Below are 57496 nucleotides of genomic sequence, written 5' to 3' on the forward strand. Positions count from 1 at the left end.
AGGGCCAGGCCGAGGTGATCGCCGAGGCGCTGACGCTGGCCGGTATCGCGCCCGAGCAGATCGGCCTGATCGAGGCCCATGGCACCGGCACCCCCATCGGCGACCCGATCGAGGTTCAGGCGCTCACCCGCGCCTTCGGGCCCGAGGTGCCGCGCGGGCAGTGCCTGCTGGGCTCGATCAAGAGCAATCTGGGCCATCTGAACGCGGCGGCCGGCGTGGTCGGCCTGATCAAGGCGGTGATGGCGGTGGAGGCCGGCATGGTGCCGCCCACCCTGCATGCGGACCAGCCCAACCCGGCCCTCGACCTCGCCGCCACGCCTTTCCGGCTGGCGACCGCCCTCAGCCCCTGGCCGGCGATCCCCGGGCCGCGGCGCGCGGGCGTCAGCTCCTTCGGCATGGGCGGCAGCAATGCCCATGTGGTGATCGAACAGGCCCCGCCGCCCCCCGTGCGCCCGGCCGCCCCGGCCCGGCTGCTGTGCTTCGCGGCGGCGACCGCCACCGCACTCGACCGCATGAGCACGGCCCCGATCCCGGCGACGGCCGATGCCGGCTTCACCCTGCTTGCCGGCCGGGCACGTCTGCCGCATCGGCGGGTGCTGCTGTGGCTGCCGGATGGCGGGATGGAGACGATCGACGGTCAGGCCCCCGACCAGCCGGTGACCGTGGCGCTCGCCCGCCCCGATGCCGCCGTCGCCGCCGGTCTGGCGGCCCTTGGCCTGGACCTCAGCCCCGATGGCATGTTGATGCTGGAGGTCGAGGGCCGCGACGAAACCGCGCTCCTCCGCGCCGTCGCCCGCGCCTGGACGCAGGGTGCCGACATCGATGCCGTCCGGCTCTACGGCCCCGGCCGCCGCCGGCTGCCGCTGCCCGGCTATCCGTTCGAACATGGCCATCACGAGATCCCGCGCCCCGCCGCCATGCCGACCGCGGCCGATCCGCTGGCCCTGCCGCCCAGGCTGGCCGATCCGGCCGACTGGTTCTGGCTGCCGGTCAGTCGCGAAATCCCGCCGCCTTCGGTCGAGGCCGAGGCGGCGGATGCCGCCATCACCGGCCCGGTGCTGATCCTGGCCGACGCGCTGGGGGTGAGCGCGATCCTGGCCGATCGGCTGCGGGCGGCCGGCCACGGCGTCACCCTGGTCACGCCCGGCAGCGCGTTCGCCGCGGCGGGGCCGGGCCGTTTCACCCTGGATCCCGCGGATCCGGGCCAGTTCCGCAGCCTGGTCGCAGCGCTCCAGGCCGAGCCGCGCACCATCCTTCATGCCTGGGCGCTGGAGGGGGCCGAAGCGCCCGCCGCCGGGGTCGAGACCATCGCCGCGGTGCAGAGCCGGGGGCTGCATGCCCTGCTCCACCTGCTTCAGGCCCTGGGCAGCCCGGGCACGGGGCCCGAACGCCGGCTGCTGGTGGCGGCCGACCGGCTGCTGCCGGTGACGGACAATGATCTCCGGCCCGATCACGCGCCGCTGCTGGGGGCCGCCAAGATCGTTTCGCAGGAATACGACCGCATCCTCTGCCGGATGGTCGATCCCGGCACCGCCGCGCCGGTGCGGCTGGCCGATATCCTTCTGGCCGAGCTGACCGAGGGAGCGGAGGCGCCGCGCGTGACCAGCTGGCGCGGCGGCCGGCGCTTCGTCGGCGAAGAAGCCCCCCGGCGGTTGACCGGGGATGGTCGGGCGCGGTTCGTGCCGGGCGGGGTAACGGTGATCACCGGCGGGCTGGGCGGCATGGGCCTCGCCTTCGCCGAAGAGGTGGCGGAGCTTGCCCCGGGCGGGGCGCTGGTGCTGATCGGCCGGTCGGTCTTCCCCGACCCCGAAGACTGGGAGGACTGGCTGGTCGAGAATGGCGAGACCGGCCGCATCGCCCGCAGCATCCGGCGCCTGCAGGCGATCATCGCCCGCGGCACGAGGCTGATGGTGGCGACCGCCGACGTGGCCGATGCCGGTGCGGTCGAGGCGGTTCTGGCCGAGGCGCGCCGCCGCTTCGGGCCGATCACCGCCCTGCTGCACACCGCGGGCCTCGCCGATTATGAAGGCGTGATCCACGGCCGCCCGCGGGAGCGCACCGACCGGGTGATGGCCGCCAAGCTTCAGGGCACGCTGGTGCTCGACCAGGCAACGCGGAACGATCCGCTGACCCTGTTCCTGCTCTGCTCCTCGCTCGGCACCGTGCTCTATCATGTGAAGTTCGGCCAGGTCGGCTATGCGGCGGCGAACGAGTTCATCGACGCCTTCGCCCGGGCGCGGGCCGCCGACCCTGCCCGCCCCGGCGCCACGGTCGCGATCCGCTGGTCGGACTGGCGCGACAGCGGCATGTCGGTGGCGGCGCTCGCCCGCTGGGCGGAGCGCACCGGCATCGACGAGAGCGACTATATCTCGGACGGTCTGACCGATCTGGAAGGCCGGCTGGCCATGCGCCGCGCCGCAGGCCAGGCGGCGCCGCTGATCGGGGTGTCGCAGCACGACCTGCGGATGCTGGTTGCCCAGGATCCCCTGCGCGCCCGGGCCTTTCTGGCCGAGACCGACCGCGCCCATGCCCGGCCGGCGCTGGCGCAGGATTACGTGGCGCCGCGCACCGCGGCAGAGCGCGAGGTGGCGCGGATCTGGCAGCGGCTGCTGGGCATCGACCGGGTGGGCGCGCTGGATGATTTCTATGATCTGGGCGGCCATTCCCTGCTGGCCACGCAGGTTCTGTCGCGGATCACCGAGCGGCTGAAGGTCGAGGTGCCGCTGGATGCCTTCCTGGACGATCCGACGGTGGAGGCGCTGGCAGGGCTGGTGGATGCGGCCGAGGCCGCCCGCGCCGCGACGGCCACCGCCGCCGCCGGCAGCCTGCCGGCCGAGACCTCTGGCGATGACGGCCCGATCCCCCATGCCGGCCGGCCGGAAACCGGGCTGCCGCTGTCTTTCGCCCAGGCGCGCTGCTGGTTCCTGGACCAGATGGAGCCGGGCAGCGCCGGATATAACATGCCGATGGCGCTGGAGGTGGCGGGGCCGCTGGACCGGGCAGCCCTGGCACGGAGCATCGACCTGATCCTGGCCCGGCACGAGGGGCTGCGGACGCTGTGTGTCGTGCGGGATGGAGAACCACGCCAGATCGTGGTGCCAGCACGCGCAGGCATTCTTGATGTCCGCGCGGCGGCCGAGCCTTCGGGCATGCAGGCCCTGGCCGAGGCCGAAGCCCGCAGACCCTTTGATCTGACGCGCGATATCCCCTTCCGCGCGGCGCTGGTGCCGGTGGGGCCGGCGCGGCATCTGCTGCTGGTGACCATGCACCACATCGCATCCGACGGCTGGTCGATGGGGGTGTTCCTGGACGAGCTGGCGCGGTTCTATGCCGGCTTTGCCGCGGGCCAGGTGCCGGCCCCGGCACCGCTGCCGGTGCAGATGCCGGATGTGGCGGCCTGGCAGCGGCAGCGCTATGCCGGCGGCCGGCTGGAGGCGCTGACCGGCTGGTGGCGCGACCGGCTGGCGGGGCTGCCCGATCTGGTGCTGCCGACCGACCGGCCGCGGCCGCCCGTGCGCAGCGATGCCGGCGGGCTGATCGCGGTGCCGCTGGACCCTGCGGCGCTGGCCCGGCTGCGGGCGCTGGGGCGGGCGGAGCGGGCGAGCCCGTTCATGGTGCTGCTGGCGATCTTCCGCCACCTGCTGGGCCGCTATTCGGGGCAGGAGGATTTCGCGGTCGGCACGCCGGTCGCGGCCCGGTCCCGGCCCGAGCTGGAGCCGCTGATCGGCTTTTTCGCCAACACGCTGGCCATCCGCAGCCGCATACCTTCAGATGCAAGCCTGCGCCGGGCGGTGGCGATCGTGCGCGAGGATGCCGGCCAGGCCTTCGCCCGCCAGGACCTGCCCTTCGACCGACTGGTGGAAGAGCTGGGCATCGCCCGCGACCCCGGGCGCAACCCCGTATTCCAGGTGCTGTTCGTGCTGCAGAATGCCGGCCGGGCAACCCCGCGGGTGGCGGGGCTGGAGCTGACGCCGCTGGAGGCGGATACCGCCACCGCGAAGTTCGACCTGACGCTGTCGGTGGTGCCGGCCCCCGTGACGGAGGGGGCCGAGGCCGAGGATTGCAAACAGGCGTTGTTCGAATTCGCCACCGACCTGTTCGATCCAGCCGGAATCGAGATGATGGGAGCATGCTTCGCCGAACTGGTCATGCGACTTTCGGTTGAAGCCGACGCGCCGATGTCGTCCATTGCGCTGACTGCCGCAGGGATGGCGGCCGCAGCCGATGACGACGGCTGGTGAGGGAGGGAGGACGAGATGACCCGCGATACCACCGACCTGGCCACCCGGCTTGCCGCACTGGACCCCGCCCGCCGGGCATTGCTGGAGCGGAGCCTGGCTGCACGCCGGACGATACAGTCTGCGGATCTGCCCACCGATCTGCCCACCGATCTGACCGGGGCCGTCGCACGTCTGCTGGCGGCCAGCCCCGCCGCCCGGGCGATGGTCTTAACCCTGCGGGAACTGAGGGTCGGAAAAGGCGGGGTCGTCGGGGTGCTTTTAGCCGAAACGGCTAAGCATGGGCCCGAAATAGCCGCAATGGCTATTTCCGCCGGGCTGGCCACCGGCGCCGATGTGCTGGTGGCGGCAGATGGCGATCGGATGCCGGGCGACATGATCACGCTGCCCTCGGCCGACCTGCCCTGGCCCGAGGTGCCGGCGACCACCCCGGCGGTTGCAGCGGAACCGGTTGGACGGGTGCTGATCGACGGGTCGGATGGGTACCAGCCGGTCGATCTGGCGGGACGCTTCGCCCGGCTGGCGGAGGTCTTCGCCGGGGCACGGCGGGTGGCGGTGGAAAGCGGGACCGACGACCCGGATGCCGTGGCGGCGCTGATGCTTGCGGCCGCAGGCGGGCTGGGCCTGACCGGGATCGAAGCGGCGACCACCCGGCCGCGGGCCATGCTGGCGCGGCTGGCCGCATCGCCGGCCCAGGCCATGGCCATCCGGCCCGGATCGCTGGCCCGGCTGATCGAGGCCGCAGGCGGCAGCGACCATCCGGGGCTGACGGGTATCGCGGCGATCGATTTCGGCGGGGCGGCAGTGCCGGCGGCGCTGGTGGCGAAGCTGCCCGGCCGGCGGCTGTACTGCCATTATGCCGATGGCAGCGGCGCACCGCTGGCCGGATGGGAGATCGACCCGGCGCTGGTGACGGGAGAGACCGCACCGGCAGGGCGGCCGCTCGCCAAGGGACGGATCCGGATCGTGGACGGCAGCGGCGCGATGGCGCCGGCCGGCATGGTGGGGCGGATCGAGATCCGCGCTGCCACGGAGGGGGACACCGCAGAGGGAGGGGCCCCCTGGGTCGCGACCGGCGATGCCGGACGGCGCACGCGCGACGGGCTGCTGGAAACCCTGGCCCGGCCGGATGGCCGGCTGCGCCGGGACGGACGGCTGCTGGATCTGCCGGCGCTGGAACGGCGGATCGCTCGCCTGCCCGGGGTGGCGGATGCGCATCTGCGCCTGCGCCGCACGGACACGGGGCCGGTTCTGCTGGCCGCCCTGGTGCCGGCCGGTGCGCCCGAGCGGGCGGCGGCCGCCCTGGCCGCCCTGCCCGGCTGGTGCCGGCCCGAGGCGGTACAGCTGGTCGACCATCTGCCGCTGACCGCCGCGGGCGAGATCGATGTGGCGGCGCTGGACCAGCTGCCGGTGCCCGACGAGGCCCTGCTGGAGGCGGCGGACGCCGCCCTGGCCCCGGCCGCCCCGATGGAGGAGCCGGACGCGGTGGACCTGGCGCGGCTGGCGGTGCTGCCGCCCGCACCGGACCGGCGCGCGCCGCCGCCCGAAACCCTGATCGCCACCGGCGCGCCGCTGCCCAGGCCGCGCTTTCGCACCCTGCCCGAGATTCTGGACCATGCGGCAGACCATGCGGCCGCACGCGGGATCGGGATCATCCGCGACGGCCGTGGTACGGTGGAGCAGATCGACCATGCCGGGTTCCGCGACCGGGTGCGGCTTCTGGCGGGCGGGCTGGCCCGCGCCGGGATCGGCCGGGGTGACCGGCTGCTGCTGGTGGTGACCGACGTCGCCGACTATCTGACCGGCTTCTGGGCCGCGCAATGGCTGGGCGCCGTGCCGGTGCCGGTATCGGTGGCGGGCAGCTGGACGGCGGAAGACGGCAATGCCGCCAAGCTGCTGCAGACCCGCCGGCTGCTGGGCCATCCGCCGGTGCTGGCCGATCGCGGCCGCGCCGGCCTGATCGCCGATTTCCTGGCCGCCCACGAGGACGACATGTCGGCCGGGCCGGTGCTGGACCCGGCGCTGCTGGCCGAAGGCGATGCCATGGAAGAGGCGGTGGCGGCGGACCCGGATGCGCCGGCAATCCTGCTGCTGACCTCGGGCTCGACAGGTGCGCCCAAGGCGGTGGTGCAGACCCACCGCACGCTGATCGCCCGGACCACCGCAACCATCGCCCATCGCGGCTATGGGCCCGGGGATCTGTCGTTCAACTGGATGCCGCTGGACCATGTGGGCGCGGTGGTGATGTTCCATCTGCGCGATCTGGCCGCAGGGGCCGGGCAGATCCATGCGCCGATCGATCTGGTGCTGGCCGAGCCGCTGAACTGGCTGCGCTGGATGAGCCGCGACCGGGTGACGGTGAGCTGGGCGCCGAATTTCGCCTTCGGCCTGATCGTCGCCGAGGCGGCGCGGCCGGGGGCGCTGGACGGGATCGACCTGTCGGCGCTGCGCATCCTGATCAATGCCGGCGAGGCCATCGTGCCGCGCACCGCCCGGCGCTTCATCGCGGCCCTGGCCCCGCACGGGCTGGGAGCTGCGGTGATGAAGCCCGAATGGGGCATGTCCGAGACCTGTTCGGCGGTGATCTGTTCCGACGGCTTCACCCTGGAGGGGACCACGGATGACGACATGGCCGCCGATCTGGGCGGCCCCGTGCCCGGCACCGCCTTCCGGATCGTGGAGGCGAGCGGCATGCCGCCGGTGGGGCGGCTGCAGGTGAAGGGGCCGACGGTGACCCCGGGCTATCTGGAAAACCCCGAGGCCAATGCCGAAGCCTTTACCGCGGACGGCTGGTTCGACACCGGCGATCTGGGCACGATGACCGGAGGCCGGCTGAAGATCACCGGCCGGGCCAAGGACGCGATCATCGTGAACGGCCGCAATCTGCACGCCCACGAGATCGAGGCGGTGGCGGAAGAGGTGCCGGGCGTGGCGGTGTCGTGGACGACCGCCTTCGCCAACCGCCCGGCCGGGGCCGATACCGACCGGCTGGTGGTGACCTGGGTTCCCGAAGAACCGGTGGTCGATCGCGAAACCGTGGCCGGCGCGATCCGCGCCCGCATCGCCCGCCGGCTGGGGGTGACCCCGGCGGCAGTGGTGGCGGTGCGGCGCGAAGACGTGCCCAAGACGGCGATCGGCAAGATCCAGCGCGCCCGTGTCCGCGCCGATTACGAGGCCGGCCGCTTCGGCGGGCTGGTGGCGACCCCGGCCGCCGGCGCGCCCGATCAGGGCCTTGTGGACCTGCCGCTGGCCCGGCCGGTCTGGCGGCCGGCGGCCCTGCGCCGGCCCGATCCGGCGACGCGGGCGGTGATCCACCAGTCAGACGGCGAAGATGCCGTGGCGGCGATTGCGGCCCTGCGCGACCGGCTGGCGCCGCTGCTGACCGAGGGCAGCGGCCGGCTGCGGCTGGTGCTGGGGGTGCGCGGGCTGGAGGCGATCGACCCCGGCGACCCGGCGCCCGAACCGGCCGCGGCGGCGCTGGCCGCCTGGGCGGCGAGCCTGGCCGAAGAGACCGGGCGGCTGGAACTGCGGGTGGTGGATCTGGACCCGGGCAGCGATGCCGCAGCCAGAGAGGCGGTGCTGGCCGAAGAGGCCGGGCATGCCGCCCCCGAACCGGTGGTGGCCCGGCGCGGCAGCCGGCGGCTGGCCCGCCGGCTGGAGCCGCTGGACATGGAGCTGCCCGCCCCGCGGCCGCTGCCGATCGGGGCGGGCGGCATCTGGCTGCTGGCCGGCGGGACCGGCGGGCTGGGGGTGGAACTGGCGGAGCTGCTGGGCCTGCGCTTCGGGACGCGGCTGCTGCTGGTGTCGCGCAGCGATGCCACGGCGGACCCGATGAAGGCGGCCCGCCTGGCGCGACTGAGCGCCGCCGGGGTGGAACATCTGGCGATGACCGCGGACGTAACCGACCGCGCGGCGCTGGAGGCGGCCATTCATACGGCCCGGAGCCATTGGGACGCGCCGCTGGCCGGTATTGTGCAGATGGCGACCGAAGGGGCGCTGGACGCACAATGGGCGGAGATGGCCGATCGCGGCGGGCTGGCCGACAGTGATGCGGCGCTGGCGGCGACCATCGGCCCGAAACTGGAGGGCACCCGCAATCTGGTCGCGATCGCGCGCGACCATGGCGACCTGCCGCTGATCGGCTTCGGCACGGTGAACGCGCTGTTCGGCGCGCCGACGCTGGGCGCCTATTCGGCCGCCAATGCCGCCATGGCGGCGGTGCTGGCCGGCGAACGCAGCCGCCGCCAGGCCATCGCAACGGCGACAACCGGGCCGGTGACGACCATCGACTGGTCGATGTGGGACGGGCTGGGCCTGGCCCAGGGTGCCCCGGAACCCGCCCGCGCCCGCACCCGGGCGCTGGGCTACCGGATCATCGGCCGCAGCCAGGGCCTGCGGGCGCTGCTGGCGGCGCTGGCGCTGGACCGGCCGCGGGTGGTGGCGGGTGTGGATGCCGGCAGCCACCCGGTGATGCGGCGGCCGCGTGCGGCACCGCCGCGGCCGCTGCTGGTGCCGGTGACCCGGGGAAGCGTCATCAACGCCACCGACCGTTTCGGCCGGCGGGTGACGATCGGCACCGGGGCCGCCGCCCCGGCCGGGCCGGGCCCGGTTGCCGACCCGCCGCGCGGGCCGGTCGAGACCCGGATCGCGGCGCTGTGGTGCGAACTGCTGGAACGGCCGGCGATCGGCCGGCACGAGAACTTTTTCGAGATCGGCGGCCATTCGCTGCTGCTGGCCCGGCTGCGCGCCCGGCTGGTGCCGCTTGCCGGACGCGAGATCGGCATCGTGGAACTGTTCCGCCACCCCACCATCCGCGACCTGGCCCGCCTGGTTGCCGCAGACACCGCCGAGATCGAGGCCGGGGAATGACCGCCGACACCGCCGACACCGCGCAGAGCTTCCCCGTCCACACCGTGCCGATCGCCGTGACCGGCCTTGCCTGCCGCGCAATCGGCGTGGACGGCCCCGATGCCCTGCGCCGGGTGCTGCTGGAAGGGCGCGACGTGCTGGCCCGCCATAATGCCGCCGATGCCGCGGCCCTGGGCGTGCCCGCCGCCCTGGCGCGGGATCCGCGCTATGTCGGCACCGCGGCGATGCTGCCGGGACAGGAGAGTTTCGACCACGCGCTGTTCGGCCTGTCGCTGCGCGAGGCGGAGCTGCTGGACCCCCAGCACCGGCTGTTCCTGGAACTCTGCCGCGAGGCGCTGGAAGATGCCGCCTGGCTTGCCCCCGCGGCCGGGCGCCGGGTGGGGGTGTTCGGCGGCTGCGGCAGCCCGATCTATCTGATGGCCCGGCTGGCCGGTGCCGGTGCGGCGCTGGAAGCGGCGGGTGCGACGGCGCTGAGCTTTGCGGCCAAGCCGGATTTTCTGTCGCTGCGCGTGGCCTATCGGCTGGATCTGCGCGGGCCGGCGATGACCGTGCAGACCGGCTGTTCGACCGGCATGAGCGTGGTGCAGGCGGCGGTGGCCGCACTTGCGGCCGGCGAGTGCGAGGCCGCACTGGCCGGTGCCGCCTGCCTGACCCGGCTGGACCCGGCCGGCTATCTGCACCATCCGGGCGCGATCGAAAGCCCGACCGGCCGCTGCCGGCCCTTCGACGCCGCGGCCGACGGCACGGTCGGCGGCAGCGGCGGCGCGGTGGTGGTGCTGAAGCGGCTGGCCGATGCCGAACGCGATGGCGACCATATCCATGCCGTGATCCGGGCGGTGGCGATCACCAATGACGGCGGCGCCAAGATCGGCTTCACCGCGCCGGGCGAAGCGGCCCAGGCCGAGGCGGTCGCGCGCGCATTCCGTGCGTCCGGCATTCACCCCGATACGATTGGCTGTGTTGAGGCCCATGGCACCGCCACGGCGCTGGGCGACCCGATCGAGGTGGCGGCGCTGACCCGCGGCTTCCGGGCCGCCGGCGGCACCCGCCTGGCCCATGCGGCGCTGGGATCGGTGAAGGGCAATCTTGGCCATGCCGATGCGGCGGCCGGCATGCTGTCGATCGCCAAGGCGGTGCTGTCAGTGGCCCATGGCGAGATCTACCCCACCGCCAACACCACCGCGGCCAACCCCGAATTGCGGCTGGCCGAAACCCCGTTCCGCCTGCCGACCGCACCCGAAGCCTGGCCCGCCACCGGGCATCCGCGGCGGATGGCGGTGAACTGCTATGGCATGGGCGGCACCAATCTGCACGCCATTCTGGAACAGGCCCCGGCCAGCAACCCGCGCGCGGCAGCGCCCGCGGGCCCGCTGGTCTTCGTGCTGTCGGCCGCAGATGCGGAGATGCTGGAGGCGCTGGCTGGCCGCATGGCCGCGGCCTTCACGGCCGATGATGCGCCTTCGGCCCTGGATGTCGCCTTCTCGCTGGCCACCGGCCGGCCGGCCCTGGCGGCGAGGCGAGCGGTGGTGGCGCGGGATGTGGCCGAGGCCGCAGCGCTGCTGACCATGCCCGCCCCTGCCCTGCCGGTGCTGCGCGATCGGCCGGTCGTGATCGACGGCGCCGATGCCGGCTGGGCGGCGCTGCTGCCCGATCTGACCGACAGCCCCGATGCCCGCGGGCTGGTCGACGGGGTGGCGCCGGCACGGCTGGTCTTCGGGCCGGACAATGCGCCGACGGGCGATCCGGCGGACCCGCTGATCGTGGATGGCCGCAACCGGATGCAGGCGCTGGCGCGGCTGTGGTGCCTGGGGGTACGGGTCGACTGGACGGCGGTGTTCAAGGACACCAGCCCGCGGCGGGTGCCGCTGCCGGTGATGCCCTATCGCCCGACCCGCTGCTGGATCGACCTGGCACCGGCGGAGCCCGCGACCGCTGCGGCCGTGGCGCCGGCCGCCATGACGCCCGCTTTCGTGGAGGCCCCGCTTGCCGCCGGGACGGCGATGCCCGCAACCATCGTCACCGGATGTGCCGCGCCGACGACCGGCCTTGGAACCACCCTGCCGCTGGCCGAGGCCGGTGCGGTGACCGGGCGGGTGCTGCTGGTGCTGCCCGGGGCGCTGGGCCTGGCCGGACGCCGGCCGGCCGACCCTGAGGAACTGCGCCAGGCCAGGGCCCTGCGGGCCCGGCCCGGCGTGGATCTGACGATCATCGACACGGCCGCCGCGGCGGATCTGCCGCCCGCCGCCGCATCCGCGCTGGCGGCCCGCATCCGCGCCGAGGCGGCGGGTGATGCCCCGGCGGTGGCCTTCGACGGCGCCCGCCGGCTGGTACTGGTGGCCGAAACGGTGGCCGCCGACGATGCGGCACCGCTGCCGGATGACGGCTGGCCAGCGCCGGAGACAGCCGCGCCGGAGACCGCAGGGCCGGACCTGGCCGAACCCGCAGCCTCGGCCGCCGCAGCCCGGCTTGCCGCCCTGCCGGTGGAGCCGGCGCGCGGGCCGGCGCTGGATGCGGCCCTTGACCGGCTGTGCGCCGCGCACAGTGTTGCCATGCTGCGCACAGGCGGCGTGGAGGTGGCACCGGCGGCCGAAATCACCCGGGCCGGGCTGGACCGGCGGATCGGGCTGGTGCAGGGCCAGGGGCAAGGACCGATGCAGGGATGGGGCCGCATGCTGGACGCGGCCCTGGCCGATCTGGCGGCCGACGGGCTGCTGACCATTGCCGGCGACCGGCTGATCTGGGGGCCGGCGGTGGCCGATCTGCCGACGCCTGAGGCGGCGGCCGCACGGGTGCTGGCGATCGACCCCGATCATGCCGGGCTGGTGGCGCTGATCGATCATTGCATGGCGGCCCATGGCGAGGTCTTCGCCGGCCGGCGCCCGGCCACCACGGTGATCGCGGGGCGCGAGGCCGGCCGGCTGTTCGCGGGCGCCGGCCCGGCGATCGAGCGCCATTCCAGCCGGGCCCGGGTGCTGGATGCCGCGGCCGATGCGGTGGTGGCGGCGGTGGATGCCGCGGCCGCCGCCGGGCGAACGGCCCGGATCGTGGAGGTGGGCGGCGGCACGGGGGCCTTCACCGGCCCGGTGCTGGACCGGCTGGCCGGCCGGGCGGTCGACTATCTGTTCACCGATGTCTCGGGCGAATTCGTAGCGCGGGCACGGGCGACGCTGGCCGCACGCGGGCTGACCGGGGTGCGGGTGGCACGGTTCGACGTGTCGCGCGACCCGGCGGATCAGGGGCTGGAGACGGGGAGCGCCGATCTGGTGCTGGCGCTGGACGTGATCCACGCCACCGCGGATCTGGGCGTCTCTCTCGACAATGTCGCGCGGCTGCTGCGGCCGGGCGGGCTGCTGCTGCTGGCCGAACTGGTCGTCGCCCGGCGCTGGGTGAACGCGATCTGGGGCCTTGCCACCGGCTGGTGGGTGATGGCGGATGACCGCACCACCTCTCCGCTGATCGATCCGGCCGCCTGGCGGCGGGTGCTGGAAGGCGCGGGCTTCGCAACCGAAGCGGTGCTGCCTGATACCGACGGCGCCGATACCCGCCTGTTCATTGCCCGCAACACCCGCACGAGCCTGACTGACCTGGCGCTGCACGCGGGCGAGTTGCCCGAGGCCCTGTCCCCGGCCAGGCGGCATGTGCTGATCCGCCCGGCCGCGGCGGGTGATCTGGTCGCCGCCGCCCTGGCCGGGGCGGAGGCGCGGGCGCTGGAATGGGCCGCTGGCGTCGAAGCGGTGGCCTGGACAGGAGACGGGCGGCCGGATGCCGGGCTGCGCGGCCTGCTGCGGCGCACGGGAGCGGCCGTGCTGATGCCGCCCGCGCCCGCCGCCGATGTGGCAGCGGCGGCGCCGGTGGATGGCGATGCGGCCTTCGCCCTGGTGGCGGGGCTGTGGCACGACCTGCTGGGGGTGACGCCCGAGGATGCGGCCGCCGATTTCTACGCCGCCGGCGGCGACAGCCTGATCGCCACGCGCATGCTGGCGCTGCTGGCCGAACGCCACGGGCTGGAACTGCCGGCCTCTGCCCTGTTTGCGGCAACCACGGCGGGCGAGATGGCCGGGCTGATCCGTGCCGCCGCCCCGGCGGCGGAACCGGCCGCGATGGAGAGCGATGCCGAGCTGCTGGACCTGCTGGCGGATATCGAGAGCATGTCTGACGACGAGATCGCCGCCGCCATGGCCCGGCTGGAGGGGCAGGAACCGGATGGGCGGGAGGTCGCCGAATGACCGCGGATATCTCCGCCCGGCTGGACCGGCTGAGCCCGGCGCAGCGTGCGCTGTTCGAACGCATGCGCGGCAAGCGCCCGGACCCTGCCGCTGCGCCTGAAACAGCGCCCGACACGGCGCCAGAGGCAGCGCCGCTGTCCTTCGCGCAGGCGCGGCTGTGGTTCCTGGACCGGCTGCAACCGGGGAGCCCGGCCTACAACATCGCCTCTGCCGTCGAGATCGGCGGGGAGATCGACCCGGCGGCGCTGGATGCGGCGCTTCAGCAGGTGATCGCCCGCCATGGCGTGCTGCGGACGCGGTATGAGGAGGGGGCGGATGGCCCCCGGCAGATCGTGGACCCGGCCCCGGCCGGCCCGGTGCTGCGGCTGGCCGATGCGCCGGATGCCGCGGCGGCGGCGGCCCTGGCCACGGCAGAGGCGCGCCGGCCCTTCGATCTGGCCACGGGGCCGGTTTTCCGGCTGCTGCTGATCCGGATGGCCCCCACCCGGCATGTGCTGGCGGTGACGGTACACCATATCGCCGCCGATGCCTGGTCGCTGGGCATTCTGTTCGACGAGTTGATGGCCGCCTATCGCGCCCGGCTGGACGGGCTGCCGGCGGATCTGCCGGTGCTGACCACCAGCTATGCCGCCTATGCCGCGGAACAGCGGGCGGCGCTGGATGCGGCGGCCGAGGCCCGGCTGCTGGACTGGTGGCGCCACCGGCTGGACGGGCTGCCGGTGCTGGACTGGCCGGCGGGCCCGCCACGGCCGCCGATCCAGCGTTTCGAGGGTGCAGCCCGGCGCTTCGACGTGCCGGCGGCGCTGACCGCGGCCGTGGAGGCGCTGGGCCGCCATCATGGTGCATCGACCTTTCAGACCCTGATGGCGGCGGCGCAGGTTCTGATCCATCACGAGACCGGCCAGCGCGATTTCGCCCTGGGCGCGCCGGTCGCCAACCGGCGGCGGCGCGAGCACGAGGCGCTGATCGGGTTTTTCGTCAACACCCTGCCCTTCCGGGCCAGGTTCGACGACGACCCCGCCTTCACCACCTGGCTGGAACGGCTGCGCGACGATGCGCGCGCGGTTCTGGCCCATCAGGACCTGCCGTTCGAGAAACTGGTCGAGGCGCTGGAAGACACCCGCGACCCCAGCCGCAACCCGCTGGTGCAGGTGGTGCTGGCCTTCCAGAACGCGCCGGTCGGCAGCGGTACCGCCCCCGGCGGGTTGAGCCTGCGCGGGCTGGAGACCGATCAGGGCATCGCCCGCTTCGACCTGGAGATCCATCTGACCCGCGCCCCCTGCGGCGGGCTGGCGGGCATGATCCTGTACGACACCGCGCTGTTCGATGCGGCGCGGGTCGACCGGCTGGGGCGGCGCTTCGTGCGGCTGCTGGAGATGGTGGCCGCCGATCCCGCGCGGCGGATCGGCGATCTGGTGCCGCTGCTGGACGAGGATCTGGCGGCGATCGCGGCCGCCGCCCCCGCGGTGCCGCCGGCGGCGGAACTGGTGCCGGTGCGGCTGGCGCGCATGGTGGCAGAGTGGGCGGCGGCGCCGGCGGTGGAGGATTTGGGCGGCTGGATCGACTATGCCGGGCTGGATGCGGCCGCGGCCCGGCTGATGCAGGCGCTGGCGGGTTCAGGGATCGGCCGGGGCGATGTGGTGGCGGTGATCCTGTCCCCGGGGCGGGCCGCCGCCGCGGCGGCAATGGGCATCTGGGCGGCGGGTGCCGCCTATCTGCCGCTGGATCCGCGCCACCCGCCGGCACGGCTGGCGGCGCTGATCCGCCGCGCCGGTGCGCGGGCGGTGGTGGCACCGGCCCTGCCCGAGGGGGTGGAGCTGCCGCGGCTGGATGTCGATTTCGGCCCCGGCTATGGGGGAGCCGCGGAGCAGGCGGCCCGGATCAACACGGCGGAGGATGCCGCCTATCTGATCTTCACCTCGGGCTCGACCGGCGAGCCCAAGGGGGTGGTGGTGCCGCATGGCGCGCTGGCAGGACTGGTCGACTGGCATCTGAATGCCTTCGGCACGGGGCCGGCCACGCGGGCGAGCCTGGTGGCCGGCCCCGGTTTCGACGCCGCGGTCTGGGAAATCTGGCCGGTGCTGGCCGCGGGCGGCACCGCCGTTGCGGCCGACCCCGCCATGCTGGCCGATCCTGCGGCGCTGGCCGGCTGGCTGGTCGACCAGCGGATCACCCAGGCCTTCATGCCGACCCCGCTGGTGGGCGGGCTGCTGGGCCAGACCTGGCCGGCGGAGACCGCCCTGCGGCTGGTGCTGGCGGGGGGCGAGCGGCTGAGCCTGCGGCCGCCCCAGGGTCTGCCCTTCCGGCTGGTCAACAATTACGGGCCGACCGAGGCGGCGGTGGTTGCGACATCGGGCACCGTGTCTCCGGGCGCGGCGGGTATGGGGCTGCCCGATATCGGCGGGGCGATCACCGGGGCGCGGCTGCATGTGCTGAATGCGGCCGGCCGGCCGGTCGGCATCGACATGCCGGGCGAATTGCATGTCGGCGGGCGCGGGCTGGCCCGGGGCTATGCCGGCGATCCGGTGCGCACGGCGCTGGCCTTCCGGCCCGACGCCACGGGCAATGGCGCGCGGCTGTATGCGACCGGAGATCTGGTGGTGCTGCGGGCCGATGGCCGGCTGGATTTTCTGAGCCGGGCCGACGACCAGGTGAAACTGCGCGGCCACCGGATCGAGCCCGCAGAGATTGCGGCCGCGATCCGCGCGCTGGACGGCGTGCAGGATGCGGCGGTGATCCTGCGCGAGGACGGCGCCGAGCCCCGGCTCTGCGCCTATGTGGTGGCGACGACCGCACCGGCGCGGCTGGCCCGCCGGCTGCGCGACCGGCTGCCGGGCTATATGCTGCCGGCGGACTGGGTGCAGCTGGACCGGCTGCCGCTGACGACATCGGGCAAGCTGGACCGGCGGGCGCTGCCGGCGCCCGAGATGGCGGCGGCGACCGGGGCCGTGGCGGAAACCGCGGCCGAACGGCTGATCGCCGACATCTGGGCCGAGGTGCTGGGCCGGAAGCTGCCGCCCGGCCGCGAGGATGATTTCTTCGCCCTGGGCGGCCATTCCCTGGCGGCGGCGCGGGTGGCGGCGCGGCTGCAGGCGGCGGGGCGGCCGCTGCCGCTGGCGACGCTGTTCCGCGCCACCACCCTGGCGGCGCTGGCGGCGGAGCTGGACATGGCCGCCGCACCGGATGACGACGGCGAGGTGGATCTGCCGGAGTTCGCACCGGTGCTGGCGGGCGAGGTGCCGCTCAGCCCCGGCCAGGCGCGATGGTGGTTCCTGGACCGGCTGGGTGCCGAGCCGGCAGCCGCGGTGATCTCGGCGGCGCTGGATCTGACGGGGCCGCTGGATGTGGACCGGCTGGCGGCGGCCTTCGGGCAGATCACCGCCCGGCATCTGCCGCTCCGCACCGCCATCCTGGCGGTGGACGAGCAGCCGCGGGCAGTGCCGCAGCCGGTGCCCGCACCCTGGCCGCTGCCGGTGCTGCCGGTCGCGGACGAGGCTGAGGCAAACCTGCTGGCACGGGAGCTGGCGGCCCGGCCCTTCGATCTGGCGTCGGGGCCGTTCCTCCGCACGCATTTGTTGCGATTTGGCGCTGATAGACATCGTTTGATTGTGGTTCTGCACCATGTCGCCGCCGATGGCTGGTCGATGGGCGTGCTGATCCGCGAGCTGCAGGATCTCTATGCCGGGCGGGTGCCGGCGCCGCTTTCAGTGGAGTATCCCGAAACCGCGCGGCGCGGGGCCGCGCTGACCGGCCGGGATCTGGCCTTCTGGCGGGATCGTCTGGACGGGCTGCCGCCGCCCCAGGCGGTGCCGGGGCAGCCGGAAGACCTGCCTGACGCCGCCGATCCGGTCGTGGTGGTGACCCTCCCCGAGGCCGCGAGCCGGGGGCTGGACGCGCTGGCACGCCGGGCGGGGGTGACGCCGTTCATGACGCTGCTGACGGCGGCCCAGATCCTGTTCGCGCGGCTGTGGGGCACGCGCGATTTCGCGCTGGGCACGCCGGTCGCCAACCGGCCGGACCCGGCCTCGGAAGCCCTGATCGGCTTTCTGGTCAACACGGTGGTGCTGCGCAGTTCGCTGGTGCAGGCCGATGACCGCCTGGACCGGCTGCTGGCGCAGGTGAAGGCCGATACGGTGGCGGCGCTGGCCCATCAGGCCCTCCCCTTCGACCGGCTGGTCGAGGCGCTGGATGTCGCGCGCAGCGGCACCGACAACCCGCTGTTCCGGGTGCTGGTCGCCTGGCAGCCGGGGGATCTGGCGACACCCGATCTGGCGGGGCTGGAGGTGACGCCCCGGCCCTCGCCTTTGATCGGCACGCGGCTGGATCTGGAGATCCACGGCCAGGCCGGGCCGGGCGGCTGGCATCTGGCTCTGACCTATGCGCCCCGGCGGCTGGCGCGCGCGGATGCGCAGGCGATCGGCGAACGGCTGGTGCGGGTGCTGACGGCGATGGCGGCAGAGCCGGACCAGCGCTGGACGGCGCTGCCGATCCTGGGCACCGACGAGGCGGCGCGGATCGATGCCGCGGCACGCGGGCGCCTGGTCACCCATCCGCGGGTGTTGGACGAGATCATGGCGCGGGCGGCGGAAGCCCCTGCCGCCCCGGCGCTGATCGACGGCCGGGGCAGCATCGACCGCGGCAGCCTGATCGGGCGGGCGGCGGCGCTGGCCCGGCTGCTGCCCGAGGCGCATGGCCGATCGGTCGGGTTGATGCTCGGGCGCGGTCGGGCGCATGGGATGGGGCTGCTGGGGGTGTGGCTGGCCGGGGCGGCGGCGATGCCGCTGGATCCCGATCTGCCGGATGCACGGCTGAAGACGATGATCGAGATCGGCCGGCCGGCGGCGATCATCGCCGATCCGGCGCAGCTGGACCGGCTGCGGTCGCTGACCGATCTGCCGGTGATGGTGCTGCCCGAGGGCGAGGCAAAGCCTGCGCCGGTGACGGCCATGCCCGACGATCCCGCCTATCTGCTGTTCACCTCGGGCTCTACCGGCATGCCCAAGGGGGTGATGGTGGCCTGGCGGACGCTGGACCAGCTGACCGGCTGGCATCGGGCGCGGCATCCCGTGCCGGCGCCGACGCTGGGCTTTGCGCCTCTGGGCTTCGACGTGTCGATGCAGGAGGCGGCGCTCGCCTGGGCCGAAGGCAGCCCGCTGGTGGTTGCCGACGAGACGGTCCGGCGCGACCCGGCGGCGCTGACCGCTTTCATCCGCGCGCATCAGGTCGCGCGGCTGTTCCTGCCGGTGGTGATGCTGCATGCGCTGGCCGATCATCTGGCCGCCCATCCCGAGCGGATCCCGACCTCGGTTGCGCTGATCGCGACGGCGGGGGAGCAGTTGCGCATCACCGCACCGGTGCGCGACTGGTGCCGGCAGAGCCCGTTTGCGATCGACAACCAGTACGGCCCGACCGAGACCCATGTCGTGGCGGCGGAACTGCTGCCGGCCGACGCCGTCGACAACTGGCCCGACCGGCCGGCGATCGGGCGGCCGGTGGATGGCGCGGTGCTGTTCGTGACCGACGCGGACGGTCGGGTTCTGCCCGACGAGGTGGCGGGCGAGTTGCTGATCGGCGGCACGGCCCCGGCGATCGGCTATGCCGGCGATCCGCTGCGCACGGCCGAGCGCTTCGTGACCGGCCCCGACGGCAGCCTGGTCTATCGCACCGGCGACCGGGTCATCCGTGGCCGGGACGGGCGGCTGACCTATCTGGGCCGGGCCGACGACCAGGTGAAGATCCGCGGCTTCCGGGTGGAGCCGGGCGAGATCGAGGCGGCGCTGGGCGCCCATGACGATGTCGCCCAGGTGCTGGTGACGGTGCGCGACATCGCCGGCGCCGCGACGCTGGTCGCCCATGTCGAGCCACGGGTGATGCCGGCCGACGCAGCCGGTTTCGCCGGCCGGCTGGCGGCCTGGCTGAAGACCCGGCTGCCGGCGCCGATGATACCGGCGCGCTGGGTGATCAGCCCGGCCCTGCCCCGATCGGCCAATGGCAAGCTGGACCGCAAGGCCCTGCCCGCGGTGGACGGCATCCCCCCCGGCCAGAGCGTCGGGGCCGCACCGGCGACGGAAACCGAGACAGCGCTGGCCGGGATCTGGACCGCGATCCTGGGCGTGGAGACGGTGTCGCGCGGCGACGACTTCTTCGCACTCGGCGGCCATTCGCTGCGCGCGACCCAGCTGGTTGCCCGCATCGAACGGGAGCTGGGCATCCGGGTGCAGCTGGCGACGGTGTTCGAACAGCCGACCCTTCAGGGCCTGGCCGCGGCGGTGGACGAGGCGCGCACCGACGCGCTCGCCGACGATCTGGCCCTTCTGGACGATGACGAGCTTGCCGCCCTTCTGGGCGACGACGACCTGAGCGCCCTTCTGGGCGATGACGACCTGAGCGCCCTTGCGGGCGACGACGATCCGGAGACCGCCGCATGACCGACGCCCCCCGCCCCTCGGCCGAGGCGCTGCGCGCGAAACTGAAGACGTTCTCGCCCGAACAGCGCGCGGCGCTGGAACGCAGGCTGGCGGCAGCCAGGGCGGGGGCCCCTGCCACCGGCACGGCGATCCCGCGCATTCCGCGCGACCCGCCGCCGGCGGCATCCTTCGCGCAGGAACGGCTGTGGTTCATCGACCGGCTGGCACCGGGCACTGCGGCCTACAACATGCCTGCCGTGCTGCGGCTGGCGGGCGCGCTGGACCACCGGGCGCTGGAAGACGCCATCGGGCGGATCGTCGCCCGGCACGAGGCGCTGCGCACCGCGCTGGTCGAACGCGACGGCCGGCCGGTGCAACTGATCGCCCCGCCGCCGGCTGCCTGGCCGATCGCGGTCGAGGATCTGAGCGACTGCCCGGCGGAGACGGTCGCAGCGCGGGTCGCCGCCGAGGCAGAGACGCCCTTCGATCTGGCACAACCGTTCAAGCTGCGCAGCCGGCTGCTGAAACTCGGGCCCGATGACCATCTGCTGCTGATCACCCTGCATCACGTCGCCTCGGACGGCTGGTCGCTGGGCGTGCTGACCGCCGAAATCGGCGCGCATTACGCGGCGGCACGCGCGGGCCGCGAAACCGACCTGCCGCCGCTGGCCTGCCAGTATGCCGATTTCGCCGCCTGGCAGCGCGGCCGGCTGAGCGGGGCGGCGCTGGAGCGCGAGATCGATCACTGGCGCCGCACGCTCGACGGCTTCGTGCCCGGCGAATTCCCGACCGACCGGCCGCGGCCGGCCGAGCAGCGCTTCGAGGGCGCGGTGGTCAGCCGCCGGCTGCCGGCGGCGCTGGCTGCGAAGGTCGATGCCGCAGCGCGGCGGCACAAGGCGACGCCCTTCATCATTCTGCTCGCCGCCTTCAACGCCCTGCTCGCCCGCTGGTCGGGCGAGGTGGATGTGTCGGTCGGCATCCCGGTCGCCAACCGCACCCATCCCGATCTGGAGGCGCTGATCGGGTTCTTCGTCAATGCGCTGGTGGTGCGGGTGCCGCTGGACGGCGACCCGACCATGGACGAGATCATCACCCGCAGCCGGGCGGCGGCCACCACCGCCTATGACCATCAGGACCTGCCCTTTGAACGGCTGGTGGCGGAGCTGGCGCCCGAGCGCGACCCGTCGCGGCCGCCGCTGTTCCGGATCGCCTTTGCGGTGCAGAACGCGCCCCGGGGCAGCGTCACCCTGGCCGGGCTGGAGCTGCGCCCCTTCACGGCCGAAATCACCCGCACCCGCATGGAGATGGAGTGGCATGTCTTCGAGCGCCGCGACCAGACCGGCGCCGCGGCGGGGCTGGACCTGGTCGTCGCCCATGCGACCGCGCTCTTCGACCGGGCGACGGTCGAGCGACTGATCGACGGCTTCACCGTGCTGCTGGAAGCGGGGCTCGACCGGCCGGAGACGCGGCTGTCGGCCCTGCCGGTGATGACGGCGGCCATGGAAAGGGCAGTGCTGACCGCGGGCCGCGGGCCGGCACCGCAGGCCATGCCCGCCCCCGACCTCAGCCGGGTGCTGGCAGAACGGCTTGCCACCGACCGGGTGGTGCTGGCAGAGGCTGGGGGCCCGCGGCTGACCGGCCACCAGTTGCAGGCGCGGGTGGAGCGGATGGCGGCGGCGCTGGCGGCGCGCGGGCTTGCCCCCGAAATCCCGGTGCTGCTGCTGATGGATCGCGGCATCGACCAGATCACCGCCACGCTCGCGATCTGGCGGGCGGGGCTCTGCCAGATGCCGGTCGATCCGGCCCAGCCCGATGCACGGCTGGCGGCGATGATCGCCGGCGGTGCCCCGGGGCTTGCGATCAGCACTGCCGAGGGGCTGGCACGGCTCGCCGCCCTCGCCCCCGATCTGCCCCGCTGCGGGCCGGCGGACCTTAATGCCGAGCCGCGGCCGCTGCCGGCGGTGCATGGCGACCAGCTCGCCTGGATGATCTTCACCTCCGGCTCGACCGGCACGCCCAAGGCGACGCTGGTGAGCCATGGCGGCGCGCTCAACACCGGTTTCGCCCAGGCGCGGATGCTGGGGCTGGGGACGGCCGACCGGGTGGCGCAACTCGCCTCGCCCGGCTTCGATGCCGCCCTCTCGGAACTGCTGATGGCGCTGATCGCCGGCGCCGAACTGATGCCGGTGCCGGCGGCGGTGGCACGCGACCCGCTGGCGCTGGGTGATTTCCTGGCGGCCGAACGGGTGACGGTGGCGACGCTGACCCCCAGCATGCTGGCGGCGATCGGCCGGGATCTGCCTGATCTGGCGGTGCTGCTGGTCGCGGGCGAGGCCTGCCCGCCCGAACTGGTCCGCCGCTTCGCCCCCGGACGGCGGATGGTGAATGCCTATGGCCCGACCGAATGCGCGGTCTGCGCCACCATGGCGGTCGGGCTGGACGCAGAAGCGGGGCCCCCGCCGATCGGCACCGCGATCGACGGCGCCGAGCTGCTGATCCTGGATCGCCGCGGCCGGCCGGTGCCGGATGGCGTTGCGGGCGAACTCTGCATCGGCGGCGCGGGCGTCGGCCGCGGCTATGCCGGGCGGCCGGACCTTACCGCCGAACGCTTCGTGCCCCACCCGGCGGCAGACCGGCCGGGCGCCCGGCTCTATCGCAGCGGCGACCTGGTCCGCCGCCGGCCCGACGGCGCGCTCGACTATCTGGGCCGGATCGACACCCAGATCAAACTCGGCGGCAACCGGATCGAACCCGGCGAGATCGAGGCGGTGCTGCGCGCCGACCCGGATGTGGCCGATGCGGTGGTGGATGTGATCGAGATGGAGAGGCCGGTTGCCGCCGCGCCCGCGGATGCGGGCAGCGGCCCGGCGATCGCGCTCCGCCCCGCCGATGCGCTGGCCGATGGCCGGCGGCTGGAACTCTGGCCCTCGATCGCCGAGCATTTCGTCTATGACGAAACGCTCTACCACGCCATGACCCATGACGAGGCCCGCAACGCCCATTACCGGGCGGCGATCCGCGCCGCGGTGCCGGGCAAGGTGGTGGTGGATATCGGCACCGGCGCCGATGCCATCCTGGCCCGGCTGTGCGTCGAGGCGGGCGCCGCGAAGGTCTATGCGGTGGAGCTGCTGAAAGCCTCGGCCGACGCCGCGCGCGCGACCGTGCGGCGGCTGGGGCTCGACGACCGGATCATCGTCGTCGAAGGCGATGCCCGGCGGGTGACCCTGCCCGAGCCTGCAGATATCTGCGTGTCGGAGATCATCGGCCCGATCGGCGGCTGCGAAGGCTCGGCCGTGATCCTGAACGATGTCTGGCGGCTGCTGAAACCCGGGGCGGAGATGATCCCGGCGCGCACGGTATCGATGGTGGCGGGGCTGGAACTGCCGGCGGGCTTCCGCGAGGCCCCGGGCTTTTCCAGCCTGACCGCCGGCTATGTGCGGCGGATTTTCGAGGATCGCGGCGGGCCCTTCGACCTCAGGCTCTGCCTGAAGGGCATCGGCCCCGATGATCTGCTGACCGATGCCGCCGTGTTCGAGGATCTGGACCATGCCGGGCCGGTCGCGACCGAAAGCCGGCATCGGGTGGTGCTGACCACCCGCCGCACCGGCCATCTGTCGGGGCTGACCGTCTGGCTGAAGCTGGAAGCCGCGCGCGGCCGGGTGATGGACACGCTGGGCGAGATCTGCTGCTGGTTGCCGGTTTTCCTGCCGGTCTTCGGCGAGGGCCGGCCCGTGGCCGCGGGCAGCCGCATCGCCATGACCATCACCCGCACGCTGCATGCCAACGGCATCAATCCGGATTTCCGGCTGACCGGCACGATCGAGATGCCCGACGGCACCAGCGAGCCCTTCGACTGGTTCTCGCCCAATCACGGCGCCGGGGCCGGCTTCCGCGCCTCGCCCTTCTATCGCCGGATCTTCCCGGAAACGGCAGTGCCCGACCTGCCCACCCCGACCGCGTCTCCCGGCACCGATCGCCGGCTGGTCGCCTGGGTCACGCCGCGCGGCGGGGCCGACCCCGAGGGCGATGCGGCGCTGGCCCGCGACCGGGTGGAGGAATGGCGGGCACTCTACGAGACCGCAGGGCCGGCCGCGGCAGAGACGGCAGCAGATCCGACGCCGGAGACGGACCCCGAAGACGCCCTCTTCGCCGGCTGGAACAGCAGCTATACCGGCCGGCCGATCCCGGTCGACGAGATGCGCGACTGGCGCGACCGGACGGTGACGGCGATCCGCCGCGCCATCCCCGCGGGACGCCGGCCGCATATCGCCGAAATCGGCTGCGGCGCCGGGCTGCTGCTGGAGCCGCTGGCGCCGGCTGCCGCCTCGATCCTCGGCACCGATTTCTCGGCCGCGACGCTCGCCGGGCTGGAAACCCGACTGGCGGGGCATGGCTGGGGCCATATCCGGCTGGAACGCCAGGAAGCCGCCGACCCGCTGCCGATCGACCACCCGGTCGATCTGGTGGTGATGAATTCGGTGGCGCAGTATTTCCCCGCCCCCGCCCATGTCGAAAAGGTGCTGCTGCGGATCGGCGCGGCCCTGGCCGGGGGCGGCGGCGCCTTCCTGGGCGATATCCGCGATCACGGGCTGGCCGGGATCTTCCATGCCTCGGTTCTGGCCTTTCAGTCCGGCGGCGCCCTGCCCGACCGCGACGACGTGGCCCGGGCGGTGGCGGCGGATGAAGAGCTGATGCTGGATCCGGCCTGGTTCCACGGCCTGATCGGCCGCATTCCGGGCCTCGCCCATGTCGAAACCCTGATCAAGCGCGGCCGGGGCGACAATGAACTGGTGCGCTATCGCTATGACGTGATGGCGGTGTTCGGCCCGGCCCCCGCGCCCATCCGCCCCGAGCTGACGCTGCCCTGGCCGGGGCCGGAGGCCCTGGCGACGCGGCTCGCCACAGTCGCGGGGCCGGTCGAGGTGACCGACATCCCCGATGCCCGGATTGCCGAAGACACCGCCCGGGCGATGCGGCTGGGGCTGGTTCCCACAACTGCCGCAGGTGATGCGGCCGATCCCGACAGCCTGCACGAGCTGGGCCTGCGCCTGGGCCGGGCGGTGCGGCTGGCGCCGGCGGCCTCCGGCATCGCGGGCGCGATGGATGCGCTGTTCGATGTGCCGGGCCTGGCCGACGACCCGCTGGCCCGGGGCTGGATGCGCAGCCCGCGGGCGCGGGGCCGGTTGGCAAACGATCCCTTGGCGCGCCGCCGCAAGGCCGCCCTCGCCGACCGGCTGCGCCGCCGGGCGCGTGAGGTGCTGCCGGCGGCGATGGTGCCGCAGGCGGTGATGGTGCTGGACCGGCTGCCGCTCGGCGCGTCGGGCAAGCTCGACCGGGCGCGGCTGCCGCGGCCCGAGACGGCGGCCGGCCGCCATCCGGCGCGCGATCCCGCCCGCGCCCTGCCGGCCGACCGGCTGGAAGCGGCGCTCCTGGCGCTGTGGGAAGAGCTGCTCGGCACCGCGCCGATCGGGGTGGAGGATGATTTCTTCGCCCTGGGCGGCCATTCCCTGCTGGGGGTGCGGCTGGTGGCCGAGGTGAAGGCGCGGCTGGGCGGCACGGTGCCGCTGGACCTGCTGATGCGCGCGGGCAGCGTGCGGGCGATGGCCGACCATCTGCGTGCGACAGATGCCGGGGCTGGAGATGCAGCGGCAGATGGCGGCCGCCTGGTGCCGCTCCGCCGCGACGGCAGCGGCGCCCCGCTCTTCTGCCTGCCACCGGGTGGCGGCACGGTGTTCTGCTATGGCCCGCTGGTCGACCGGCTGGCCCCCGGCCGCCCGGTCTGGGGCCTGCAGGCGGCGGGTGTGGAGCCGGGCGAGACCCCGCATGAAAGCCTGGAGGAGATGGCGGCCGCCTATCTGGCGGCGATCCGCCACATACAACCGAAAGGACCTTATCACCTGATCGGCTGGTCCTTCGGCGGGCATGTCGCCTATCAGATGGCGGCGATGCTTGAGGCGGCGGGTGAAGAGGTCGCGCTGCTGGCCCTGCTCGACACCTTCCCGCCCGAACATGTGCCGCGGGTGGATGAACGCTACCGGCGCGAGGAAGCCTATCTCGCCTATCTGGCCGGGCTGGCCGGGCTTGCGGTCGCAGAAGACGAGCTGGCACCGCTCACCTCGCCGGCGCGGATCCGCCTGGTGGCGGACCGCGCGGTGGCGGCCGGCGCCCTGCCCGCCCGCGACGCCGAGGGCACGGTGCGCCGCCTGCTGGCCCTGACCCAGATCTCGGGCCGCCTGGCGCGCGAGGCGCAGCTGCCCGGCTATGGCGGCCCGCTCGCCATGCTGCGCGCGGCCGAAGCCCTGACCCCGGCCCTGGAAGACCTGGCCCGCCACGACCCGGCCTGCGGCTGGGGCCGCCACGCCGCCGGCCGCCTCACCACCGCAACCGTGCCGGGCCGCCACGACACGATGATGACCGCCCCCCATGTCGACCGCCTGGCAACCGCGATTGACCATCTGCTGACGCAGACTGTCACCGAGACGGCGGCAGGGTAAGATCAGACCAGACCAACCACCAGAAGACATCCCCCCGGGGGGGGACCGGATACAGGAGATGCAGGATGAGCTGGGACGACGAAGAAGACCGTACGATCTATGAAGTGGTCGTGAACCACGAGGAACAGTATTCGATCTGGCCCGCCGACCGGGACCTGCCGCTCGGCTGGAACAAGGCCGGCAAACAGGGCCCGAAGGCGGAGTGCCTGGACTATATCAAGGAAGTCTGGACGGATATGCGGCCGCTTAGTCTGCGGAAGAAGATGGAGGAGGATGAGCGGCGGCGGCAGGCGGAGGAGAGGTGAGGTTTAGGGCGGGGCAATGTGACGCCGTGCCCCGCTTTTATGCGGGCCCCGGCCCGAACGGGCCGCCCGCGCTGGCCGGTGGCCGATGCTTTTTCCCGGCCATTTCCGTCATGCCCCTGACGTGGGCAACAACGCCGAGCGCCTTTGCGACATAGGCCGCATCGCCGGTTTCGACGGCATCGGCGATGAAGGCAGCGATTTCGTCGTCATCGACCAGTGCGGCGGCGGGGTCGTAGGTGGTGAGGGTTTCGGCCATCCTGGTTACTCTATTCTTTGGCGAACGTCTTGGCGGTGTCGCGGGCCGGTGACGCTTCATCGCCGTTTTTTCGCTGATCGAAAGGCCCTGCACACGCGCGGGAGGATCGACGTGAAGGCCCGCCACGTCATGCAATTCCCTTCGAGAAGGCCGCATCGTTCGACAGTTTGAACTTGGAACTGCCGCCAGCGACATGGGACACGGCGATGGGCTCTCCGGATCTTCCGAACCGTAATAACCGCCAGCCCACAGATCAAGGCCATGGCGCATGCCTCGCCTCATGAGGCGATGGCTTCTAGAGCAAATTGCCCGGTCATCCCCACGCCGGGCATTCGTCGGGTTCTTAGGCACATGCGGCTCAAGCTGCGCCCACTGTTCGTCCGACGGCCAGAAAAGCTGAGACATCGTGTTCCTCGTGGTTGCAGGCCACTGGAATCGCATGACGATCTCATTTTCGTGAGGCACGTTGGGTTTTGTCCTAAGGGGAAGTCAATAAATAAAAACATCTCCGAAAGATGTTCAGCGCTGCTGCTATTGCCAAACCTGGAATGTCTGATGCAAATTTTTTGCGGGATATTCGCTTCATGAGGTTTGACGACGACGTCCATATGAGTACAGAATAGAAAAAAATTTCGTCCAACTTAAATGACCGAGCACATCGTCCCTTCAGCCGATCGGAGGCACAGTGGGTATCGCAGACGACTTCCAGACATTTCTCGACAACATAAAAGTCAACAACGAAGCCAGTATTTCGCTTCGCTATGGCGAAATCACAGCCGCTCTCAATAAAAAATTTCGCGATACGGATTCAAAAACGGCCAATAGCTTACAAGTCGGCTCTTATGGACGTTGGACGGCGATAAAAGGCATTTCTGACTTAGACATGATCTACGTCGTTCCTGCCGGAAAATGGGATACCTACAAAGACAATGGCCACTATGCACTCCTTCGCGACATCAAAGACGCGATCAAGGCGCGTTATCCATCGACGGCGGTAAAGGTCGATAGATTGGTGGTACAGGTTCTCTATACGGATTTTCACATTGAGGTAATGCCCGCTTTTCGACAATTGGATGGAAGCTACAAATATCCGGACACGGCGAAGGGTGGTTCGTGGAAAATAACTAAACCACATGCCGAACTCGACGAGATGACATTAGCAAATATTCGAAAGAACCGAAATCTACGTCGCCTGTGCAAAATGACGCGAGCTTGGAAAAACAAGCACGGTGTAGCGATGGGTGGCCTACTGATCGATACACTCGCCTACAATTTCCTCGAATCCACCGACACATACGATACAAAAAGTTATCTGTATTACGATTTTATGTGCCGTGATTTTTTCAAATTTTTGTCTGAGCAACCAAAGCAGTCCGAATACGCCGCTCTCGGCAGCAGGCAGCGCGTACGGGTCAAAAAGAGATTCGAGAAAGAAGCCCAAAAGGCGCATGAACTCTGCCTTAAAGCTATCGAGGCGAGTGGACAAGCCAATGAACGCCAGAAGTGGCGCGACGTTTTTGGAAATGGCTATCCCGCCCCAGTGTCTAAATCGACAAACGAAGCAGCATTCTCTAAAGCTGTATTCCGCGATACGGAAGAGTTTATTGAAGACCGCTTTCCAGTGGATGTGCGTTATGACATGCAGATCGATTGCGAGGTGATCCAGAATGGCTTCCGCCCGACGCTCTTGCTCGACCTTCTCGAACGCCGCGGCATTCTTCGACGCAAGAAAAGGCTCCGCTTTTTCATAACGGATAGCTCCGATCTTCCTCCCGAGGTTGACATCTACTGGAAAGTACTAAATCGTGGTGCCGAGGCTGAGCGCCGCGATATGATACGTGGCCAGATTTTCCGGGACAGTGGCTCCCGGGAGCAGCGCGAAAGCACTGATTTTCACGGTGATCATCGTGTCGAATGTTATGCGGTTTTGAACGGAGTGGTTGTCGCACGGGACGGCATTCGCGTCCCCATAAGCTCCGAGGTAGACGACGATGCAACCTGATTATGACATCACCCTCGAAGATCAGATCCGAGAGTGTTTCGGCAGGGTCGTCTACACGCACAAGACGCACGAGCGTATGGCCGATAACTGCGCCAAAAGGCTCAATCGCTACAAAATCCTCCAGATTGTTCTCACTGCACTCACAAGCACAAGCGCAGTTGGCGCGATTATAACAAACGAAGAATGGGTTGAATTTATAACGGCCTTGGTGTCATTCCTTACTTTATTGGTAACGACATACTTGAAGAATTTTGATCTGGGCTCTACGGCACAAAAGCACCGCGAGGCGGCCGCTAAACTATGGAATGTGCGGGAATGCTATTTTTCGCTTCTTACAGATCTACCAACACTTGATCGACAGACTGCTGTCGAACGTCGCGATGAGCTACAGACAATGCTGGCCGCGCTATATCAGGCTGCTCCACAAACAAACGGGAAGGCCTACATCGAAGCTCAGAAGCGACTGCAAAAGATGGAAGACCTGACGTTCAGCGCCGATGAGATCGACTGTTTCCTGCCATTGTCATTGAAGCGTTCGGGGGGTCGGCCGAAAGCAGTCGAGCAGCACTGAAATCAACGGAGATATATTTTCTAGAGGCGTTAGCGACCTGAGCAACCGGAAAGAAAGGTAACGCTTCAGACCCGGAGCATAGCTAACAACTCACCCCCTCCTCCCCCAAACCCCAAAAAACACCACCCAGAACACCACCGCCGCGACAATCGCCGTCGCCACCAGCGCCCAGCTCATGCCCACCGGTTCGGCCAGGCGCCAGATCGGTTCGGCCGGGGTGACTTCGGGGTTCTGGACGATGGAGAACAGCGACAGGTTGTTGGCGAGGTGGACGCCGATCGCCGGTTCCAGGCGCTGGGCCTTGACCGTCAGCGCCGCCGCGAACAGGCCGGCGATGAACAGGCTGGCATAGGTTTCGGGCGTGTTGGCGGGGCTGTAATGGTAGAGGGAGAAGATCAGCGCAGCGCCGATGGCGGCGACCACCGGGCGGCCGATCACGGCGTAGACGCCCTGGAGGGGATAGGCGCGGAAGACCAGTTCGTCGGAGGTCGCCTGGATCAGGTAGAGCACGAGGCCGAGGGCCAGGCCCGCGATCCAGCCTGCCGGTTCGAACACGAAGTTGAAGGTCACCGGCTGGCCGGCGAGCCAGATGCCGGCGAGCGAGGACAGCGTCACCAGCGGCAGATAGATCACGAAGGCGAGGCCGACCAGCTTCAGATTATAGGTGCGCGTCGGCGAGATCAGGGTCATGAACGGCCGCTGGTTGAGCAGCCGGACCACCAGAAAGACGCCCAGGATCCAGATCGGGAACATCGCCATCCAGATCAGGAAGCCCACGATATTGGCCGTGGTCGCGAACAGGTTGACCATGGCATCGGGGGGGCCGTAGGTGCTGATCGCCCAGGCCTGGATCGGGCCGATCACCTGGGCGGCGCCCAGCGGCACCACCAGGAAGATGATGATCAGCCCGATGCCATAGATCACCTCGCTGCTGCGGCCGAGGCGGCCCATGTCGAGATAGGCATTGGACGGAGCGGCCGGGCCGGGGCCGCCTGCTGAACCGGTTGCGGCAGAACCGGTTACGGCAGAACCGGTTACGGCAGAGCCGGATGCGGCAGCCCCTGCCGATGCGGTGCTGGTCTTCTCGCTGGCGGTCATGGGCACCCCTTCCTGATCCCTCCGGCCGGCCTGCACGGCCCGGCCTCCCCCTCTCGGGTGCCCACTCTATCACCAGGTTGTGGCGATCTGCATCACGGAGTGACTATCGATGCGCAATCTTTTCTAAAGGTTCACAACGTGCGGTCGCGAGCGGCGATCAGGCCGTTGACCAGGGCGACCAGGCCGATGCCGCTGAGCAGCCAGGCGACCAGCGACCAGCCGCCGGTGAGTTCGTGGATCAGGCCGATGGCGAGCGGCCCGAGTGCCGCAAGCGTGTAGCCCACCGACTGGGCCATGCCGGAAAGCCGGGCCGCCGTCATCGCATCGCCCGACCGCAGCACGATCATCACCAGCGCCAGCGCGAAACAGCCGCCCTGGCCGATGCCCAGCACCACCGCCCAGGGCCACATGGTCGCAACCGGCCCCCACATCATGCCGAGCATGCCCGAAATCGTGCAGGCCATGATCGCCAGCACCCAGAGCTGCTGATTGCGCCGCCGGGCCGCCAGCACGGGCACGAACAGCGCCGAGACCGTCTGCACCAGCAGCGACACCGACACCACGAGGCCCGACATCACCACGCTGACGCCACGATCCTGCAGAATGCTGGGCAGCCAGCCGAACACCGAATAGGCGAGCGAGCTTTGCAGGCCCATGAACAGCGTGATCGACCAGGCGAGCGGCGAGGTCAGCAGCCGCGTGCCGGTATGGGGCCGGTGCCCCGCCCGGGTGTCGAGATGGCGCGCCGCCGGCCACCAGACCGCCGCGGCGAGCAGCGCCGGGATCGCCCAGACCCCCAGCGCCACCGCCCAGCTGCCGCTGGCCTCGGCAATCGGCGCGGTGACCCCGGCGGCGATCGCGGCACCGCCGCAGAGCGCCATGGTGTAGATGCCGGTCAGCAACCCTGCCTTGTCAGGGAAGGCCTGTTTTACAACGCCCGGCAGCAGGACCCCGGCAATGCCGATGCCGGCACCGCCCAAGAGCGAGCCGGCGAACAGGCCGGTGGGCCCGAAGAAGCCACGCAGCACCACGCCCACCGCAATCATCACCAGCGCCACCACCGCGGCGGCCGGCACGCCGATGCGGCGAGCGAGCATGGGGGCTGCCGGGCCGAACAGGCCCAGGCACATCACCGGCAGGGTGGTGACCAGGCTGGCGGTGGCGCTGTCGAGGCCGAGCGCGGCGGAGACGGTGCCGAGCAGCGGCCCGATGCTGGTGAGCGCCGGGCGCAGGTTCAGCGCCACCAGCACGATGGCGACGATCAGCAGCAGCGCGGCACCGCGGCTGACGGCGGCAGAGGATCGCGGGGACGAGGTGGACATGGTCACAGACCGGGGGCTTTCAGTGTGCGGAGGGGCTTGGTACGGGAGGCTTTCGGGGGCGAAGACGGGTCGGACAACCGGCCTTCGACCACCGCCATCAGCGGCGCCAGCAGGTCGCGTGCCGCCTGCGCCGCCCGGTCGGGATCGCGCGCCGCGATGGCATCGCGCACCGCGACATGGGCGGCGAGGCTCGGCTCCGGCAGGCTCCGATCGGCGAGCGAGATGCGCAGATAGCGGCGCAGCTGATTGGTGAACCAGCCATAGAGTTCGGCGAGCGCCGCATTGCCGGCAGCCTCTGCCACCGACAGGTGGAAGGCGATGTCCTGTTCCAGATAGGTCTCGAAGGCGGCGGGATCACTTGGGGCCGGCTCGACCAGACCGCGGGCGGCCAGGGCACGGTCGATGCGGGCCAGGCTGTCGGGCGTCACGCGGAGCGCCGCGAGCCGCGCCGCCTCCACCTCCAGCGCCGCGCGCAGCTCCAGATGATCGCGCAGCCCGGCATTGGCAACCCGGCGCAGGGCGTCGGCCGGCTCGTCGACCGCCCGGACATAGGTGCCGTCGCCCTGGCGGACCTCCAGCAGGCCCAGATAAGCGAGCGCCCGCACGGCCTCGCGCACCGTGCCGCGGCCGACGCCCAGCGCCTGGGCCAGCTCGGGTTCCGGCGGAATCCTGTCCCCTGCCCCCCAGCCATCCCGGCCGATCTGGGCACGCAGCCGCTCGATCGCGGCATCGACGAGGCTGCGCCGGGCGACGGCGCCGAGGCTGGACATGGGGGGCAGGCTCCGCTGACATCGGTTCAGCCGATCATCCGATGTTTCGGGCCGGGATGCGAGCGGGAATGGGGGCGAAAATGGGCGGCCTGACAGGCCGCCCTCAGCCGCGCCGCCGCCGGATCTCGGAGCGGAGGAGAGACACCGCACCCGCCGCCGACATCAGGGCGAGCGTGAACCAGGTGAGCGCATAGACCAGATGGCTGTCGGGGAAGCTGACTTTCGTGAGCCCGCCCACGGGATAGCCGCCGGGGGCGGTTTCCGCGGCATCGACGAAATAGGGTGCGACCTCCGTCAGCCCGCGGGCCCGGGCGATCGCCGCAACGTCACGGGAATACCAGGCCTCCGCCGCCGGGTCGTTCTCGCGCAGAAAGCCGCCGCCGGGTTCGGTGATCCGCATCAGGCCGATGACCCTGGTGTCGGTGTCGATCTGGCCGGCGGCGCGGTTGGCGGGGTCTTTCCGCTCGGGCGGGACGAAGCCGCGATTGACCAGCACGGTGAAGCCGCGATCGTCGGTGAAGGGCGTCACCACCCAATAGCCGGCGCCGAGATCGGTGGTGGCGCGGACCAGGGTCTCGCGGTCGTTCAGGAAGCGGCCGGCAAGCGCCACGCGGCGATATTCGTCGCCGTCGCGGGTGATCCGGGACCAGGCATCAGGACCCGGGGCCGCGACCGGATCCTGATGGATGCGGGCATCGACGCGCGCGATCAGATCATGCTTCCAGGCCCGGCGCTCCACCTGCCAGATGCCGAGCGCCAGCCCACCGGCAATGCCAATGAGAAAGAGGACGCCCACCAGAATGAGCGTCCCCGTCCTGCGGCCGCGCCGCCTGCCGGGAGGGGCCCCCTTTTCGGGACGCCCCCCTTCCGGCGTGATGTCGCCTTTCGGCTTGGTCACGGCAGCTGGCTCATGTCGTGGACCGGCATCATGTTGGTGTTCAGATGGTACATGACCCACATGGACCCGGCGAGGGTGATCGCCACGATGATGACGGTGAAGGTGAGGGACAGCATGTTCCAGCCGCCCTCGGAGCTGAGGTTCATGTGCAGGAAGTAGACCATATGGACCACGATCTGCACGGCCGCGAAGGCCATGATCACCACGGCCGTGGTCTGGGCGTCTTCGATCACGCCGCCCATCACCAGCCAGAAGGGGATCGCCGTCAGGATGACGGAGAGGATGAACCCCTTCATATAGCCGCTGAAAGAGGCGTGGCCCGCGCCGTGATCGTCTTCGTGGGCGTGCCCGTGGGCCTGCCCGTGGACGTTGGCGCCGTGCAGGCTGTTCAGCTCCGCGCTCATCGCAGCATCCCCATCAGATAGACGAAGGTGAAGACGCCGATCCACACGACGTCGAGGAAGTGCCAGAACATGCTGAGGCACATCAGGCGGCGGCGGTTGGCCGGAACCAGGCCGCGCTTCGAGACCTGAACCATCAGCGTCACCAGCCAGATGGTGCCGAAGGTGACGTGCAGGCCATGGGTGCCGACCAGGGTGAAGAAGGCCGACAGGAAGGCGCTGCGCTGCGGCGTGGCACCGATATGGATCAGATGCGCGAACTCGTAAAGTTCGATCGAGAGGAAGGCGAGGCCGAAGAGCCCCGTGATCCCCAGCCACATCTGGGTCTCGGCCACCTTGCGCTTCTCCATCGAGATCATGGCGAAGCCGTAGGTGATGGACGAGAGCAGCAGCATGGTGGTGTTGAGCGCCACCAGCTCCAGGTCGAACAGGTCGCGGGGCGCCGGCCCGGCGGCATAATTGCCACCGAGCACGGCATAGACCGCGAAGAGCGCCGCAAAGATCAGGCAGTCGCTCATCAGGTAGATCCAGAAGCCGAGATACGTGCTGCTGCCTTCGGCGTGCGCGTGCTCTTCTTCCAGGTAGAACGGGCGGGCCTTTGCGGCCCGGCCCGAGGCCGGACGACCCGAAGCGGAGGGGGCGCCGTGAACGGTTGCAGTCATGTCGTCACCCCTGAACCGCGAGCTGGCGGGTCCGCTCGGCTTCCGTCTTCTCCACGGTTTCGACCGGGATGTGGAAGTCGCGGTTGTAGTTGAAGGTGTGATAGATCGCCGACCCGATCAGCGCCACGAAGGACACCGCCGCCAGCCACCAGATGTACCAGATGAGCGCCACGCCGAGCACGACGCTGAGCCCCGCCAGGATGATGCCGGCGCCGGTGTTCTTGGGCATGTGGATCGAGCGGAAGCCCATCTGCGGACGCTGATAGCCGTTCTGCTTCATATCCCACCAGGCATCACGATCGTAGATGACCGGCGTGAAGGCGAAGTTGTAGTCCGGCGGCGGCGACGAGGTCGCCCATTCCAGCGTGCGCGCATCCCAGGGGTCGCCGGTGGTGTCGCGCAGCTTGTTGCGGTTGCGGACGCTGACCGCGATCTGGATCAGGAAGGCGGCGATGCCGCCCGCGATCATCACCGCACCCAGGGCGGCGATCACGAACCAGATCTGCAGCGACGGGTCGTCGAAGACCCGCATGCGGCGGGTGACGCCCATCAGGCCCAGCACGTAGAGCGGCATGAAGGCGAAGTAGAAGCCCACCACCCACAGCCAGAACGAGACCTTGCCCCAGAAGACGTCGAGCTTGAAGCCGAAGGTCTTCGGGAACCAGTAGGCGATGGCGGCGAAGGCGCCGAACAGCACGCCGCCGATGATGACGTTATGGAAATGGGCGATCAGGAACAGGCTGTTGTGCAGCGAGAAGTCCGCCGGCGGCACCGCCAGCAGCACGCCGGTCATGCCGCCGATCACGAAGGTCAGCATGAAGGCGACCGTCCACATCATCGGCAGCTCGAAACGGATGCGGCCGTGATACATGGTGAACAGCCAGTTGAACATCTTCGCGCCCGTCGGGATCGAGATGATCATGGTGGTGATGCCGAAGAAGGCATTCACGCTGGCGCCCGAGCCCATCGTGAAGAAGTGATGCAGCCAGACGATGTAGGAGAGGACGGTGATGGCGACGGTCGCATAGACCATCGACTTGTAGCCGAACAGGCGCTTGCCGCAGAAGGTCGCGGTGACCTCCGAGAACACGCCGAACATCGGCAGGATCAGGATGTAGACCTCGGGATGGCCCCAGATCCAGATGAGGTTGACGTACATCATCGGGTTGCCGCCGAAGTCGTTCGTGAAGAAATTGGTCCCCACGTAACGGTCGAGCGACAGCAGAGCCAGAACGGCGGTCAGGATCGGGAAGGCGGCGACGATCAGCACGTTGGTGCAGAGCGCGGTCCAGGTGAAGACCGGCATCTTCATCATGGTCATGCCGGGCGCGCGCATCTTCACGATGGTGCAGATCAGGTTCACGCCCGACAGCAATGTGCCGACGCCCGCGATCTGCAGGGCCCAGATATAGTAGTCGACGCCGACATTCGGGCTGTAGGCGATGTTCGACAGCGGCGGATAGGCCAGCCAGCCGGTCTGGGCGAATTCACCCACGAACAGCGACATCATGATCAGGACCGCGCCGCCGGTCGTCATCCAGAAGCTGAAATTGTTCAGGAACGGGAACGACACGTCGCGGGCGCCGATCTGCAGCGGCACGATGTAGTTCATGAGACCCGTGACGATGGGCATCGCCACGAAGAAGATCATGATCACGCCGTGGGCCGTGAAGACCTGGTCGTAATGATGGGCGTTGAGATAGCCTTCGCTGCCGTTGAAGGCGATGGCCTGCTGGAGGCGCATCATGATCGCGTCGGCAAAGCCACGCAGCAGCATGATGATGCCCAGCACCATGTACATGATGCCGATGCGCTTGTGGTCCACCGTGGTGAACCACTCCTTCCAGAGGTAGCCCCACAGGCGGTAGCGGGTGAGGACGGCGAAGAGGGCGAGGCCGCCGAGGGCGACCGCGATGAACGTTCCAACCACGATCGGCTCGTGGAGCGGCAGTGAGTCCAGGCTCAGCCGGCCGAGGAGGAACGACGTCCCTGCGGTTTGTTCAGACATGATTACCGGAGTCTCAGGTCAGGAATTGGCGGGGCCGGGCACGCCGGTCTCGGGGGCCGGGGTCAGCAACGACACCGCCTTCGGGGCCGGACTCACGTCCTGGTTGTTGTTGGCATTGATGACCGGGGCATTGATGGCCGGCAGCGGAGCGGCAGGGCCGCCGGCGCGAACGCCGATCGGGTCGTCGGTGGTGCAGAGCGCGGCGACATAGACCGGCTCGGGGCCGAACACCGCACCGCGGCGACCGGTCTTGTCGTATTCGAGCGAGGCCACCGGGATGACGTTGTTGATGCCCGCGATGCCGAGGCCGCCGCGGTCGTCGATCGCCATCATCTCCCCCATGCACATCTTGCCCGGCTCGACGCACATGTTGAGGATGCGGTCATAGAGCTTGGGGTCGGCATGGGCGTAGTGCATGACCGGCACGTTCTCGCTCGGCCGTTCCAGGGTCAGATAGGTCGGCCCGTCGAGCGTCTGGCCCGACGCGCGCACGGTGGAGACCCAGCCCGCGAACTCGTCCTGCGACAGGCCGTGGAACTTGAAGCGCATGCCCGAGAAGCCGGCGCCGCTGTAATTGGCCGAGAAGCCATCGAAGGTGCCCGGCTTGTTGATCACCGCGTGCAGCTTGGTCTGCATGCCCGGCATGGCATAGATCTGGCCCGCCAGCGCCGGCACGAAGAACGAGTTCATCACCGACGAGGCGGTGATCCTGAAGGTGATCGGCCGGTCGACCGGCGCCGCCATCTCGTTGACGCTGGCGATCCCGTATTCGGGATAGATGAACAGCCACTTCCAGTCGAGCGCGACCACCTCGACCTCCAGCGGCGTCACATCGGCGGCGACCGGCTGATCGGGGCCGATGCGGTCGAGCGGCTTGTAGGGGTCGAGCGCGTGGGTGCTGATCCAGGTCACCGTGCCCAGGCACAGGATGATCACCAGCGGTGCGCCCCAGACCGCCAGCTCGATCTTCGTGGAATGGCTCCACTCGGGCTCGTAGCGGGCGTTCTTGTTGGACTGCCGGTATCGCCAGGCGAACAACACGGTCAGAAGCATGACCGGCACGATCACCAGCAAAATCAGCACGGTCGACAGAAGGATGAGGTCCCTCTGCTGCGACGCAATGTCACCAGACGGATTGATCAGGACGAGATTACAACCGCCCAACAACGCCATGAGAGGCAGGGTGGACAGGACGCGGATCCGGCTCAAGACAGTACTCATGGGATAGGGTGTCACTTTTGTGCGGCGCAACAACGGACCATTGCGGCGCGCATCATAGGACTCGCCCCTGCCGAAGGCAAAAGCGAAGGTCGGCCATCCTGACCAACCTCTGGTCTCATGGCCTGCTGTGCGGCCTGGAACCTATATGGTTCCCAAGACTCTGCAGGGCCCGTAGATGCAGTGCGACATATTGGCGCATCGCGGATGCGAAGGGCCTGCGGCGGCGTCTGCGTCTCTTATGGATAAGTTATTTATCGCAGAACGAAATTTCAGTGCGGTCAACGGCGCGCATATCCGCAGACCGCACGGGCGCGCCCCGGCATGCGGCGACAGGGGCACTTGACCGACGACGGCGCCTCCCCTTGCGGCGGGGGCTGCGGGCGGGAATGGCGGGGGATGGTCAACCGGGGGGAGGGTGATGGGTCATTGGTCGGGTCTGGACGGCCGTTTAAAGATGGAGATATGGCCGACTTCAGCGCAACCGTTTCGCACGAAATACATAGGACAATTAAATCATCAAAGAATTTCATAATCTCACATTTATGCAGATTTTAGCTGTCGCCCCGGCCCTGCATGAGCCTTCCACGTCCTAAATTTACACCACCACCCTGGCGACATCCTCAGAGAACGCATATCATTTCTTATCTTCAGGCACTCATATCCTCGACCTTACTTACCTGCCTCTGTATGACCCCTCCACCGTCATCCCGGCGGAGGCCGGGAGGACAGTAGAGATGTTAAACAGAGGATGGCAGGTACAGAATTGGACACGGGCACCAGAGTCAGACACAAGCATCACCACATAAGTGACATGAGTCTTCTATAAGATGGAGAATAGATGCTGACGCCTGAAGACGTCGTGAACAGGCTGGCACGTCTCAGCTTTGCCCGCCTGCGCCCCAGCGAACGCCGCAAGCTCGCCGAGGCCCTGGATACCCCCGAACTGAGGGGGCAGGTGTTCGATCGCTTCGGGGCGTTCCTGCGCGGCCTGCCGCTGGAGACGGCCGACGGGCAGGATGAGTTGCTGGTGGCCGTCGCAGATCTGAACATGATCGGTTTCTGGGATCGCCTGCCCAAGCGTGTCGTCCACGACTGGCAGCGCTTCGGCGTCGACTGCGAACGGCTTCAATGTCTGGCCAGGCTGGTTCGGGGATATGACGGCCCTGCCGCAAACAGGATTCAGCACGTTCTGAACCCGCAGGGGCAGCACGACAAGACCATCCAATCCGCTACGGATATCCACCAGATCATTTACTGATCACAGACAGCCGGGCAGATGAGGCCAGGGGCGGCTTGGCAGATCGCGAGCAAAGCGACGATAAGTCCATCTTGCACGCCAGCCGCATCACGGACTGCACCGAGCCCTCCATACGCCCCTAAACACGCGTGCCTGCGGCCGCATCATCCTCCTCCCCCCAAACCCGCATCACTGCCGCCACCACCTCCTCCCACACTCCCGGCTCGCCCAGCACCGGCATCTCGCGAGTAAGGGCGTTGCTGAGCCTGCCCTGGTGCTGCTCGATCGTGCGCAGCACGCGGTCCGCCTGGGGATCGGGCATCTCCACCACCTCCTTCAGCGCCGCGCGCGCCCGGGCGTGGCGGCGGAGGTCGCGGGCCTCCGCCCGCATCCGTTCCCTGATCGTGCGGTCCAGGATCCGGGCCAGGAACACGACATGCGGGGCCAGATCCGGGTAGCGCCAGGAGGGCCGGGCCATGTCGGGATCATTGATTTCGATATCCGAGACGATGCCATCCGGGTACATGGCCCCGGTCGGCCGGAAGCTGATCTGATCGCGCATCGCCTGCATCAGCGGCGCCGAGACCTCGTCCAGCACCTGATCATAGGCGCGTCGTTCGCCGGGATCATCGGTGATGACGGCCGAGACCGGCAGGATAACCGGAGCGGGGATCGTGCCGTCGCGCCGCAGCAGGTCGTTGATCAGGAAGCGATGGACACGGCCGTTGCCGTCGGCGAGCGGATGGATATAGACGAAGCCGAAGGCGGCGACCGCCGCCCGCATCACCGGCGACTGACCAGCGGTCTTCACCAGGAAACTGCGCAGCCCGTCGAGCATCGGGACCAGGTCTTCGGCGGGCGGGGCCACATAGTGGACGAGGTTCTGATAGCGCGAGGTCTCGCCGATGAAGACCGGTGACTGGCGCAGGCCGAAGCGGCCGATCACGGTCTTTTCTCCCAGGATCTCGCGCTGCAACAGAGCCAGGGCGGCATCGTCGAGCGGCACACCCCCCTGCCCCGTGCGCCGGGCCATGACATCCGCAAAGCGCTGGATCCGCGTCGCCTTATCGGCCTCGCCCTCGATCGCAAAACTCGACCGGCTTTCCCTGAGAGTCAGCCAGGCCGCCGCGCGCATCAGCAGATCTTCGCCGAATTCGGCCACCAGATCTTTGAAAAGTGCCGAAACGTCCAGCGCCGCCGCCTGCACCATGGCAGGCGTCCGAACCAGGATCGGACAGAAATGCCGCGTGCCCGGCAGGTTGTCGTTCACCCGCCAGCGCGCCACCTTCTGTACTTGATCGGGCGATGCCGCGACCAGGCCCGCCGCATCGATCGCATCGACATAATTGCCGCCGGATCGAGGCGGGACCTGCAGCATACGCCCGGTCAGCCACTCGTAGAGAAAGGCCGCGCGACGCGCATAGCGCCCGGTCGGCTCTTCCGCCACCCAGTTCTGGACGATGTCGGGCCCGCTTGCCGTGAACAGCCGCGCCAGAAAGTCCAGATGCGGCACCTCGTGGCGCAGATGAAACTGAAGATGAGCGGCCGGATGGGGCGCCGGCCGCATCGCCTCGACCCAGGTTTCGCGGGACACGACGCCGTCGGTCTGCGTCATCCGCCGCCCGCCGATCCGGCTGGTCACCCGAAGCCGGCCTGGCAGGGCGATGCCGTAATGCCGCATCAGCCAGGCAGCGCCGACAGGGTCATCCACGACATCAGGCATAGCAGACCTCCAGCCGGTGCGGCGGCAGGCTGCGCTGGAACAGCAATGCCCCGACCCGAAACCCTATCCGCCGTTTACGCCTGCGCAAAATCGTTTATACCGCGGGCCTTCTGCGCAAATCTGATGATGCCATGGGTGTCCGCTCACCCTATCCCATCAATGATGTCCAGATACCGCCGCACCGTCTCGTCCCAGCCATAGTCCAGTGCTTCGGCGGTGATGGCGTGGCCGATGGAGACTTCCAGGCAGCCAGGCGCGCGCGACAGGAAGTCGGCGAGGTTGACCAGGTTCAGGTCATGGCCGGCATTGAGGCCGATCCCGGCTTGCGCGGCGGCCTGGGCGGTGGCGGCCACATAGGCGGCGGCGGGTTCGAAATCCGGGCGGTCCCAGGCCATGGCGTAGATGCCGGTATACATCTCCACCCGGTCGGCCCCCAGCGCCTTCGCCGCGGCCGGGGCCTTGGGGTCGGGGTTGATGAACACGGCGATGCGCGCGCCCGAGGGCCGCACCAGATCGATGCCGCGGGCGAGTTCTTCGGCCCGGCTGTCGAAATCCCAGCCCTCTTCCGAGGTGCGCGCCCCCGGCGCGTCGGGGACCAGCGTCACCTGATGCGGGCGGACCTGGTTGACCAGCTCGGCGAAATCTCCCGACGGGTAGCCTTCGATGTTGAACTCGGCGCCGATCACCTCGGGCAGGTCGGTCGCGAACAGCCCGGCCAGGTCCATCACATCGCTGCGCCGGATATGGCGCTCGTCCGGTCGGGGATGGATGGTGATGCCATGGGCGCCGGCGCGCAGCACCCGCTTCGCCGTCGCCAGCACATCGGGATAGCCGTTGTCGCGCTGATTGCGGAGCAGCGCCACCTTGTTGAGATTGACGCTGAGCTTGGTGGTCATTGGCCGCCGTCCCCTGTCGTTCGCACATGCACCCCATGCCGGTCACCCGGGCGAAAACATGCACCCGGGCGAAAACACGCCCCGCCTGCCCTGGCAGCAAAAGCGCCGGGCCGGCGGGGCGGGGGACAGGATATATCCGGAAGGCCGGCGCCCGCGACCGATTGTTCAGCGAAATTTCTTCAGCCTGAACCGCAGCCGTCAGCACCTGCCCGCGCAGGCATGACGCCCGGTCACACCGCCTTCAGCGCCGGCGGTTCGTCGGGCGTGCCGATTTCATCAAACCGCTCGAAGGTATGATCGGCCCAGCGGGCGACATCGTAGCGGCGCACGGTTTCGTACATCGAAGCCATGCGCGCCCGCGCCTCGTCGGGCGCCATGTCGAGCGCCTGGTCGAGGGCGGCATCCATCGCCCGGTCCGAATAGGGGTTGGTCAGGATCGCCTGCGGGAATTCCACCGCGCAGCCGGTGAATTCCGACAGCACCAGCGCGCCTTCCTGGCCGCGCTTGGCCGCCACATATTCCTTGGCGACCAGGTTCAGCCCGTCACGCAGCGGCGTGATCACGCAGACATCGGCGCGGCGGTAATAGGCGATCAGCTTGTCGAAGGGGATGGCGTTCGAGAACAGCAGGATCGGCGTCCAGCCAAGGGTCGAGAAGCGGCCGTTGATCCGCCCGACCAGGGCCTCAACCTCGCGCTGGGTGTCACGATAGATCCGCATGCCGGTGGCGGCCTGAACCGACACCACCATCAGCTTGACCTTGGTGTGCAGCTCCGGCCGGCGTTCCAGCAGGCGTTCGAAGGCCTGCAGGGTCTCGCGGATGCCCTTGGTATAGTCGGTGCGGCCCACCGCCACGATCAGCCGGCGGTCGCGGAGTTCCTCCTCGATTTCCGACTGAAGCGTCTGGTTGGCCTCGGTGTCGAGCACCTTGGCGACGAAATTCGGGTTGGTGCCCACCGGGAAGGCATCGATGCCGACCTTGTGGCCCTTGTGGCGCACCGCCACCGGCACTTCGGGTTCCGACAGCGCCAGACCCGAGGGCGACATGCCCTCTTCGACCCGCGTGGTCGCCTCTACCTCCACATCGCGCAGCGCACGCGCGACATCGGCGAAGTTCTTGGCATAGCGCGGAATGTGGAAGCCGACCAGATCGCAGGCCAGCAGGCTGTCCACGATCTCCTCGCGCCAGGGCAGAATGTTGAACACATCCGGCCCCGGGAAAGGGGTGTGGTGGAAGAAGGCGATCTTCAGGCTGGGCTTGATCCGGCGCAGATAGCCGGGCACCAGCCAGAGATTGTAGTCGTGCACCCAGACCAGCGCATCATCCTCGGCCTGGGCGGCCGCCGCCTCGGCGAACAGCCAGTTCACCTCGCGGAAGGTGTTCCAGTCGGTGGTGTCGTAGCGGAACAGCCAGGGGAAGGAATGCAGGATCGGCCACAGCGCCTCTTTCGAGGTGACGTGGTAGAACATCCTGACCTGGTCGGCGGTCAGCGGCAGCCGCGAGACCGAATACCGGCCATAGCTGTCCTCGATATCGATCACCCGCTCGAAGCTTTCCTTGCGCTTGGGGCTGACCTGTTTCCAGGCCACCCACGCGCCCTTGCCTTCGGGCACGCGGCCGAAAAAGCTCTTCAGCGTCGGAACGATCCCGTTCGGGCTCTTGTTTTCACGATAGACGACGCGGTCGCCGACCACCTCTTCCTCATAGGGCTGACGGTGATAGACGATCACGAGCGATGACTTGCGGTTCATCCCTGTCCCTTTCGATCTCGGTTGCGGTCCCGGCTGGGGGCGGGCGGGTTCTGCCGGCACCGGCAGGCACCCGCGGGCTCAGTCGAGGCCGAAATGGCGGATCGCCTCGGCGATGCCGGCGGCACCGTGGCCGGTGCTCCGGTAAACCCAGGGCTTGTCGGTCAGCTGCTCAACGAGGCGCGGCTCGGAATTGCCGACCGCCACCCCTTTCAGTCCGGTTTCGAACAGCGAGAGGTCGTTCAGCGTGTCGCCGGCGACCAGAACCCGATCGGCCGGCAGGTTGAGGGTTTCGACCAGCTGCAGCAGGGTCGGCCCCTTGGCCACCCCCTTGGGCAGCACGTCCAGAAAGGTATCGGCCGAGAGCAGCCAGTCGAACCCGGCGGCCGCGATCTTGTCGAGGGTGGCGGTTTCAAGCTCGGCCGGCTCGTACCAATAGCTCACCCGCCGCTCGAACGGCGTGGGCTGCAGCCGGATGCCGGGCTCCCCCGACAGCATGGCCTTGACCCGCTCGCCCGCATCGTTCCAGGCCCGGGCGATCGGCGCCTGTACCTCGTCGACCACCCGGAAATCGCGGCCGGCGACCACGGTGGTCCCCACATCGCCGATCACGAAATCGGGATGCGGCATGCCGGGTTCGGCGACCAGTTCGCGGATGAAGCCCAGATCGCGGCCGGTCACGAAGATCAGCAGCGCGTCGTTCCGGGCCTGAAGCGCCTGATAGAGCGCGCGCCGGTCTTCGTCCGAGCCCCCGAGGAAGGTGCCATCGAGGTCGGTTGCGAGTATCAGCTTGTGTTCGGTCATCAGGCGTCCGTCGTCTCGAGATCGCTCGCGCGGGTGGCGGGGTGGTCGATCGCGACCACCGGCTCCAGCGCGCGGCTTTCGGCCCGGATCGGGCGGGTGAGCAGGGCGGTCATCGCGGCATCGATGTCGAGCCGGCCCCGGATGATGGCGTGTACCGCTTCCGAGATCGGCATCTCGACGCCCAGCCTGCGGGCCAGCGCGGTGACGGTCTCGGCATTCACGGCCCCTTCGACCACAGCCGACTTGCCGGCCAGCGCCTCGTCGGGCGTGGCACCTCGGCCCAGCGCCAGGCCGAAGGTGAAGTTGCGCGACTGCTCGCTGGAGCAGGTGAGCGTCAGATCGCCGATGCCGGCAAGACCGGTGACGGTCTCGCGCCGGCCGCCCAGCGCCTGGGCCAGCCGCTTCAGCTCGGCCAGCCCGCGGGTGATGATCGCCGCGCGCGGATTGGAGCCGAGCCCCCGCCCGGCGGCGATGCCGCAGGCGATGGCGAGCACGTTCTTGACCGCGCCGCCGACCTCGACCCCGGTGAGGTCGTCGGAGAGATAGGGCCGGAAACTGGTGGTGCCCAGCGTCACCGCCACCCGCGCCGCCAGCGAGGCGACCAGCGCCGCCCCCATGCTTTCAGGGTCGAGCGGCCCGTCCTCGTCATCGTCCAGCGGCTGAACATCGGCCGAGGCGATGGTGACGGCGGTGGGCTGGCCCTCGGCCACCTCGGCCGCGAAACTGGGGCCGGAGAGCACCGCCTGGGGACGGCCGGGCATGACCTCGGCGATCACCTGGGTCATCAGCAGGCCGGTGTCGCGTTCGATCCCCTTGCTGCAGATCACGACCGGCATGCCCGGTGCGGCATGGCGCTCCACCTCTGCCGCCATCGCCCGCAGGAATTGCGAGGGGATGACCAGCAGGGCCAGATCGGCGCCGTCGAGCGCCTGCCCCATGTCGCCGGTGACGGAAATCCCGGCCGGCATGTCGTGGTCTGGAAGAAAGGGATTGCGGCCGCCGGCGCGGATCGCCGCCACGGCCTCGGCTTCGCGGATCCACAGACGGGTCTCACGCCCCGCCCGTTCCGCCACCATTGCGAGCGCGCTGCCCCAGGCCCCGCCGCCGATCACCGCCACCCGCCGGAACGGGGTGATGACGGGCACGGGCTCCGGAGCGTTGCTGCTCTCCTCGATACTCACCGCGATGATGCTCCCTCGTTGTTGTCGGTCGCGCCGATCGAACCGGCACGTTGGTCATAGATATATGCTGCGCTGCAGCGGAATGAAGGGTGTCCCGCGGAAAACCGCCAAAGGACGCGTGAAACGCACGCATCAAACGCTATGATCATATCACGATGCGCCAGCGGGCGCGACAGCGAAGGGACGAGCCTATGCAATGGTGGCGAGGTGCGGTGATCTATCAGGTGTATCCGCGCAGCTTCCAGGATACGAACGGGGATGGTGTCGGTGATCTTCCGGGTGTTACCAGACGATTGGCGCACCTGGCGGCATTGGGCGTGGACGCCGTCTGGATTTCGCCCTTCTTCAAGTCCCCGATGGCTGATTTCGGCTATGACGTCGAGAACTATCGGGAAGTCGACCCGCTATTCGGAACGCTCGACGATTTCGATGTGATGCTGGCAGAGGCGCACCGGCTGGGGCTCAAGGTCGTGATCGACATGGTGTTGAGCCATACCTCGCAGCGCCACCGCTGGTTTCAGGAAAGCCGGCGCAGCCGCGAAAATGCCCGCGCCGACTGGTATGTCTGGGCCGATCCGCGCCCCGACGGCACGCCGCCCAACAACTGGCTGTCGATGTTCGGCGGCAGTGCCTGGACCTGGGAACCCCGGCGACGGCAATACTACCTGCACAACTTCCTGACCGATCAGCCCGATCTGAACCTGCACCTGCCCGCGGTGCAGGATGCCCTGCTCGACGAATGTCGCTTCTGGCTGAACCGCGGCGTCGACGGCTTCCGGCTGGATGCCTGCAACTGCCTGACCCATGACCCGCAATTGCGAAACAACCCGCCGCGCCCCGACGACATACCGCCGACCGAGGCGGTGACGCCGTCCAATCCATACAACTATCAGCGGCATCTTTATAATAAATCACAACCTGAAACCCTTGGGTTCCTCAGGCGCCTGCGCGCGCTCACCGATGAATACGGTGATATTCTGCTGATCGCAGAGATCGCCGACGACGACAGCCTGAAGGTGATGCGCGACTATGCCGGGCCGAAGGCGCCGCTTCATACCGCCTATTCCTTCGCGCTGCTCGGCCCGGAATTCGATCCACGCCATGTGACCGGTGCGGTCGACGCCTTCCATGCCGACGGCATCGACGGTCGGCCGGGGCGCGACGGCTGGCCCAGCTGGGCGTTCAGCAACCATGATGTCGAGCGGGTGGTCTCGCGCTGGGGCGGGCGGGATGCGCCGCCGGAATTCGCCAAGGCCCTGATCGCGCTGCTATGTTCGCTGCGCGGCACGGTCTTCCTCTATCAGGGCGAGGAACTGGGCCTGCCCGAGGCGGACGTGCCCTATGAACAGCTGAAGGATCCTTACGGGCTCAACTTCTTCCCCGATTTCGCCGGCCGCGACGGCTGCCGCACGCCGATGCCCTGGGAGGATGGCGACCGCCATGCCGGCTTTTCCACCGTCGATGGCTGGCTGCCGATCCCCAACGACCATCTGCTGAGGGCGGTGGCGGCCCAGGCGGCCGACCCGCAATCGGTGCTGTCCTTCACCCGCCATTTCCTGCGCTGGCGCAAGGCCCGGCCCGAGCTTGTGGCCGGCGACATCGACATCGTCGAGGCCACCGAGCACATGATCTGCCTGGTGCGCAGCCTGAACGGCCGCCGGCTGATGGTGGCGATCGAACTGGCCGGCCGCGGCGGATCGGTGGCACTGGCGGGCGAGGTGGACGAGGTGGACGAGGATCACCGCCTGGCGCTCGGCTGGGTGGAGGGTGACCGCGTCACCCTGCCGCCCTATGGTGCGGTTTTCGCCTGGCTGCGCGACTGAGCCTGCCCCCCCACCCCCGAAACGGGAAATGCGAGATGGATGATAAAATTCCCGGAACCTGCCGCTGCGGCGCGGTGACCTTCGAGGTCGAAGGCCGGCCGCTGATCACCATGGCCTGCCATTGCCATGAATGCCAGCACATGACCGGCAGCGCCTTTTCGCTCAGCAGCCTTTATCTTTCCGACCGCTTCCGGGTGACCTCGGGCACGCCGGTGGCGCGGCGGGTGGGGCAGATGGCCACGCATCATTTCTGCCCGGACTGCGCCAGCTGGCTGTTCACCCGCCCCGACGGCATGGACGAGCTGGTGAACGTGCGCGCCACCCTGCTGGCCGATGCGGCCGGCTTCCGCCCGTTCATGGAAACCTGGACCGCGGACAAACTCCCCTGGGCCACCACCCCCGCCACCCACAGCTATCCGGGCTTCCCGCCGATGGAGGCCTATCCGGCCCTGCTGGCCGAATTCGCCGGCACGGCGGCGGCGCCCGGATCCTGACGGCCGCTACCGGCAGCTTCAAGGCGGCCCGGCGGGGGCCGCCTTTTTTATGGCCCCGGCACCCGCGCCACAAAACTCGAATCAATTCGAATTTACCGGCTTGAGTGCCTCAGGATCTCACGCTAGGCTCTTCTTCACATGGAATCGGATCGACTTCAGTTCGGGGGGAGCCGGATGACGTCGACGGTCGCAGACGCGCCCAGACAGCGGCGCGGAAGGCTGCGTTTCGAGAGCATTCTCGACGCGGCGGAAAGCGTGCTCCAGCAGCGGGGCACCACCGAAATCAGCCTGCCCGAAGTGGCGGCGGCGGCAGGCGTGCCGCCGGCCTCTCTGTACCACTACTTTCCCAACACGCGGGTGCTGCTGTTCGAGCTGGCCCGGCGGTATATGGAGAAGTTCGAGGTTCTGGCCGAAGAGGAGGTCGATCACGACCGGCTGGAAGCCTGGACCGATCTGTTCCGCATCCATTGCGACCGGGCGCTCGATTTCTATCGCAGCCATCCGGTGGCGATGCGGCTGCTGCTGGGGCCGGAAAGCGGCTGGCAGATCCGATCGGCCGATCTGTCCGCCAACCGGCAGATCGGCGAGATCCAGTATGACCGGCTGCTGCGCCATTTCGTGGTGCCCGACAGCGACGAGCTGGCCCGCGCCCTGCCCGTCTCCATGACCATCGGCGATGCGATCTGGGCGCTGTCTTTCGCCCGCGACGGCGATGTGACGCCCGAGATGGCCGGGGAATCGCTCCGCGCCCGCATCGCCTATCTGCGCCTCTACATTGCCGAGAACACGCCCAAGCGCGTCCATCCCCTGGGGGGTTGAGCCATGACTGATCAGAACGAGACCGGGACCGGCCGCTTCGCCGGCGGCGCCGCCTGGGTCCGCGGCCGTTTCGTGCCGATGGACGAGGCCGTCCTGCCCGTCACCGACTGGGGCTTCACCCGGTCGGACGTGGTCTATGACGTGGTCCATGTCCATGACGGCGCCTTTTTCCGCCTGCAGGACCATCTGGACCGCTTCGAGCGGGCCATGGCCCGCCGCCGGCTGAAGCCGGCCGAGGACCGGGCGGCGATCGAGGCGATCCTGCATCGCTGTGTGGCGCTGGCGGGGCTGTCCCATGCCTATGTCGCCATGGCCTGTTCGCGCGGCCGGCCGCGGGTTGCGGGCTCGCGCCGCCCGGAAGACTGCGACAACCATCTGATCGCCTATGCCATCCCCTGGATCGACGTGATCCCCAAGGACGTGCAGGCCCGCGGCGCGCATCTCTGGATCGCCGGCACACCACGCGTGCCCGACGCCTCGGTCGACCCCACGGTCAAGAACTATCAGTGGAACGACCTGACCTCGGGCCTGCTGGAGGCCCATGACGAGGGCTATGACACCGCGATCCTGTTCGACCGCGACGGTTTCCTGACCGAGGGGCCGGGCTTCAACGTCTTCATCGTTTCGGGCGACCGGGTGCTGACCCCCGATCGCGGCGCGCTGCAGGGCATCACCCGCAAGACGGTGCTGGAGCTGTGCGACGGGCTGGGCCTGGAAGGCCGGGTGGCGCCGATCACGCGCGAGATGCTGGACGAGGCCGACGAGGTCTTCACCACCACCACCGCCGGCGGGGTGATGCCGGTATCGCGCGTCGGCGGCCGGATCCTGGGCAATGACCGGCCGGGCCCCGTGACCATGCGGCTTTACGATGCCTATTGGGCGGCCCATGCCGATCCGCGCTATGCAACGCCGGTGCTGCCGCTGGACGCAACCGCCGGGCTGGAGGCCGCCTGATGAGCACGGGGGCAACCGGTTCCGGATCCGCACGGGGCGACCGCCCCGGCGGCGATCTGCGCGCGCAACCGTTTTCGGGGCCGCGCAACGGCGCCCGCGAACTCTGGGCGGAACGCCCCGAGCCGGACGGACCGGCCGCCGCCTGGTGCTATTCCGACCGGCGGAGCTACCGGCCGGGAGAAACGGTGCGGCTGCATATGTCCTCGACCCGCAAGGCGGTTCGCCTGCACATCCTGCGCGAGGGGGCGGCGCCACGGCTCGCGGCCGATATCGGGCCGCTGGAGCCCGGCTTTCATGCCGTGCCCGCGCGGGCCTGGGAGACCGGCTGCGACTGGCCGGTGGCCCATGACTGGACCATCCCTGCCGATCTGGCCCCCGGCGGCTATCTGATCGAGATCCGCGACGCGGCCGACCCGGAGGCCCTGCCGCTCGGCCATCATCTGGTGGTGATCCGCAATCCCGGGCCCGCGGGCGGCATCGCCCTGGTCGCGGCCACCGGCACCTGGTCGGCCTATAACGACTGGGGCGGCGCCAATCACTATTACGGCATGGACCCCGAACGTCCGCGCGGCCGCTCCCCCATCCTCTCGACCCAACGACCCTGGGCGCGCGGCCAGATCCACCTGCCCGAAGGGGCGCCGCGATCGGTGAACGCGATCCGCCCGCGCGCGCCCGGTCCGGCGCGCTATGACTGCGTGGAATGGGCTTTCCTGCACGGCTTCACCAAGTATTACGCGCTCGCCGGCTGGGCCTCTTACGAGCGGCCCTTCCTGATCTGGGCGGAACAGGCCGGCTATCGGGTCGATGTGCTGACCCAGGAAGACATCCATGCCGACCCGGCGGCACTGGACGGCTATGACTGCGCGGTCTTCGTGGGCCATGACGAATACTGGTCGGCCGAAATGCGCGACACGGTGGACGGCTATGTCGCGCGCGGCGGCAGGGTGGCGCGCTTCGCCGGCAATTTCCTCTGGCAGATCCGGCTGGAGGACGATCTCCGCCGCCAGGTTTCGTACAAATACGATGCCCGCGGCCATGATCCGATCCGGCTGTCGGGCGACACCACCCGCCTCACCAGCGCCTGGGAAGACCCGCTGGTCGGCCGGCCGGGGGCGGAAACCTTCGGCGTGAATGCGCTGCGCGGCATCTATGCCGCCTTCGGCGGGATGGCGCGGCGGGCACCGCGCGGCTTCACCGTGTTCCGGCCGGAACACTGGGCCTTTGCCGGCACGGGCCTCTGCTATGCCGACATGTTCGGCGACGAGGCCAATATCTTCGGCTTCGAAATGGACGGGCTGGACTACACCTTCACCGACGGCCTGCCGGAACCCACCTTCACCGACGGTGCGCCGGAAGGCCTTCAGATCCTGGCCATGGGCTGGGCGACCCTGGCCGAAGGCGGACGACCCGAGGACGGCTGGTCACTGATGCTGGGCGATGCCGACGCCCGCTTCCGCGCCGCGCTGCTGACCGACGATGCGTCGGAGGAAAGCCTCCGCAAACATGCCCGCGGCAGCGGCATGGTGGTGCATTTCACCAAAGGCGCCGGCGAAGTCTTCACGGCCGGCACCTGCGAATGGGTCAACGGGCTGATCACCCGCGACCCCTATACCGAGCGGGTGACGCGCAACGTGCTGGACCGGTTCTGTGGGGGGCGCGAGGCCGGCGCTTAAAGCCGCTTCCCTTCGCTCCGGTTCACGAAAATGCCTCCGGGGTCATGACTATCAAACATCCTTGCCCGATCAGGCGATCCCGCCTGATCGGGACCTGACCCGACGGAAGTTTATACGACCTTGATCCCCGGCGCCTGCGTCGGCCGACCGGGTCGCACCACGATTTCGACATGCTGATCGAGTGAGACCAGTGCCTGCATGAGCCTCTCAAGAGATATATTCTGGATTTTATAGCGTCTTAGTTGTGAAACTTTCGGCTGGGTCATGCCAATGATCGCGGCTGCTTCGGCCTGGCTCAGGCCGCGCTGGTCAATCAACTGGTTGAGCCTGAACGCCAGTGCGGCCTTCGCCGACAAATCTTCAGCGTCCTCGAAACCGAGGTCGAACAGCACATTATCGGTGCCCCCGGGCTCGTCGGTGCGGGCCATCACATCCTCCTGCTCGCATCATAGCGAGCGAGCACGACTTTAAGACGTCTCTCAATCAGTTCAACGTCAGGCTTGGGTGTAGAGATGCCAGACCGGGACTTCTTCTGAAACGCATGGAGTACATGCACTGCATCCCCGATCTGTACGGCATACACCGCTCGGAAAGTGTCGCCCCGATGATCTTCGGACAGCTCGTAGACCCCCGGACCAAGGCCTTTCCAGGGCTTTGCCGAAGCCGGCGTACCGCCCAGCTGGACGATGAACAACGCAACCCCCATGTCCTTCTGCACATCGATCGGGAACTCCTTGAAGTCCTTTTTCGACGAGCCTTCCCAGTACAGGAGCCTGCGCCTCTGGTCCATAATTATACCTGTTCGGATATAAACGGCAAGGATCGGGGGACAGGAGCTATCCGCTCCTGCCCGAGGGGAAGGTCACCCCACATGGACCCGATGTCGGACAGGAGCAGACATTAACTTATGATGTTGTGTCAATAAATATAATCAACCGAGACTACAACTGCACCTTCTCCGTCCGCTTGCCGACGAAATCGCCCAGCCGGCCCTGGACGTCGTCGATGGCGGTCTGGACCATGCACATGATCAGGCCTTCGGTATAAAGACCGTCGGTGGCCGACATGTCCGAGATCTTGTTGATCGCGGTGACGATGGCGTAATTCGACAGCCGGGCATTGCCGGCGATCTTGCGGGCGAGGTCGAGGGCCGTTGCGCGTGCGTCGTCGGCGATGTAATGGGCAAGGCCCAGGCGCTGGCCCTCTTCCACATCGATCACGCGGCCGGTCAGCATCAGCTCGATCATGCGGCCGGGGGTGATGATGCGGGCGACGCGGACGGTGGCGCCGCCGCCGGTGAAGATGCCGCGCTGGCCCTCGGGCAGGGCGAAATAGGCGGTGCGGTCGGCGACGCGGACATGGGCGGCAGCGGCCAGTTCAAGCCCGCCACCGACCACCGCACCCTGCATGGCCGCCACGATCGGGATGCCGCCATGCTGCATCTTGTCGAAGGCGCGGTGCCAGCCCTGGCAGACCCGCATGAATTCGGTCGGCGAGCGGCGCTTGGCGTGATGTTCCTTCAGGTCCAGGCCGGCGCAGAAATGCGGGCCTTCGGTCTGAAGCACGATCGCGCCCACCTCGGGCGGCACGTTGGAGAAAAAGGCGTCGATCTTCGCCACCGCGGCCTCGTCGAGCGCGTTGCGCATCTCGGGCCGGTTGATGGTGACGATCGCGACATTGCCGTCGATCTCGATCTTGAGCACGTCGTCGGATGACGGGGCGGGAATGGTGGTCATGCTGGCTCTCCGGATCTGCTGGCGGAATACGCCGCGCGCGGCACGCGGTGCCGGCGCCTTATCGGCAGGCATACGCTGAAATCCCGCCGGAAAAAATCCCACGACCCGCCGCCCGATATGCATAATCCGCCAAACTTCATCCCCCCATGCCAGGAGGGCGGAGACATGCACACCGATGCCGGCGACACGCTCTCCACCGGTTTCGTGCACGGGCTGCTGGAGGCGGCGGCCGGCATCACCACGCCCGACCGGCTGCGCGGGTTCGTGGCCGCGGCCGGCATCGCCCCCGACCTGCTGGATGCCCCGGCGGCACGCGTGACCCGCGACCAGATGGTGGCGCTGTACCAACAGGTGGCGATCGGCACCGGCGACGAGATGATGGGGCTGTGGTCGCGGCGGATCCGCACCGGATCCCTGAAACTTCTGTGCACCGCCATCCTGGATGCACCATCCATCCTGACCGCGCTCTATCGCTTCACCCGGGTCTGGAACCTGCTGCTCGACGACTGGCGGCTGGAGTGCCACCGCCTGGGCGAGACCATCGAGGTGACGCTTGAGAGGGCGGCCGACGAGGCCGTCACCCGCCCCTTCGGCCATGCGCTGATGATGAAGCTGCATCACGGCGTGACGTCATGGCTGGCCGGCCGCGAGACCCCGGTGACCGGGGTGGACTTCGCCTTTCCGGCCCCGGCCCATGCCGCCGATCATGCCCTGCTCTTCCCCTGCCCCGTGCGCTTCGACGCGCCGGTCACCCGGCTGTGCATGCCGGCCGCGATCGGGCGGGAGAGCTTTCGGCGCAGCCGGCAGGAGATGCTGCCCTTCCTGCACGCCGCCCCCAGGCAGTGGCTGTTCACCACGCTGCGCGAGCCGCAGATGGCCGACCGGGTGCGCGACGAACTGGCCCGCGATCGGGCGGGGCCCGCCGATCTGGCCGCGGTCGCCGCGGCCCTCGGCCAGTCCACCCGCAGCCTGTCGCGCCGGCTGGCCGAGGAAGGCACCTGTTTCCGGGCGGTGAAGGAAGCGCTGCGCCGCGACATCGCGATCCGCGAGCTGACCCGCACCGACCGGCCGATCGCGGCGATCGCGGCCGAGCTGGGCTTCGATTCCGCCGCGGTCTTCCATCGCGCCTTCAAAGCCTGGACCGGCAGCACGCCGGGGGCCTATCGCCAGCCCGGCGGCGGCGCGGCCGGCGGGGAGAGCGCCGCCCCTATTTCCCGGCGCGGAACACGAGCGGGTTCATGAGCCCCTTGGGATCCACCGCCTTGCGCAGCCGGGCGATCAGCTCGGCGCGCGGCTTCGGGCAGCGTTTGGCATAAGAGGCGGCCTTCAGCCGGCCGATGCCGTGCTCGGCGCTGATCGAGCCCGAGAACTGATCGACCACCCGATAGGTGATGTCCGACACGCCGTCGACCGCTTCCCTGGACGCACCGGCCGCCAGCTGGACGTTGAAGTGGATGTTGCCGTCACCCAGATGGCCGAAGGGGTTGATCAGCGCATCCGGATGCACCCGCCAGATCGCTTCCGAGGCCGCATGGACGAAGGCCGGCACGTCGGACACCTGGACCGAGACGTCGTGCTTGATCTGGATGCCCGGCGCCAGACGCTGGCCTTCGACGATGGCTTCGCGCAGCAGCCAGAGCGCCTTGGCCTGGGCCTCGCTTTGGGCAATCGTGCCGTCGGTGACGAGCCCGGCCGAGAAAGCCTCTTCGACCAGCCGGTCCAGATCCTCCTGCAGGCGTTCGTCGGAACGGCCGGAGATTTCGGTCAGCACCGTCCATTCCGGCCGCCCCTCCAGCGGGTCGACCACGCCCGCCACATGGGCGGTGGCGAAATCGATGCCCTGGCGCGGGATCAGCTCGAAGCTTTCCACCGCATCGCCGGTGAACTCGCGGCAGAGCGACAGCAGCTTCGGTCCGTCGGCGAGCGAGGGCAGCGCGAAGAACAGGGTGCGGCTGGCGCGCAGCTGCGGAAACAGCTTGAGCGAGGCGGCCGTCACGATGCCGAGCGTGCCTTCCGCGCCGATGAACAGCTGCTTCAGATCATAGCCGACATTGTTCTTGCGCAGGGTGGTCAGCTCCGACAGCACCGAGCCGTCGGGCAGAACCACCTCCAGCCCCAGCACCAGATCGCGCATCATGCCATAGCGCATGACATGGATGCCGCCGGCATTGGTCGCGATCAGCCCGCCGATCTGGGCGGTGCCTTCGGCCCCCAGGCTGAGCGGGAATTTGCGCCCGGCATCGGCGGCGGCACGCTGCACCGTCTCCAGCACGCAGCCCGCTTCCACCACCATCGAGAAATCGAGCGTGTCGAGCGTGCGGATCCGGTTCATCCGGCCCAGCTGCAGCAGGATCGAGGCGCCGTCGAGCCCCGGCACCGCCCCGCCGACCAGGCCGGTATTGCCGCCCTGGGGCACGATCGCGATCCCGGCCTCGGCACAAAGCCGCACCACGCCTGCGACCTCTTCGGTCGATTGCGGGCGGACCACGGCGATCGCCCGGCCCCTGTAGAGCTTCCGCCAGTCCTCGAGAAACGGCGCCATGTCGCCGTCATCGGTGATCAGACCGCGCGGGCCGGTGATCCCGCGCAGGCGGTCGATCAGGGTATCGGGCGCGATGGTGGCGGCGGCAGGCATGGGTCCGGTTCCTCCGAATGATTGGCCGCGGCGCGCATGCCCGAGGTGACGAGCGGGCCGGCGGCGGGGCGAGGATGGCAGGCTTGCGGGGCGCTGCCCAGGGCTAAATTCATACATCGGATTTCAGTTGTCAGACAACTGACGTCATGCTAGTCGTGACAACAGGCCGCGCCACTGGCATCAAGACCCCAAGGGGGCCCGCTTGCGGGACCCGTATCCAAGGACAAGGCGCGACAGACGGGGATGAAACACGTGACCGACCGCAGCGGAAAGGCGCCGGAACGTCAGTTCCAGGCACTCAATCGTCCGAAAAGACTGTCCGACGAGATTGCCCGGCAGATTTCCGAGCGGATCGCGACCGGCGTCTTCGCCCCGGGCGAACGCATGCCGACCGAGGCCGAACTCGCCGTCGAGTTCGCCGTGGGCCGCAGCGCCATCCGCGAGGCGATCGCGAAACTGAGGCAGGAAGGCCTGGTCACCACCCGCCAGGGTGTGGGCGCCTTCGTGACCGAGGATCCGGGTGCCGCCTCGTTCCAGATCGACACCGACGGGCTCAGGACCATCGAGGATTTCCGCCATGTGATGGAACTCCGCATGGAACTGGAGGTCAGCGTCGCGGCCATGGCCGCGCGCCGGCGCAGCCGTGCCCAGCTGGAAAAGGTCGAGGAGGCGTTCCAGGCCCTCAAATCCCGGCTGGAGCGCGGGGAAGCGGCGGTCGACGAACAGCACGCCTTTCACCGCGCGATCGCCATCGCGAGCAACAACCCGCATTTCCGCGACTTCATGCAGTTCCTGGCCTCGCGCATCCGCGTGGCGCTGTCGGTGGAAACCGAACGCGCGACCGGCGGCCGCGATGCCGCGCGCAAGCTGCTGCGTGAATTCGAGGGGATCCTGACGGCCGTCCGCCTGGGCGATCCGGACAAGGCCCGCCGCGCGGCCTGGTTCCATCTGCTCAGATCCGCCGACCGCCTGGGCCTCCGCGGCCTGCAGGGTTGGGAAGAAAGCAGGATGACCTTGATCGGAGAGAATCTCATACCGGTCTGCGCGCCCGCAGATCCGCAGCCGCGCAAGCCGCGCTTCACCCCGCCGCCGGGCGCCTGCGACTGCCATGCGCATATTTTCGGACCGGAAAGCCGCTACCCCTATACGCGGCACCGCACCTACACCCCGCCGGATGCCCTGCTGCCTGCCTATAAGCACATGCTCGCCACGCTGGGCATCCAGCGCGCGGTGATCGTGCAGCCCAGCGTCTACGGCACCGACAACCGCGCCACCCTGGATGCGATCCGCGCCGGCGGCCCGGATTTCCGCGGCGTGGTGGTGGTGGACGAGAACATCGACACCGCCGAAATGGAGCGGATGCACGAGGCCGGCGTGCGCGGCGTGCGCATCAACCTGCTGTTCAAGAGCGGGATCGAGGTCTCGGACGTCCGCCGCCTGGCCGAGAAGATCGCCCCCTTCGGCTGGCATATGCAGATGCTGATCGACGTGTCGGAATTCGCCGACATCCGCGAGACCCTGGGCCGCCTGCCGGTCGATGTGGTCTTCGATCATCTGGGCCATATGCCGACCTCGATCGGCACCGACCATCCGGGCTTTCGGGAGATGCTGTCGCTGCTGGCCGACGGCCGCGCCTGGGCCAAGATCTCGGGCGCCTATCGCATCACCTCGGCCAGCCGCACGCCCTATGACGACGTGGCGCCCTATGCCCGCGCGATCATCGCGGCCAATCCGGAACGGGTGGTCTGGGCCAGCGACTGGCCACACCCTTACGTCAACATCCCGATGCCGAATGACGGCGACCTGCTCGACATGCTCGACGACTGGGCGCCCGACGCCGCCACGCGCGACCGCATTCTGGCCACCAACCCCGCCAAACTCTATGGCTTCGAAGAGTAGTCGTTTTAGTCCCTCGGCCCAAGCGGCCACTCCGTGGCCTTGGCCGCCGCCTCAATGGCGGGAGTCGTTTTAGCCCCTCGCCGGGCGGGCGCTCCCGCGCCCTTGGCCCCCGCCTCAATGGCGGGA

33 protein-coding genes and 1 pseudogene (1 of these 34 running past the window's edge) are annotated in these 57496 nt (G+C 69.3%); 16 read left to right on the plus strand and 18 right to left on the minus strand.

What is annotated here, in order from left to right; genetic code table 11:
- The 6 genes from CMO28_RS05840 to CMO28_RS05865 all read left to right on the plus strand — a co-directional run.
- Window positions 1-4241, plus strand: partial view of a condensation domain-containing protein gene (locus CMO28_RS05840; protein WP_296711005.1) — the 3' portion only. It extends 880 nt beyond the left edge of the window; 4241 of the gene's 5121 nt are visible here — the last part of the coding sequence; its start codon lies off the left edge, out of view; it ends in the stop codon at window positions 4239-4241.
- A gap of 15 nt (window positions 4242-4256) precedes the next feature.
- A complete protein-coding gene (locus tag CMO28_RS05845) occupies window positions 4257-9107 on the plus strand; it encodes an AMP-binding protein (RefSeq protein ID WP_296711009.1) in 4851 nt (1616 codons plus the stop codon).
- Window positions 9104-13333, plus strand: coding sequence for a beta-ketoacyl synthase N-terminal-like domain-containing protein (locus CMO28_RS05850; RefSeq protein WP_296711013.1), 4230 nt, complete (start codon window positions 9104-9106; stop codon window positions 13331-13333). Before CMO28_RS05845 ends, CMO28_RS05850 begins: the two co-directional genes overlap by 4 nt.
- Entirely contained in the window at window positions 13330-19761 is a 6432-nt protein-coding gene (locus CMO28_RS05855) for a non-ribosomal peptide synthetase (protein ID WP_296711016.1), read from the plus strand. Before CMO28_RS05850 ends, CMO28_RS05855 begins: the two co-directional genes overlap by 4 nt.
- Window positions 19758-26234 (plus strand): non-ribosomal peptide synthetase, encoded by a 6477-nt coding sequence (locus CMO28_RS05860; protein WP_296711019.1) that lies wholly within the window; start codon window positions 19758-19760, stop codon window positions 26232-26234. Before CMO28_RS05855 ends, CMO28_RS05860 begins: the two co-directional genes overlap by 4 nt.
- 65 nt (window positions 26235-26299) lie before the next feature.
- A complete protein-coding gene (locus tag CMO28_RS05865) occupies window positions 26300-26539 on the plus strand; it encodes an MbtH family protein (protein ID WP_296711023.1) in 240 nt (79 codons plus the stop codon).
- Window positions 26540-26630: 91 nt separating this feature from the next.
- On the opposite strand, the pseudogene CMO28_RS05870 reads toward CMO28_RS05865, so the two are convergent.
- A pseudogene (locus tag CMO28_RS05870) lies at window positions 26631-26795 on the minus strand (addiction module antidote protein); the annotation flags it as partial.
- A 685-nt stretch (window positions 26796-27480) separates the two neighbouring features.
- Between CMO28_RS05870 and CMO28_RS05875 the strand changes: the two are divergent.
- Together CMO28_RS05875 and CMO28_RS05880 are read left to right on the plus strand one after the other, a co-directional pair.
- On the plus strand, window positions 27481-28797 hold the full coding sequence (locus CMO28_RS05875) for an SMODS domain-containing nucleotidyltransferase (protein WP_296711028.1): 1317 nt from the start codon (window positions 27481-27483) through the stop codon (window positions 28795-28797).
- Complete coding sequence (locus tag CMO28_RS05880; RefSeq protein ID WP_296711030.1) at window positions 28787-29368, plus strand: SLATT domain-containing protein; 582 nt, start codon at window positions 28787-28789, stop codon at window positions 29366-29368. Before CMO28_RS05875 ends, CMO28_RS05880 begins: the two co-directional genes overlap by 11 nt.
- A 90-nt stretch (window positions 29369-29458) precedes the next feature.
- Here CMO28_RS05880 and CMO28_RS05885 read toward each other — a convergent pair whose 3' ends face one another.
- The 8 genes from CMO28_RS05885 to cyoA all read right to left on the minus strand — a co-directional run bounded on the left by CMO28_RS05885 (window position 29459) and on the right by cyoA (window position 37736).
- Window positions 29459-30466 (minus strand): CPBP family intramembrane glutamic endopeptidase, encoded by a 1008-nt coding sequence (locus CMO28_RS05885; protein WP_296711033.1) that lies wholly within the window; start codon window positions 30464-30466, stop codon window positions 29459-29461.
- 131 nt (window positions 30467-30597) lie between these two features.
- A complete protein-coding gene (locus CMO28_RS05890; RefSeq protein WP_296711035.1) occupies window positions 30598-31788 on the minus strand; it encodes a CynX/NimT family MFS transporter in 1191 nt (396 codons plus the stop codon).
- 2 nt (window positions 31789-31790) lie between these two features.
- Window positions 31791-32558, minus strand: a complete 768-nt coding sequence (locus CMO28_RS05895; RefSeq protein ID WP_014748219.1) for a FadR/GntR family transcriptional regulator — start codon at window positions 32556-32558, stop codon at window positions 31791-31793.
- A gap of 103 nt (window positions 32559-32661) precedes the next feature.
- Window positions 32662-33354 carry an SURF1 family protein gene (locus CMO28_RS05900; RefSeq protein ID WP_323755068.1) on the minus strand — a complete coding sequence of 231 codons (693 nt, stop codon included), beginning with the start codon at window positions 33352-33354 and terminating at the stop codon, window positions 32662-32664.
- A gap of 98 nt (window positions 33355-33452) precedes the next feature.
- Window positions 33453-33860 (minus strand): cytochrome o ubiquinol oxidase subunit IV, encoded by a 408-nt coding sequence (cyoD, locus tag CMO28_RS05905; protein ID WP_296711041.1) that lies wholly within the window; start codon window positions 33858-33860, stop codon window positions 33453-33455.
- Window positions 33857-34519 carry a cytochrome o ubiquinol oxidase subunit III gene (gene cyoC / locus CMO28_RS05910; RefSeq protein ID WP_014748222.1) on the minus strand — a complete coding sequence of 221 codons (663 nt, stop codon included), beginning with the start codon at window positions 34517-34519 and terminating at the stop codon, window positions 33857-33859. The genes cyoD and cyoC overlap by 4 nt, the downstream gene beginning before the upstream one ends.
- Before the next feature lie 4 nt (window positions 34520-34523).
- Window positions 34524-36527: a cytochrome o ubiquinol oxidase subunit I gene (cyoB, locus tag CMO28_RS05915; RefSeq protein WP_296711046.1), complete on the minus strand. Its 2004-nt coding sequence runs from the start codon at window positions 36525-36527 to the stop codon at window positions 34524-34526.
- An 18-nt stretch (window positions 36528-36545) separates the two neighbouring features.
- Window positions 36546-37736, minus strand: a complete 1191-nt coding sequence (gene cyoA / locus CMO28_RS05920; protein WP_322111299.1) for a ubiquinol oxidase subunit II — start codon at window positions 37734-37736, stop codon at window positions 36546-36548.
- An 850-nt stretch (window positions 37737-38586) separates the two neighbouring features.
- Between cyoA and CMO28_RS05925 the strand changes: the two genes are divergently transcribed.
- Window positions 38587-39006 carry a hypothetical protein gene (locus CMO28_RS05925; protein ID WP_296711049.1) on the plus strand — a complete coding sequence of 140 codons (420 nt, stop codon included), beginning with the start codon at window positions 38587-38589 and terminating at the stop codon, window positions 39004-39006.
- Window positions 39007-39124: 118 nt separating this feature from the next.
- Here CMO28_RS05925 and CMO28_RS05930 read toward each other — a convergent pair whose 3' ends face one another.
- The 5 genes from CMO28_RS05930 to CMO28_RS05950 all read right to left on the minus strand — a co-directional run bounded on the left by CMO28_RS05930 (window position 39125) and on the right by CMO28_RS05950 (window position 45337).
- On the minus strand, window positions 39125-40708 hold the full coding sequence (locus tag CMO28_RS05930; RefSeq protein WP_296711051.1) for a Fic family protein: 1584 nt from the start codon (window positions 40706-40708) through the stop codon (window positions 39125-39127).
- A gap of 143 nt (window positions 40709-40851) precedes the next feature.
- A complete protein-coding gene (locus CMO28_RS05935; protein ID WP_296711053.1) occupies window positions 40852-41604 on the minus strand; it encodes a pyridoxine 5'-phosphate synthase in 753 nt (250 codons plus the stop codon).
- Window positions 41605-41834: 230 nt separating this feature from the next.
- Window positions 41835-43355 (minus strand): glucosylglycerol-phosphate synthase, encoded by a 1521-nt coding sequence (gene ggpS / locus CMO28_RS05940; RefSeq protein ID WP_296711058.1) that lies wholly within the window; start codon window positions 43353-43355, stop codon window positions 41835-41837.
- 78 nt (window positions 43356-43433) lie between these two features.
- Window positions 43434-44156: an HAD-IIB family hydrolase gene (locus tag CMO28_RS05945; RefSeq protein WP_296711061.1), complete on the minus strand. Its 723-nt coding sequence runs from the start codon at window positions 44154-44156 to the stop codon at window positions 43434-43436.
- Window positions 44156-45337 (minus strand): NAD(P)H-dependent glycerol-3-phosphate dehydrogenase, encoded by a 1182-nt coding sequence (locus CMO28_RS05950; RefSeq protein WP_062765599.1) that lies wholly within the window; start codon window positions 45335-45337, stop codon window positions 44156-44158. The genes CMO28_RS05945 and CMO28_RS05950 overlap by 1 nt, the downstream gene beginning before the upstream one ends.
- A gap of 191 nt (window positions 45338-45528) precedes the next feature.
- Between CMO28_RS05950 and CMO28_RS05955 the strand changes: the two genes are divergently transcribed.
- From CMO28_RS05955 to CMO28_RS05975, 5 genes are all read left to right on the plus strand, one after another.
- On the plus strand, window positions 45529-47160 hold the full coding sequence (locus CMO28_RS05955) for an alpha-amylase family glycosyl hydrolase (protein WP_296711063.1): 1632 nt from the start codon (window positions 45529-45531) through the stop codon (window positions 47158-47160).
- A gap of 35 nt (window positions 47161-47195) precedes the next feature.
- Window positions 47196-47654: a GFA family protein gene (locus tag CMO28_RS05960; protein ID WP_296711067.1), complete on the plus strand. Its 459-nt coding sequence runs from the start codon at window positions 47196-47198 to the stop codon at window positions 47652-47654.
- Window positions 47655-47828: 174 nt separating this feature from the next.
- Window positions 47829-48473, plus strand: a complete 645-nt coding sequence (locus tag CMO28_RS05965) for a TetR/AcrR family transcriptional regulator (protein ID WP_296711069.1) — start codon at window positions 47829-47831, stop codon at window positions 48471-48473.
- A 3-nt stretch (window positions 48474-48476) separates the two neighbouring features.
- The gene (locus CMO28_RS05970) at window positions 48477-49427 is read left to right on the plus strand and encodes an aminotransferase class IV (RefSeq protein ID WP_062765610.1); all 951 of its coding nucleotides are present in this window, start codon (window positions 48477-48479) and stop codon (window positions 49425-49427) included.
- Entirely contained in the window at window positions 49427-51100 is a 1674-nt protein-coding gene (locus tag CMO28_RS05975; RefSeq protein ID WP_296711073.1) for a N,N-dimethylformamidase beta subunit family domain-containing protein, read from the plus strand. The genes CMO28_RS05970 and CMO28_RS05975 overlap by 1 nt, the downstream gene beginning before the upstream one ends.
- Window positions 51101-51210: 110 nt before the next feature.
- Here the strand turns inward: CMO28_RS05975 and CMO28_RS05980 are convergent, their stop codons facing one another.
- From CMO28_RS05980 to CMO28_RS05990, 3 genes are all read right to left on the minus strand, one after another.
- Entirely contained in the window at window positions 51211-51528 is a 318-nt protein-coding gene (locus CMO28_RS05980; protein ID WP_296711076.1) for a helix-turn-helix domain-containing protein, read from the minus strand.
- On the minus strand, window positions 51528-51890 hold the full coding sequence (locus tag CMO28_RS05985; RefSeq protein WP_296711078.1) for a type II toxin-antitoxin system RelE/ParE family toxin: 363 nt from the start codon (window positions 51888-51890) through the stop codon (window positions 51528-51530). The genes CMO28_RS05980 and CMO28_RS05985 overlap by 1 nt, the downstream gene beginning before the upstream one ends.
- Before the next feature lie 151 nt (window positions 51891-52041).
- A complete protein-coding gene (locus tag CMO28_RS05990) occupies window positions 52042-52836 on the minus strand; it encodes a crotonase/enoyl-CoA hydratase family protein (protein WP_062765613.1) in 795 nt (264 codons plus the stop codon).
- Between the two features lie 165 nt (window positions 52837-53001).
- Between CMO28_RS05990 and CMO28_RS05995 the strand changes: the two genes are divergently transcribed.
- Window positions 53002-54078: an AraC family transcriptional regulator gene (locus CMO28_RS05995; RefSeq protein ID WP_296711084.1), complete on the plus strand. Its 1077-nt coding sequence runs from the start codon at window positions 53002-53004 to the stop codon at window positions 54076-54078.
- Here CMO28_RS05995 and CMO28_RS06000 read toward each other — a convergent pair.
- Window positions 54044-55471, minus strand: coding sequence for an FAD-binding oxidoreductase (locus tag CMO28_RS06000; protein WP_062765619.1), 1428 nt, complete (start codon window positions 55469-55471; stop codon window positions 54044-54046). The two genes, CMO28_RS05995 and CMO28_RS06000, sit on opposite strands and share 35 nt — an antisense overlap.
- Before the next feature lie 252 nt (window positions 55472-55723).
- On the opposite strand from CMO28_RS06000, the gene CMO28_RS06005 reads away from it, so the two are divergent.
- A complete protein-coding gene (locus CMO28_RS06005) occupies window positions 55724-57370 on the plus strand; it encodes an amidohydrolase family protein (RefSeq protein WP_296711086.1) in 1647 nt (548 codons plus the stop codon).
- Window positions 57371-57496 lie beyond the last annotated feature (126 nt).

Source organism: Tistrella sp., from assembly GCF_002684955.1.
In the GTDB taxonomy this organism is placed as follows: domain Bacteria; phylum Pseudomonadota; class Alphaproteobacteria; order Tistrellales; family Tistrellaceae; genus Tistrella; species Tistrella mobilis.

What these genes read in the sequence shown, in the direction of transcription:
- CMO28_RS05845 (WP_296711009.1), top strand. Translation starts at nt 4,257, where the DNA reads ATGACCCGCGATACCACCGACCTGGCCACCCGGCTTGCCGCACTGGAC.
- CMO28_RS05850 (WP_296711013.1), top strand. Translation starts at nt 9,104, where the DNA reads ATGACCGCCGACACCGCCGACACCGCGCAGAGCTTCCCCGTCCACACC.
- CMO28_RS05855 (WP_296711016.1), top strand. Translation starts at nt 13,330, where the DNA reads ATGACCGCGGATATCTCCGCCCGGCTGGACCGGCTGAGCCCGGCGCAG.
- CMO28_RS05860 (WP_296711019.1), top strand. Translation starts at nt 19,758, where the DNA reads ATGACCGACGCCCCCCGCCCCTCGGCCGAGGCGCTGCGCGCGAAACTG.
- CMO28_RS05865 (WP_296711023.1), top strand. Translation starts at nt 26,300, where the DNA reads ATGAGCTGGGACGACGAAGAAGACCGTACGATCTATGAAGTGGTCGTG.
- CMO28_RS05880 (WP_296711030.1), top strand. Translation starts at nt 28,787, where the DNA reads ATGCAACCTGATTATGACATCACCCTCGAAGATCAGATCCGAGAGTGT.
- CMO28_RS05885 (WP_296711033.1), bottom strand. Translation starts at nt 30,466, where the DNA reads ATGACCGCCAGCGAGAAGACCAGCACCGCATCGGCAGGGGCTGCCGCA.
- CMO28_RS05890 (WP_296711035.1), bottom strand. Translation starts at nt 31,788, where the DNA reads ATGTCCACCTCGTCCCCGCGATCCTCTGCCGCCGTCAGCCGCGGTGCC.
- CMO28_RS05895 (WP_014748219.1), bottom strand. Translation starts at nt 32,558, where the DNA reads ATGTCCAGCCTCGGCGCCGTCGCCCGGCGCAGCCTCGTCGATGCCGCG.
- cyoD (WP_296711041.1), bottom strand. Translation starts at nt 33,860, where the DNA reads ATGAGCGCGGAGCTGAACAGCCTGCACGGCGCCAACGTCCACGGGCAG.
- cyoC (WP_014748222.1), bottom strand. Translation starts at nt 34,519, where the DNA reads ATGACTGCAACCGTTCACGGCGCCCCCTCCGCTTCGGGTCGTCCGGCC.
- cyoB (WP_296711046.1), bottom strand. Translation starts at nt 36,527, where the DNA reads ATGTCTGAACAAACCGCAGGGACGTCGTTCCTCCTCGGCCGGCTGAGC.
- CMO28_RS05925 (WP_296711049.1), top strand. Translation starts at nt 38,587, where the DNA reads ATGCTGACGCCTGAAGACGTCGTGAACAGGCTGGCACGTCTCAGCTTT.
- CMO28_RS05930 (WP_296711051.1), bottom strand. Translation starts at nt 40,708, where the DNA reads ATGCCTGATGTCGTGGATGACCCTGTCGGCGCTGCCTGGCTGATGCGG.
- CMO28_RS05935 (WP_296711053.1), bottom strand. Translation starts at nt 41,604, where the DNA reads ATGACCACCAAGCTCAGCGTCAATCTCAACAAGGTGGCGCTGCTCCGC.
- ggpS (WP_296711058.1), bottom strand. Translation starts at nt 43,355, where the DNA reads ATGAACCGCAAGTCATCGCTCGTGATCGTCTATCACCGTCAGCCCTAT.
- CMO28_RS05945 (WP_296711061.1), bottom strand. Translation starts at nt 44,156, where the DNA reads ATGACCGAACACAAGCTGATACTCGCAACCGACCTCGATGGCACCTTC.
- CMO28_RS05955 (WP_296711063.1), top strand. Translation starts at nt 45,529, where the DNA reads ATGCAATGGTGGCGAGGTGCGGTGATCTATCAGGTGTATCCGCGCAGC.
- CMO28_RS05960 (WP_296711067.1), top strand. Translation starts at nt 47,196, where the DNA reads ATGGATGATAAAATTCCCGGAACCTGCCGCTGCGGCGCGGTGACCTTC.
- CMO28_RS05965 (WP_296711069.1), top strand. Translation starts at nt 47,829, where the DNA reads ATGACGTCGACGGTCGCAGACGCGCCCAGACAGCGGCGCGGAAGGCTG.
- CMO28_RS05970 (WP_062765610.1), top strand. Translation starts at nt 48,477, where the DNA reads ATGACTGATCAGAACGAGACCGGGACCGGCCGCTTCGCCGGCGGCGCC.
- CMO28_RS05975 (WP_296711073.1), top strand. Translation starts at nt 49,427, where the DNA reads ATGAGCACGGGGGCAACCGGTTCCGGATCCGCACGGGGCGACCGCCCC.
- CMO28_RS05980 (WP_296711076.1), bottom strand. Translation starts at nt 51,528, where the DNA reads ATGGCCCGCACCGACGAGCCCGGGGGCACCGATAATGTGCTGTTCGAC.
- CMO28_RS05985 (WP_296711078.1), bottom strand. Translation starts at nt 51,890, where the DNA reads ATGGACCAGAGGCGCAGGCTCCTGTACTGGGAAGGCTCGTCGAAAAAG.
- CMO28_RS05990 (WP_062765613.1), bottom strand. Translation starts at nt 52,836, where the DNA reads ATGACCACCATTCCCGCCCCGTCATCCGACGACGTGCTCAAGATCGAG.
- CMO28_RS05995 (WP_296711084.1), top strand. Translation starts at nt 53,002, where the DNA reads ATGCACACCGATGCCGGCGACACGCTCTCCACCGGTTTCGTGCACGGG.
- CMO28_RS06000 (WP_062765619.1), bottom strand. Translation starts at nt 55,471, where the DNA reads ATGCCTGCCGCCGCCACCATCGCGCCCGATACCCTGATCGACCGCCTG.